General features: G+C 67.5%; 60 protein-coding genes and 1 tRNA gene (2 of these 61 cut by a window edge). 27 read left to right on the forward strand and 34 right to left on the reverse strand.

Annotated elements, in window-relative coordinates; translation table 11 throughout:
• From HALDL1_16435 to HALDL1_16455, 5 genes are all read left to right on the forward strand, one after another.
• Positions 1-257 carry the final stretch of a hypothetical protein gene (locus tag HALDL1_16435; GenBank protein ID AHG05011.1) on the forward strand. It extends 337 nt beyond the left edge of the window, so the window shows 257 of its 594 coding nt (coding positions 338-594); the start codon falls outside the window, past its left edge; the stop codon is at positions 255-257.
• Positions 258-323: 66 nt separating this feature from the next.
• Positions 324-1,181 (forward strand): hypothetical protein, encoded by an 858-nt coding sequence (locus tag HALDL1_16440; GenBank protein ID AHG05012.1) that lies wholly within the window; start codon positions 324-326, stop codon positions 1,179-1,181.
• Positions 1,174-2,901, forward strand: a complete 1,728-nt coding sequence (locus HALDL1_16445) for a glycyl-tRNA synthetease (protein AHG05013.1) — start codon at positions 1,174-1,176, stop codon at positions 2,899-2,901. The genes HALDL1_16440 and HALDL1_16445 overlap by 8 nt, the downstream gene beginning before the upstream one ends.
• The gene (locus HALDL1_16450) at positions 2,898-3,458 is read left to right on the forward strand and encodes a dolichol kinase (protein ID AHG05014.1); all 561 of its coding nucleotides are present in this window, start codon (positions 2,898-2,900) and stop codon (positions 3,456-3,458) included. The genes HALDL1_16445 and HALDL1_16450 overlap by 4 nt, the downstream gene beginning before the upstream one ends.
• A gap of 59 nt (positions 3,459-3,517) precedes the next feature.
• On the forward strand, positions 3,518-5,965 hold the full coding sequence (locus HALDL1_16455) for a Hef nuclease (GenBank protein AHG05015.1): 2,448 nt from the start codon (positions 3,518-3,520) through the stop codon (positions 5,963-5,965).
• On the opposite strand, the gene HALDL1_16460 is transcribed toward HALDL1_16455, so the two are convergent.
• Together HALDL1_16460 and HALDL1_16465 are read right to left on the reverse strand one after the other, a co-directional pair.
• Positions 5,962-6,354: a universal stress protein UspA gene (locus HALDL1_16460; GenBank protein ID AHG05016.1), complete on the reverse strand. Its 393-nt coding sequence runs from the start codon at positions 6,352-6,354 to the stop codon at positions 5,962-5,964. The genes HALDL1_16455 and HALDL1_16460 overlap by 4 nt on opposite strands.
• Positions 6,355-6,396: 42 nt before the next feature.
• A complete protein-coding gene (locus HALDL1_16465; GenBank protein AHG05017.1) occupies positions 6,397-7,041 on the reverse strand; it encodes a hypothetical protein in 645 nt (214 codons plus the stop codon).
• A 162-nt stretch (positions 7,042-7,203) separates the two neighbouring features.
• Between HALDL1_16465 and HALDL1_16470 the strand changes: the two genes are divergently transcribed.
• Together HALDL1_16470 and HALDL1_16475 are read left to right on the forward strand one after the other, a co-directional pair.
• Positions 7,204-8,118 carry a malate dehydrogenase gene (locus tag HALDL1_16470; GenBank protein AHG05018.1) on the forward strand — a complete coding sequence of 305 codons (915 nt, stop codon included), beginning with the start codon at positions 7,204-7,206 and terminating at the stop codon, positions 8,116-8,118.
• A 93-nt stretch (positions 8,119-8,211) separates the two neighbouring features.
• Positions 8,212-8,592: a hypothetical protein gene (locus HALDL1_16475; protein ID AHG05019.1), complete on the forward strand. Its 381-nt coding sequence runs from the start codon at positions 8,212-8,214 to the stop codon at positions 8,590-8,592.
• A gap of 28 nt (positions 8,593-8,620) precedes the next feature.
• On the opposite strand, the gene HALDL1_16480 is transcribed toward HALDL1_16475, so the two are convergent.
• Positions 8,621-8,725, reverse strand: coding sequence for a hypothetical protein (locus HALDL1_16480; GenBank protein ID AHG05418.1), 105 nt, complete (start codon positions 8,723-8,725; stop codon positions 8,621-8,623).
• An 82-nt stretch (positions 8,726-8,807) separates the two neighbouring features.
• The gene (locus tag HALDL1_16485) at positions 8,808-9,056 is read right to left on the reverse strand and encodes a ferredoxin (GenBank protein ID AHG05020.1); all 249 of its coding nucleotides are present in this window, start codon (positions 9,054-9,056) and stop codon (positions 8,808-8,810) included.
• A 122-nt stretch (positions 9,057-9,178) separates the two neighbouring features.
• On the opposite strand from HALDL1_16485, the gene HALDL1_16490 reads away from it, so the two are divergent.
• From HALDL1_16490 to HALDL1_16500, 3 genes are read left to right on the forward strand one after another with little or no spacing between them, the layout of a single operon-like run.
• Positions 9,179-9,598, forward strand: coding sequence for a hypothetical protein (locus HALDL1_16490; protein AHG05419.1), 420 nt, complete (start codon positions 9,179-9,181; stop codon positions 9,596-9,598).
• Between the two features lie 51 nt (positions 9,599-9,649).
• Positions 9,650-12,013 carry a DEAD/DEAH box helicase gene (locus HALDL1_16495; GenBank protein AHG05021.1) on the forward strand — a complete coding sequence of 788 codons (2,364 nt, stop codon included), beginning with the start codon at positions 9,650-9,652 and terminating at the stop codon, positions 12,011-12,013.
• Positions 12,010-12,507 carry a KEOPS complex component gene (locus HALDL1_16500; protein ID AHG05022.1) on the forward strand — a complete coding sequence of 166 codons (498 nt, stop codon included), beginning with the start codon at positions 12,010-12,012 and terminating at the stop codon, positions 12,505-12,507. The genes HALDL1_16495 and HALDL1_16500 overlap by 4 nt, the downstream gene beginning before the upstream one ends.
• Positions 12,508-12,683: 176 nt before the next feature.
• Here the strand turns inward: HALDL1_16500 and HALDL1_16505 are convergent, their stop codons facing one another.
• From HALDL1_16505 to HALDL1_16515, 3 genes are all read right to left on the reverse strand, one after another.
• A complete protein-coding gene (locus HALDL1_16505; protein AHG05420.1) occupies positions 12,684-13,067 on the reverse strand; it encodes a hypothetical protein in 384 nt (127 codons plus the stop codon).
• Positions 13,068-13,073: 6 nt separating this feature from the next.
• Positions 13,074-13,211 carry a hypothetical protein gene (locus tag HALDL1_16510; GenBank protein AHG05421.1) on the reverse strand — a complete coding sequence of 46 codons (138 nt, stop codon included), beginning with the start codon at positions 13,209-13,211 and terminating at the stop codon, positions 13,074-13,076.
• Positions 13,212-13,289: 78 nt separating this feature from the next.
• Positions 13,290-14,036 (reverse strand): hypothetical protein, encoded by a 747-nt coding sequence (locus tag HALDL1_16515; protein AHG05422.1) that lies wholly within the window; start codon positions 14,034-14,036, stop codon positions 13,290-13,292.
• A gap of 274 nt (positions 14,037-14,310) precedes the next feature.
• On the opposite strand from HALDL1_16515, the gene HALDL1_16520 reads away from it, so the two are divergent.
• The 7 genes from HALDL1_16520 (at position 14,311) to HALDL1_16550 (ending at position 21,973) form a co-directional block, all read left to right on the forward strand.
• Entirely contained in the window at positions 14,311-14,571 is a 261-nt protein-coding gene (locus tag HALDL1_16520; protein ID AHG05423.1) for a hypothetical protein, read from the forward strand.
• Positions 14,568-15,143 (forward strand): carbon monoxide dehydrogenase, encoded by a 576-nt coding sequence (locus HALDL1_16525; protein AHG05023.1) that lies wholly within the window; start codon positions 14,568-14,570, stop codon positions 15,141-15,143. The genes HALDL1_16520 and HALDL1_16525 overlap by 4 nt, the downstream gene beginning before the upstream one ends.
• Complete coding sequence (locus tag HALDL1_16530) at positions 15,140-17,590, forward strand: carbon-monoxide dehydrogenase (protein ID AHG05024.1); 2,451 nt, start codon at positions 15,140-15,142, stop codon at positions 17,588-17,590. Before HALDL1_16525 ends, HALDL1_16530 begins: the two co-directional genes overlap by 4 nt.
• Complete coding sequence (locus HALDL1_16535; GenBank protein ID AHG05025.1) at positions 17,590-18,477, forward strand: molybdopterin dehydrogenase; 888 nt, start codon at positions 17,590-17,592, stop codon at positions 18,475-18,477. Before HALDL1_16530 ends, HALDL1_16535 begins: the two co-directional genes overlap by 1 nt.
• 56 nt (positions 18,478-18,533) lie before the next feature.
• Positions 18,534-19,388 (forward strand): ATP-binding protein, encoded by an 855-nt coding sequence (locus tag HALDL1_16540; GenBank protein ID AHG05026.1) that lies wholly within the window; start codon positions 18,534-18,536, stop codon positions 19,386-19,388.
• Positions 19,385-20,893, forward strand: a complete 1,509-nt coding sequence (locus tag HALDL1_16545; GenBank protein AHG05027.1) for an ABC transporter — start codon at positions 19,385-19,387, stop codon at positions 20,891-20,893. Before HALDL1_16540 ends, HALDL1_16545 begins: the two co-directional genes overlap by 4 nt.
• 132 nt (positions 20,894-21,025) lie before the next feature.
• Positions 21,026-21,973 carry a hypothetical protein gene (locus tag HALDL1_16550; GenBank protein AHG05028.1) on the forward strand — a complete coding sequence of 316 codons (948 nt, stop codon included), beginning with the start codon at positions 21,026-21,028 and terminating at the stop codon, positions 21,971-21,973.
• A 16-nt stretch (positions 21,974-21,989) separates the two neighbouring features.
• On the opposite strand, the gene HALDL1_16555 is transcribed toward HALDL1_16550, so the two are convergent.
• Positions 21,990-22,457, reverse strand: a complete 468-nt coding sequence (locus HALDL1_16555) for a hypothetical protein (protein ID AHG05029.1) — start codon at positions 22,455-22,457, stop codon at positions 21,990-21,992.
• A gap of 145 nt (positions 22,458-22,602) precedes the next feature.
• Positions 22,603-23,664 carry a hypothetical protein gene (locus tag HALDL1_16560; protein ID AHG05424.1) on the reverse strand — a complete coding sequence of 354 codons (1,062 nt, stop codon included), beginning with the start codon at positions 23,662-23,664 and terminating at the stop codon, positions 22,603-22,605.
• A 176-nt stretch (positions 23,665-23,840) separates the two neighbouring features.
• Here HALDL1_16560 and HALDL1_16565 point away from each other — a divergent pair, with 176 nt between their 5' ends.
• Positions 23,841-25,100: an integrase gene (locus HALDL1_16565; GenBank protein AHG05030.1), complete on the forward strand. Its 1,260-nt coding sequence runs from the start codon at positions 23,841-23,843 to the stop codon at positions 25,098-25,100.
• Positions 25,093-25,425, forward strand: a complete 333-nt coding sequence (locus HALDL1_16570) for a hypothetical protein (GenBank protein AHG05425.1) — start codon at positions 25,093-25,095, stop codon at positions 25,423-25,425. The genes HALDL1_16565 and HALDL1_16570 overlap by 8 nt, the downstream gene beginning before the upstream one ends.
• Positions 25,426-25,560: 135 nt before the next feature.
• Here the strand turns inward: HALDL1_16570 and HALDL1_16575 are convergent, their stop codons facing one another.
• The 6 genes from HALDL1_16575 to HALDL1_16600 form a co-directional block, all read right to left on the reverse strand.
• A complete protein-coding gene (locus HALDL1_16575) occupies positions 25,561-25,728 on the reverse strand; it encodes a hypothetical protein (protein AHG05426.1) in 168 nt (55 codons plus the stop codon).
• Between the two features lie 251 nt (positions 25,729-25,979).
• Positions 25,980-28,289 (reverse strand): hypothetical protein, encoded by a 2,310-nt coding sequence (locus HALDL1_16580; protein AHG05427.1) that lies wholly within the window; start codon positions 28,287-28,289, stop codon positions 25,980-25,982.
• Positions 28,286-28,603: a hypothetical protein gene (locus tag HALDL1_16585; GenBank protein AHG05428.1), complete on the reverse strand. Its 318-nt coding sequence runs from the start codon at positions 28,601-28,603 to the stop codon at positions 28,286-28,288. The genes HALDL1_16580 and HALDL1_16585 overlap by 4 nt, the downstream gene beginning before the upstream one ends.
• Positions 28,600-28,926, reverse strand: a complete 327-nt coding sequence (locus HALDL1_16590) for a hypothetical protein (protein AHG05429.1) — start codon at positions 28,924-28,926, stop codon at positions 28,600-28,602. Before HALDL1_16590 ends, HALDL1_16585 begins: the two co-directional genes overlap by 4 nt.
• 175 nt (positions 28,927-29,101) lie before the next feature.
• Complete coding sequence (locus HALDL1_16595) at positions 29,102-29,275, reverse strand: hypothetical protein (GenBank protein ID AHG05430.1); 174 nt, start codon at positions 29,273-29,275, stop codon at positions 29,102-29,104.
• Positions 29,276-29,787: 512 nt separating this feature from the next.
• Complete coding sequence (locus tag HALDL1_16600) at positions 29,788-30,402, reverse strand: hypothetical protein (GenBank protein AHG05431.1); 615 nt, start codon at positions 30,400-30,402, stop codon at positions 29,788-29,790.
• 143 nt (positions 30,403-30,545) lie between these two features.
• Between HALDL1_16600 and HALDL1_16605 the strand changes: the two genes are divergently transcribed.
• The gene (locus HALDL1_16605; protein AHG05432.1) at positions 30,546-31,022 is read left to right on the forward strand and encodes a hypothetical protein; all 477 of its coding nucleotides are present in this window, start codon (positions 30,546-30,548) and stop codon (positions 31,020-31,022) included.
• Positions 31,023-31,067: 45 nt separating this feature from the next.
• On the opposite strand, the gene HALDL1_16610 is transcribed toward HALDL1_16605, so the two are convergent.
• From HALDL1_16610 to HALDL1_16645, 8 genes are all read right to left on the reverse strand, one after another.
• Entirely contained in the window at positions 31,068-31,811 is a 744-nt protein-coding gene (locus HALDL1_16610; protein AHG05031.1) for a hypothetical protein, read from the reverse strand.
• Positions 31,808-34,771: a type I restriction endonuclease subunit R gene (locus HALDL1_16615; GenBank protein ID AHG05032.1), complete on the reverse strand. Its 2,964-nt coding sequence runs from the start codon at positions 34,769-34,771 to the stop codon at positions 31,808-31,810. Before HALDL1_16615 ends, HALDL1_16610 begins: the two co-directional genes overlap by 4 nt.
• A gap of 363 nt (positions 34,772-35,134) precedes the next feature.
• A complete protein-coding gene (locus HALDL1_16620) occupies positions 35,135-36,469 on the reverse strand; it encodes a type I restriction endonuclease subunit S (protein ID AHG05033.1) in 1,335 nt (444 codons plus the stop codon).
• Positions 36,466-38,028, reverse strand: a complete 1,563-nt coding sequence (locus HALDL1_16625; protein ID AHG05034.1) for a type I restriction-modification protein subunit M — start codon at positions 38,026-38,028, stop codon at positions 36,466-36,468. The genes HALDL1_16620 and HALDL1_16625 overlap by 4 nt, the downstream gene beginning before the upstream one ends.
• 288 nt (positions 38,029-38,316) lie before the next feature.
• Entirely contained in the window at positions 38,317-38,877 is a 561-nt protein-coding gene (locus HALDL1_16630; GenBank protein ID AHG05433.1) for a hypothetical protein, read from the reverse strand.
• Entirely contained in the window at positions 38,874-39,941 is a 1,068-nt protein-coding gene (locus HALDL1_16635) for a hypothetical protein (protein ID AHG05434.1), read from the reverse strand. The genes HALDL1_16630 and HALDL1_16635 overlap by 4 nt, the downstream gene beginning before the upstream one ends.
• Positions 39,942-40,257: 316 nt before the next feature.
• Positions 40,258-40,330 (reverse strand) — tRNA-Gln (locus HALDL1_16640).
• A 91-nt stretch (positions 40,331-40,421) separates the two neighbouring features.
• Positions 40,422-41,078, reverse strand: a complete 657-nt coding sequence (locus HALDL1_16645; protein AHG05035.1) for a hypothetical protein — start codon at positions 41,076-41,078, stop codon at positions 40,422-40,424.
• A 226-nt stretch (positions 41,079-41,304) separates the two neighbouring features.
• On the opposite strand from HALDL1_16645, the gene HALDL1_16650 reads away from it, so the two are divergent.
• Positions 41,305-41,889, forward strand: coding sequence for an IMP cyclohydrolase (locus tag HALDL1_16650; GenBank protein AHG05036.1), 585 nt, complete (start codon positions 41,305-41,307; stop codon positions 41,887-41,889).
• Positions 41,890-41,914: 25 nt separating this feature from the next.
• On the forward strand, positions 41,915-42,574 hold the full coding sequence (locus HALDL1_16655; GenBank protein AHG05037.1) for a DNA repair protein: 660 nt from the start codon (positions 41,915-41,917) through the stop codon (positions 42,572-42,574).
• 34 nt (positions 42,575-42,608) lie between these two features.
• On the opposite strand, the gene HALDL1_16660 is transcribed toward HALDL1_16655, so the two are convergent.
• From HALDL1_16660 to HALDL1_16670, 3 genes are all read right to left on the reverse strand, one after another.
• A complete protein-coding gene (locus HALDL1_16660; protein ID AHG05038.1) occupies positions 42,609-43,421 on the reverse strand; it encodes an alpha/beta hydrolase in 813 nt (270 codons plus the stop codon).
• Positions 43,422-43,498: 77 nt separating this feature from the next.
• Positions 43,499-44,845: an L-cysteine desulfhydrase gene (tnaA, locus tag HALDL1_16665; GenBank protein ID AHG05039.1), complete on the reverse strand. Its 1,347-nt coding sequence runs from the start codon at positions 44,843-44,845 to the stop codon at positions 43,499-43,501.
• A 108-nt stretch (positions 44,846-44,953) separates the two neighbouring features.
• The gene (locus tag HALDL1_16670; protein ID AHG05040.1) at positions 44,954-46,138 is read right to left on the reverse strand and encodes an aspartate kinase; all 1,185 of its coding nucleotides are present in this window, start codon (positions 46,136-46,138) and stop codon (positions 44,954-44,956) included.
• Between the two features lie 127 nt (positions 46,139-46,265).
• On the opposite strand from HALDL1_16670, the gene HALDL1_16675 reads away from it, so the two are divergent.
• The 3 genes from HALDL1_16675 (at position 46,266) to HALDL1_16685 (ending at position 47,937) form a co-directional block, all read left to right on the forward strand.
• The gene (locus HALDL1_16675) at positions 46,266-46,649 is read left to right on the forward strand and encodes a hypothetical protein (protein AHG05041.1); all 384 of its coding nucleotides are present in this window, start codon (positions 46,266-46,268) and stop codon (positions 46,647-46,649) included.
• Positions 46,650-46,725: 76 nt separating this feature from the next.
• Positions 46,726-47,322: a hypothetical protein gene (locus tag HALDL1_16680; protein ID AHG05042.1), complete on the forward strand. Its 597-nt coding sequence runs from the start codon at positions 46,726-46,728 to the stop codon at positions 47,320-47,322.
• A gap of 6 nt (positions 47,323-47,328) precedes the next feature.
• Complete coding sequence (locus HALDL1_16685; protein AHG05043.1) at positions 47,329-47,937, forward strand: hypothetical protein; 609 nt, start codon at positions 47,329-47,331, stop codon at positions 47,935-47,937.
• Between the two features lie 66 nt (positions 47,938-48,003).
• Here the strand turns inward: HALDL1_16685 and HALDL1_16690 are convergent, their stop codons facing one another.
• From HALDL1_16690 to HALDL1_16710, 5 genes are all read right to left on the reverse strand, one after another.
• Positions 48,004-48,855: an ABC transporter gene (locus tag HALDL1_16690; protein ID AHG05044.1), complete on the reverse strand. Its 852-nt coding sequence runs from the start codon at positions 48,853-48,855 to the stop codon at positions 48,004-48,006.
• Positions 48,852-49,769 (reverse strand): copper ABC transporter ATP-binding protein, encoded by a 918-nt coding sequence (locus HALDL1_16695; protein AHG05045.1) that lies wholly within the window; start codon positions 49,767-49,769, stop codon positions 48,852-48,854. The genes HALDL1_16690 and HALDL1_16695 overlap by 4 nt, the downstream gene beginning before the upstream one ends.
• A 73-nt stretch (positions 49,770-49,842) precedes the next feature.
• Positions 49,843-50,625 carry a hypothetical protein gene (locus HALDL1_16700; GenBank protein AHG05435.1) on the reverse strand — a complete coding sequence of 261 codons (783 nt, stop codon included), beginning with the start codon at positions 50,623-50,625 and terminating at the stop codon, positions 49,843-49,845.
• A gap of 94 nt (positions 50,626-50,719) precedes the next feature.
• Positions 50,720-50,974: a hypothetical protein gene (locus tag HALDL1_16705; GenBank protein AHG05046.1), complete on the reverse strand. Its 255-nt coding sequence runs from the start codon at positions 50,972-50,974 to the stop codon at positions 50,720-50,722.
• Between the two features lie 46 nt (positions 50,975-51,020).
• Positions 51,021-51,695 (reverse strand): hypothetical protein, encoded by a 675-nt coding sequence (locus HALDL1_16710; protein ID AHG05047.1) that lies wholly within the window; start codon positions 51,693-51,695, stop codon positions 51,021-51,023.
• A 200-nt stretch (positions 51,696-51,895) separates the two neighbouring features.
• Between HALDL1_16710 and uvrC the strand changes: the two genes are divergently transcribed.
• Both uvrC and HALDL1_16720 read left to right on the forward strand, forming a co-directional pair.
• Entirely contained in the window at positions 51,896-53,632 is a 1,737-nt protein-coding gene (uvrC, locus tag HALDL1_16715; protein AHG05048.1) for an excinuclease ABC subunit C, read from the forward strand.
• Positions 53,633-53,688: 56 nt separating this feature from the next.
• Positions 53,689-53,865, forward strand: a complete 177-nt coding sequence (locus tag HALDL1_16720) for a hypothetical protein (GenBank protein AHG05436.1) — start codon at positions 53,689-53,691, stop codon at positions 53,863-53,865.
• Here HALDL1_16720 and HALDL1_16725 read toward each other — a convergent pair whose 3' ends face one another.
• The 3 genes from HALDL1_16725 to HALDL1_16735 form a co-directional block, all read right to left on the reverse strand.
• Entirely contained in the window at positions 53,866-54,300 is a 435-nt protein-coding gene (locus tag HALDL1_16725) for a universal stress protein UspA (protein ID AHG05049.1), read from the reverse strand.
• A 1-nt stretch (position 54,301) separates the two neighbouring features.
• The gene (locus HALDL1_16730; protein AHG05050.1) at positions 54,302-55,390 is read right to left on the reverse strand and encodes a hypothetical protein; all 1,089 of its coding nucleotides are present in this window, start codon (positions 55,388-55,390) and stop codon (positions 54,302-54,304) included.
• Positions 55,391-55,577: 187 nt separating this feature from the next.
• On the reverse strand, positions 55,578-55,646 hold the final stretch of the coding sequence (locus HALDL1_16735) for a hypothetical protein (GenBank protein AHG05437.1). It continues 783 nt past the right edge of the window; the window shows 69 of its 852 coding nt (coding positions 784-852); the start codon falls outside the window, past its right edge; its stop codon occupies positions 55,578-55,580.

Raw genomic sequence — 55,646 nt, forward strand, 5'->3', positions numbered from 1 at the left:
AGGCGGGCGAGGACGCGTTCGTCGTCGTCGAACTCGTCGACCCGGACGCCGAACGGGCGATTCTGCTGGCCGGCGGCTACCCCATCCGTGACGAGACGATGTGCGCGTTCGCCGCCCGCGAGGAGGACGAGATGTACACGTTCGTCCGCACGCTCGACGGGACGCGGTACGGCGCGTTCCGTCACGAGGGCTACGAGAAGTTCTTCCCGCGTGCGGGGGACCTGCCGGAGGACCCCGAGCAGCTCGGCAACTTCTGAACGGGCGTGTGGACCGGTAACGCGCTGTCGTAGCCTACAAATGCGTGGGGAGAGAATGTCGGCTACATGAACGTCGCAGACGCGATGACCCCCCGGGCCGACGTAGTGACGGTCGAGTTGCCGGGGACGCGGGACGACATTCTCGAGTATCTCCAGGAGCGGGCCTTCTCCTCCGTACCCGTCGTGAAGCCCTCCGAGGACGGCGAGCAGTACCGCGGACTCATCTCCCGGGACGACCTCATCGAACGCCCCGAGGAGGACCAGCTGGCGATGCTGATGCGGGACGCGCCGACCACGACGACGGATGCCACCATCCAGGAGGTGGCGGCGCTGATGCTCCGCGAGGACGCCCGCCGCGTCCCCGTCGTCGAGGACGGCCGCCTGGAGGGTATCGTCACGGTGACCGACGTGGTTCGCGCCATCGCCGACGGCGAGGAGGACGGCGACACTGAGGTCGGCGGACTCGCGCGCCGGGACGTGAACACGACGTACGCGGGCACGCCGCTGACGGTCACGGAGCGCGAGATATCGTTCGCGAACGTTCCGTACTCGGTCGTGCTCGGCGAGGACGGCGAAATGGCCGGCATCGTCACCGAGGTCGACGTCATAGAGGTGGCCCGGGTCGTCGAGGGCGAGGCCAACACCGGCGACTCCATCGCGGACGACGACGACGACTGGAAGTGGGAGTCCATCAAGGCGACCGGGAGCCGCTACCTCCCGACGCGGAACGTCGAGATTCCCGCCGAACCCGTCGAGGAGTTCATGACTCGCGACGTGCTGACGGTGTCGAAGCGCCGCACCGCTCGCGAGGTGGCCCAGCAGATGCTGACCAACGACGTCGAACAGGTGCCGCTGATGTCCGGCGACGAACTCGTCGGCATCGTCCGGGACGTCGACCTGCTCGCGGGGGTGGCCGATGAGTGAGCTAGACGAGCTCGCGCGCCGCCGCGGGTTCTTCTTCCAGGCGAACGAGGCGTACGGTGGCGTCTCCGGGTTCTACACCTACGGCCCGGAGGGCGCGGCGCTGAAGCGCAACGTCGAGGAGACGTGGCGCGACCGCTTCGTCACCCGCGAGGGTAACATGGAGATCGACTCCCCGACGGTGACCCCGGAAGCGGTCTTCGAGGCGTCGGGCCACCTCGACGGCTTCGACGACATGCTCGTGGAGTGCCCGGAGTGTGGTGAGAGCCACCGCGCCGACCACGTCGTCGAGGACAACACCGACGTGGAGGACGCCGAGTCCGTGCCGACCGAGGAGGTCGAGGCGCTCATCGCCGAGCACGACCTCGTCTGCCCTGACTGCGGCGCGTCCCTGGTCGGCCAGCCCGTCGAGGGGTTCAACTTGATGTTCGCGACGAGCATCGGCCCCGGCTCCGGCCAGCCCGGCTACCTCCGGCCGGAGACGGCCCAGGGGATGTTCACGGAGTTCCCGCGCCTGAAGGAGTACGCCCGCAACCAGCTGCCGTTCGGCGCCGCGCAGATCGGCGCGGGCTACCGCAACGAGATCAGCCCGCGGAACGCGCTGCTGCGCGCCCGTGAGTTCACGATGGCGGAACTAGAGTTCTTCGTCGACCCGGAGGGCGAGGGGCCGGACCTCTCGCGGGTCGCGGACGTCGAACTGCCGCTGTACCCCGTCGAGGCCCAGCAGGCCGACGGCGAGGAGTACCTGCGGCTCACGCCCCAGGAGGCCCTCGAGGAGGGCGTCGTACAGGGCGAGTGGGTGGCGTACTTCCTCGCGCGGTCGAAGCAGTGGTTCGAGCGGGTCGGCGTGGACATGGAGCGGTTCCGGTTCCGCCAGCACCTCCCCGGCGAACTCGCCCACTACGCCTCTGATTGCTGGGACGCGGAGGGCGAGGTCGGCGGCGACTGGGTGGAACTGGAAGGCATCGCCTCCCGGACCGACTACGACCTCTCGAAGCACTCGGAGCACGCCGACGACAACTTCACCGTCTTCCAGCAGTACGACGAGCCGAAGACCGTCGAGCGCGCGACCGTCGACCCGGACATGTCCGCGCTGGGCCCGAAGTTCGGCGGCGACGCCGGGGCCGTCGCGGACGCCCTCAAGGCGCTCGCCGAGCGCGACCGCTCGGCGTTCGAGGACGACGAGGTCACCGTCGAGGTCGACGGCGAGGCGTACACGGTTCCGACCGAGCAGACCGGCTTCGCGGTCGAGGAGCAGACCGAGTCCGGCCGCCACATCGTCCCGCACGTGGTCGAACCCGCGTTCGGCGTCGGGCGCGCGGTGTACACGGTGCTCGCGCACAACTACGACGAGGACGAGGTCGAGGGCGAGGAGCGCAGCGTGCTCCGCCTGCCCGCGGAGGTCGCGCCGACGACCGTCGGCGTGTTCCCGCTGATGGACAAGGACGGCCTGGGCGAGACAGCCCGCGACCTGGCGGCGGACCTCCGTGAGGCCGGCGTCGACGTGACCTACGACGACTCCGGGAACATCGGTCGCCGGTACCGCCGGCAGGACGAGGTCGGCACGCCGTACTGCGTCACCGTCGACTACGACAGCCTCGAGGACGGCACGGTGACGCTCCGCGACCGCGACTCGACGGCCCAGACGCGCGTCGAACTGACCGAGCTCACCGAGCTACTGCCGGCGCTGCGCGACGGCGACGTCACCTTCGACGAGCTGTGAGCGAAGTCGGCCGGCGGCTGGTGCACGCCAGCGGTGCGGTGCTCCCGGGCGCGTTCCTCGCGGGCCTGCTCTCCTGGGAGGCCGTGCGCTGGCTGCTGGTCGTCGGCGCCGTCTGCACCGTGGTGCTGGAGGCGCTCCGGCTCTCGGGCTACGTCTCCTGGTGGATATTCGACGCGCTCACCCGCGACTACGAGCAGGACAACCCCGCGGGCTACGCCCTGTACGAACTGTCGTGGACGGCGACCGCGTGGCTGTTCGCGCCCTCCCTCGCCGTGCCCGCGATGCTGATGCTCGCGCTCGCCGACCCCGCCAGTGGCCTGCTCTCCCGCGGGGAACTCGGCGTCAAGCAGGGGTGGGTGCTGCTCGCGACGTTCGGCATCTGTCTGGCCATCGCCAGCCTGCTCGACGTCCCGCTCGTGGCGGGGGTGGCGGGCGCGCTCGTCGCGACGTTCGCGGACGGCGCGACGCCCGTCGTCCGTGGCTACGTCATCGACGACAACGCCACCATTCCCCTCGGCGCGGGCGCGGCGATGTGGGTGGTGCTGGCGGTCCTCTGACTCCACTTTCACCCCGCTACGCGAAGCCTTAACCCCGAGAGCGCCGTACCCCGTTCCGAATGCCGGAGCCCGCGTACGTCGACCACCCGATGCTGGAGCCGGACGTCATCGAAGCCCGCCAGTACCAGCTCCAGCTCGCGGCGGCAGCGCGGCAGGACCACACACTCGTCTGCCTCCCGACAGGCCTCGGGAAGACGACGGTGAGCCTGCTGGTGACCGCCTACCGCCTCGCCGACGACATCGGCGCGAAGTCGCTGTTGCTCGCGCCCACGAAGCCGCTAGTCGAACAGCACGCCACGTTCTACCGCGAGGCGCTGACGATTCCCGACGACGAGATCGTCGTGTTCACCGGGGAAACGCGGCCGGACGACCGCGAGGAACAGTGGTCGAGCGCCCGCGTCGTCGTCGCCACCCCCCAGGTCGTCGAGAACGACCTCGTGGGCGGGCGAATCAGCCTGCGGGACGTGGTCCACTGCACGTTCGACGAGTGCCACCGCGCGACCGGCGACTACGCGTACACGTACATCGCCGAGCGCTACCACGCCGACGCCGCGGACCCGCTCGTCACCGGGATGAGCGCCTCACCGGGCGGCAACGAGGAGGACATCCGCACGGTCTGCGAGAACCTCGGCGTGGCGAACGTCGAAGTGATGACCGAGGACGACGCCGACGTCGGCGAGCACACCTACGACACGGACGTCCAGTGGGAGCGCATCGAACTCCCAGAGCAGGTCATCGAGGTTCGGGACGCCATCAACGAGGTCATCGAGGACCGCCTGGAGAAACTCCGGGACCTGGGCGTCACGCGGGCGTCGAGCCCGGACGTCTCCCAGAAGGACCTGAACAAGATCCGCGCGCGACTCCAGGAGCTCATCGACAACGACGACAGCGAGGGCTACCAGGGGATGAGCGTCCACGCCGAGGTGATGAAGCTCCGTCGGGCGGTCGAGCTCGTGGAGACCCAGAGCGTCGAATCGGTACGGCGATACTTCGAGCGCCAGCGCAACGCCGCCCGCTCGTCGGGCGCGTCGAAGGCGAGCCAGCGCCTCGTGAGCGAACCCAAGGTCAAGGAGGCGATGCGGAAGGCCGACGAGTTCGACGGCCTCCACCCGAAGTTCCGGCGCGCCAGGATGTTGCTCGCGGAGACGCTGGGCATCGAGGAGGGCGAGCGCGTCATCGTCTTCACCGAGTCCCGGGACACCGCCGAAGCTCTGACGGAGTTCCTCGGCCAGCACTTCGACACCCGGCGGTTCGTCGGCCAGGGCGACGCCGACGGCAGCGACGGGATGACCCAGAAGGAACAGCGCGAGACCCTCGACGAGTTCCGGAGCGGGGAGTTCGAGGTGCTCGTCTCGACCTCGGTCGCCGAGGAGGGCCTGGACGTGCCGGAGGTCGACCTCGTGCTGTTCTTCGAACCCGTGCCGACCGCGATTCGCTCCGTCCAGCGGAAGGGCCGCACCGGCCGCCAGACGGAGGGGAAGGTCATCGTGCTGATGGCCGAGGACACCCGCGACGAGGCGTACTTCTGGATCTCGCGGCGTCGCGAACAGGAGATGGAGGACGAACTCCGCTCGCTGAAGGGCGTCGCGGACGAACTGGCCGGCGACCTGGGTGAGGACCAGCGGGCTCTGGACGAGTACGGCGACGAGGACGCCGGTAGCGAGGCTGGCGACGCCGACACTGCGAGTGCGGAAGCGAACGCCACCGCGGACGGCGGCGAGAGCGAGGGCTCGACGACCGACCAGCAGGCGGGCCTCGCGGACTTCGACGCCCCGGACCCGGCGGACGTGGAGGGCGGCGACGAACCCGAAGACGGCGTGACGGCGCGAGCGTCGAGCGACGACGGGGAGACCGTGGAGGTGGTCGTCGACCAGCGAGAACTCGACAGTAACATCGCCCGCGACCTCTCGAAGCGCGAGAACGTGGAGACGCGCCTGGAGACACTCTCCGTGGGTGACTACGTCCTCTCGGACCGCGTGGCCGTCGAGCGGAAGACCCACGGCGACTTCATGGACACGCTGCTGGGCGGCGACCGGTCGCTGTTCGAGCAGGCCAAGGACCTCACGCGCCACTACACGCGGCCTGTCCTGCTGCTGGAGGGGGACGGTGACCTCTACGCCGAGCGCAACGTCCACCCGAACGCCATCCGGGCGGCGCTGTCCTCGCTGGCGGTGGACTGGGGCGTCAGCGTCGTCCACACGCGCGGTGAGGACGACACCGCGGAGATGATCCGGACCGTCGCTGAGCGCGAACAGCTCGACAACGACCGCGAGGTGAGCGCCCACGGCGAGAAGGCCGCGAAGACGCTCGGCGAGCAACAGGAGTACGTCGTCTCCGCCATCGCCGACATCGGCCCGGTGACGGCGCGCTCGCTGCTCGACGAGTTCGGCAGCGTGGAGGCCGTGATGACCGCGAGCGAGGACGACCTGCTGGACGCGGAGGGCGTCGGGCAGGTGACCGCCGAACGCATCCGCGAAGTCGTCGCGAGCGACTACCGCCCGGATTAGGGGATGACGGTGACAGGGACGCGTTCGGAACGCATCACGGTCTCGGCGGCGCTCCCGAGGATGACGCGCTCGATGGTACCGGAGCCGTGGTGGCCCATGACGACGTGGTCGTAGCCGTGGTCCGCGACGAGGTCGAGGATGTCCTCGCCGACCTGGTCGGCCGGCCGGAACTCGAGGTCGACGTCTGTCGACACCTCCGGGACGGCGTCGACGTTCTGCGCGTCGAGGACGTCCTGTGCGCGGTCCACGATCTCGTCCGTGGCGTCGGTCTCGGTGTCCGTGAAGTGGACGACGTGGATGTTCGCCTCGTAGCGGCGCGCCATCTCCGCAGCGAACTCCAGCGCGCGGAAGCTACAGTCCGACCCGTCGACGGGAACGAGGATCTCCATGGTCGAACGTGCGGGCGCGCCCGGCAAATCAGTTCTGCCCGGCTACCGGAGCGCGGCGAGCGCTTCGGCGGCCTCGCGGGCGGCCTCGAGGTACTCGCGGGCGGTGCGCGGGTCGTCGGCGGCCGCGGCCCGGCGCGCCAGCGCCGAGATGGAGGACTCCAGCGCGTCGGCCGCTTCGCCGGACGGCGCCGTCCCACGGGAGCGCTCGGGTCGTTCGGACTGCGGTTCCTGACCCCGCTCCGTGACGGCATCCCGCGAGCGCTGCTGGTTGCGGGTCTCGGGCGCGTGCTGGCCGCCCGACTTCGACGGCGGTGCCCGTCGGTCGGCAGTCCGCGCCGCGTCCGGCTGGTCCGACTGGGACGCCCGGGCCGCCTCGTCGGTGGATGGTGCGTCGACAGGGGTGTCGGCTGTCTGCTCGGCGGGGGCATCCCGCTGGGCACTGTCGGCCTGCTCCTGGGTCTGGGCCTGTTCGGCCTCGTGCTGGCAGTTCGGGCAGAACGATTCGCCGTCGTACCGGAAGACGGGCGTCCCGCAGCGGTCGCAGTGCTGGTTGGTCATCGTCGCGCCCTGCAGTAGCAGTTCGCTCATCCGGGCGGTCGCCTCCCGGTCCTCGCGCTCGTCCTCGTACTTCTGACGGAGTTCCTCCCGCACGGCCTCCTCGTCGAAGCCGTCGTCCGTGTCGCTCATAGGCAGGGAATAGGGCGCGGCGGCGAAAAGCCTGCGGGAAGACGAGTTCGTCGTCCGTCGAATCTTCGTTCGGCGTCTGTCGGTAGCGAAAGTGGGCGGTACGGGCACTCAGTTGGCGCTATCGAAGCGCTTAACGGCCTGCCCGGTGCCTGTTTACGTGATATGACGAAAGTCAGCATCGTGGGGGCCGCCGGCACCGTCGGCGCCGCCGCAGGCTACAATCTCGCGCTCCGCGACGTTGCCGACGAACTCGTGTTCGTGGACATCCCGGACAAGGAAGACGAGACCATCGGGCAGGCCGCGGACGCCAACCACGGCGTCGCCTACGACTCGAACACCGAGGTCTACCAGGGGTCCTACGAGGACACCGCGGGCTCCGACGTCGTCGTCATCACGGCGGGTATCCCGCGCCAGCCGGGCCAGACCCGCATCGACCTCGCGGGCGACAACGCCCCCATCATGGAGGACATCGGCTCCTCCATCGCCGAGCACAACGACGACTTCGTCACCGTCACGACGTCGAACCCCGTCGACCTGCTCAACCGCCACCTCTACGAGACGGGCGACCGCGACCGCAACAAGGTCGTCGGCTTCGGCGGCCGCCTCGACTCCGCGCGGTTCCGCTACGTGCTCGGCCAGCGCTTCGACGCGCCCGTCCAGAACGTCGAGGCGTCCATCCTCGGCGAGCACGGCGACGCCCAGGTTCCCGTCTTCTCGAAGGTTCGCGTGAACGGCGCGGACCCCGAGTTCAGCGACGACGAGAAGGTCGAGATTCTCGACGAACTGAAGACGTCCGCGATGAACGTCATCGAGAAGAAGGGCGCGACCCAGTGGGGCCCGGCGACGGGCGTCGCCCACATGGTCGAGGCCATCCTCCACGATACGGGCGAGGTGCTCCCCGGCTCCGTCGTCCTCGACGGCGAGTTCGGCCTCGACGACGTCGGCCTCGGCGTCCCCGTGAAGCTCGGCTCGAACGGCGTCGAGGAGGTCGTCGAGTGGGACCTCACGGAGTACGAGCGCGACCAGCTCGGCGAGGCCGCCGAGAAGCTCTCCGAGCAGTACGACAAGATCTCGTAGCGCGCTGGCCGACTGCAGGGAGACCACGGACTGAGCGAGCACGGAGTGAATTCGAGCCGCGGTTTTTTCTCCTCTGGGCGCGATTCGGGTGGTATGCGACAACTCGTCAGCTCCGGCAACGACTGGGAGGACCGCGTCGGCTACTCGCGAGCGGTCCGCGCGGGCGACCAGGTCCACGTCTCCGGGACGACCGCAGTCGAGGACGGCGAGGTGGTCGCGCCGGGCGACCCCTACGAGCAGACCAAGCACGCCATCGACATCGTCGCGGACGCCCTCCGCGAGGCGGACGCATCGCTGTCGGACGTCGTTCGCACGCGCCTGTTCCTCACGGACGTCGACGACTGGGAGGCCGTGGGCCGCGCTCACGAGGAAGCCTTCGGTGGCGTGCGCCCGGCTACCACGGTGGTCGAGGTGAGCCGTCTCCTCGACGACGACCTGGTGGTCGAAGTCGAGGCTACCGCTGTCTGCGAGTAGTCAGGGCAGCGGTGGGTGTCTCCGGGTGTTACGACGGCGAAACCTCGCGCTGGAGTTCGGCGGTCTCGTCCGCCTCGGCCTCCTCGTCGTCGGACTCCGCCCAGACCGGTACCTCCTCCCATGGATGGCACATGCTACCAAGGCGTACAACTCGCTGGGACATGAATGTTCGGGGCCGCTCTGGCCGCATTCCGGCGCGTCCATGGCCGCCGCAGTCAGGGAATCAGCTGCTCGCCGTCGTCGTCGTACACCGTGATGGCGTCGACGGGGCACGCCCGCGCCGCGAACTTCGCGTCCAGTTCCGCGTCCTCGGGCACTTCTCGGGAGAAGACGTCCTCCTCGGTCTCCTCGCCGTCTTTCAGGACGGCTTTCCCGGCGTCCATGTCCTTCTCGAAGCCCTCCTCCCACTCCGCGACGCACTGGAACATCCCGATACAGGTGTCCCGGTCGAACTCGATTCGCATAGTCGTCTCTGGCAGCCCTGGGGGTAAATCGTTGCCGGGGTCAGGGGAGACAGGTAGTGGTCGGACACCGACGCTCCTCATCGGCACAAAACTCATCATGTCCCCAACGAGTATCGCAGGCAGTGGAGTCGAGCGTGCACAGACGAACCCTCCTCGGAGACGACCCGGCGACAGTAGCAGAAATCGTCGGCCTCGTAGCGGTACTGTCGGCCGTCCAGTTCGGCATCTACGCGCTGTACCAGGACTCGGCACTGGCGTTCTTCGGCCTGGGCGCACCGTTCTTTCTCTTCGTTCTGGTCTTGCTCAGCGGGTGGGTGGAACTCCGGACAAATGCGCTGCTGCTGGCGGCCCTGCTCCCCGTACTCCCCGTCTACGTCCACTTCGTCCACTACTTCCAGGTCGGCCAGAGTAGTGGTGCTCCGTACCCGCAAGCCGCCGTCGAGGCAGTGCCGTTCGGTGTCGGTGTTGGGGTCCTAGTCGGCGTTGTCGGTGTCGTCGTCGCAAACCTCGCCCGGCAGTATCGGGACTATCTTGTCGACTGACGCTCGCCCACCCCGACAGTTTAAACCGCGGGACGCGCCTACCTCGGCCCAATGAACGTCGCGGACATCTCGGGGCTGCCCGAGGGGGTGGCAGCACACCTCGAGAGCGAGGGCATCGAGGAGCTCTACCCCCCGCAGGCGGCGGCCGTGGAGGCCGGCGCCACCGAGGGCCGGAGCCTCGTCGCGAGCGTGCCGACCGCGAGCGGGAAGACCCTCATCGCGGAACTGGCGATGCTGTCGGCCATCGAGCGCGGCGGCACGGCGCTGTACATCGTGCCGCTGCGGGCGCTGGCCGGCGAAAAGGCCACCGAGTTCGAGGCCTTCGAGCAGTTCGGCATCTCCGTGGGAGTCTCGACGGGGAACTACCAGAGCGACGGCGAGCGGCTCTCGGACAACGACATCGTCGTCGCCACCTCCGAGAAGGTCGACTCGCTCGTGCGCAACGGCGCGGGCTGGATCGACGACCTGGCCTGCGTGGTCGCCGACGAGGTCCACCTCGTGGACGACGAACACCGCGGCCCGACCCTGGAGGTGACACTCGCGAAACTCCGACAGCGCGTGACCGACCTCCAGGTCGTGGCGCTGTCGGCGACGGTCGGGAACGCCGGCGAGATAGCCGACTGGCTGGACGCCGAACTGGTCGACACCGACTGGCGGCCCATCGACCTCCGGACGGGCGTCCACTACGGGCAGGCGGTCCACTACGACGACGGTACCCAGGAGGAGCTCTCGGTGGGGTCGGGGAGCCAGACCGCGGCCGTCGTCGCGGACACGCTGAAAGACGACGGCTCGACGCTCGTCTTCGTGAACTCGCGGCGGAACGCCGAAGCAGCGGCCCGCCGGCTCTCGGACGTGACGAAGGGGTCGCTGGACGCAGACCAGCGCGAGCGCCTCCGCGAGGTGGCCGAGGAGATACGCGGCGTCAGCGACACGGAGACCAGCGACGACCTGGCCGACGCCGTGGCGAAGGGCGCGGCGTTCCACCACGCCGGCCTCGCCCGCGAGCACCGCGAACTCGTCGAGGACGCGTTCCGCGAGCGCCTCATCCGCGTGGTCGCAGCGACGCCGACGCTCGCGGCGGGCGTGAACACGCCCTCGCGGCGGGTCGTCGTGCGGGACTGGCAGCGCTACGACGGCACCGCGGGCGGGATGCAGCCCCTCTCGGTGCTCGAAGTGCACCAGATGTTCGGGCGCGCGGGCCGCCCGGGCCTCGACCCGTACGGTGAGGCCGTCCTCTTGGCGAACGGCCACGACGAACTGGAGGAGCTGTTCGACCGCTACATCTACGCGGACCCCGACCCCGTGCGCTCGAAGCTCGCGGCCGAGCCGGCGCTCCGGACGCACGTGCTGGCGGCCGTCGCCACGGGCTTCACCACCACCGAGGAGGCGCTCCACGAGTTCCTCGGAGAGACGCTGTACGCCGCCCAGACAGACGACCCCGGCCGACTGGAGAGCGTCGCGCGGGACGTGCTCGCCTACCTCGAGGCCAACGAGTTCGTCGAACGCGAGAACGGCGCGCTGCGCGCGACCACCACTGGCCACCTCGTGAGCCAGCTCTACGTCGACCCGATGAGCGCCGCGACGCTCGTCGACGGACTGCGCGATGCAGCGCGAGCGGCGGCGAGCGGGGCCGCGAACGAGGCGAGCGACGACGACGCGGGCAGTGCGGGCGGCAGTGACCCCTTCCAGACGGCCAGCGACCTCCAGACCGAGACCGAGCCGATTCCCGAGGACGCGGACGTCGACGTGGAGTTGACGCCGCTCGGTCTCTACCACCTCGTGAGCCGGACGCCGGACATGTACGAGCTCTACCTCCGGTCGGGCGACCGCGAGCAGTACACAGAGCTGGCCTACGAGGTCGAGGAGCAGCTACTCGGGCCGGCGCCCCGCGAGGAGGAGGCCCACTGGGAGGACTGGCTGTCGGCGCTGAAGACCGCGAAGCTCCTCGACGACTGGGCCTCCGAACTCGACGAGGACCGCATCGCGGAGCGCTACGGCGTCGGGCCTGGCGACATCCGCGGGAAGGTCGAGACGGCGGAGTGGCTGCTGAACGCGACCGAGCGGCTCGCCGCCGACATCGGCGTGGGCGCCACCGCGGTCCGGGAGGCCCGCAAGCGCGTGCAGTACGGCGTCCGCGAGGAACTGCTGGACCTCGCGGGCGTCCGGGACGTCGGCCGGAAGCGCGCGCGGCGGCTGTACGAGGCGGGCATCGAGACGCGAGCGGACCTCCGGAACGCCGAGAAGAGCGTCGTGCTCGGCGCGGTCCGGGGGCGCCGGAAGACGGCCGAGCGCATCCTGGAGAACGTCGGCCACCCGAACCCGGACCTGACGGACGTCGACGCGGACGCCGACACGGTCGCCGCGGTCGAGGAGAGCGAGCGCGACGGACAGGCGAACCTGGGGGACTTCTCGTGAGGGTCGTCGAGGGCGTCGCGACTGTCGAGGACGTGGACGGGTTCGTCGCCACCCTCGGCGATATCGGCGACGAGCACGACTGTGCGGTGCAGGCGTTCGACGCCGACTACGTCGCGGACCGCGCGCACCTCGAGGCCGCCGTCGCGCACGCGAACCGCGCGTTCGAGCGCGACGAGAACGTCGCCACCGACCGCGCGGTCGAGATACTGTTGTACGCAGCGGGCCGACGACAGATTCGGCGGGCGCTGGCGATGGGCGTCGACGAGGGCGAGAGCGCCGTGGTCGTCGTGGTCGACAGCGAGCCCCTGCAAGACGGCGACGAGGCGGCGGCCGCGAGCGCGGTGGCCGACCTGCTCGACGAGCGGGCGACCCTCGGCGGCGACCCGACGACGCTGTGGGAGTTCTTCGACGTGAGCGACGCCGAGCGAGCGGTCGTCGACGACCTCTCGGGGGTCGTCCGGGAGCGCGTGGCGCTGCTCGACGTCGAGAAGTGAGGCGTGTTCGCACACCCCGTTCCAGTTGAAACGAAGGGGTTGCGTCCCGGCGCAACCCCCCGATTTCGCGTTCTAGAAGGTGGTTCCGGGGTGACACCGGCCGTGAGCCGTCTGTGAGTTCTCCAGTTGAAACGGCGCCCGCGGAGGACTGACGAGCGTCAGACAACCAGCAGACGCTACGCGAACAGGACGTCGGCGACGGTGTCGCGGTCGTAGCGAGCCTCGCAGTCGGGGTCGCCACAGGAGTAGTCGTCGCCCCGGAGGTTCTGCATCCCACCGTGGCCGCAGGGGAGCGTGCGGCGCTCACTGCGTATCTCGCGGGCGACCTCGTAGGCGCCGGGGTCGGTGCGGTAGACGTTCGGCCCGCCGTCGGAGCGGGACACCGCCTCGACGATGCCGTGCTCCCGGAACCGCCGGAAGATGCGGCGGACCTCCTCGGGGAGCTCCGAGAGTTCGTACGTCTCGGCGGGCGACGGGAGGCGAGCGGTCGCGTCCGGGTTGCCGTTGAGGACGCTCCGGGTGCCGTTCGCCACCGAGTTCGCGCGGGGGTCTATCGACACGCCCGTTCACCCCCGGAGGTCGGTCGGCTCGTAGTGCGCGTCGCAGCTGCGGCAGTAGTACCGGCCGTCCCGGAGGCGCCGCAAGCGCGTGTGGCCGCGAGGGCACTTGACGCGCCAGCCCGCGTCGGCGTAGTTCTCATCCATCAGTCACCTGTCTCAACGAACGCCCGTTCGCCCCATATACCGCATCCTGCCGCGGGGTGAAAGTGAAAGTGGACCGCGTCAGGCCAGCGAGAAGACGAACAGCACGACGGCCGTGACGCCGGCCGCGGTGGCGGCGCCACCGAACGAACTACCGTGGCTCTCGCGGATGCCGTGTGTCCAGATGTACGCCTGCCACGTGACCCCGACGAGCGAGCCGAGCACGCCGAGCAAACCACGGGACGTGCTCGCGATTCGACGGAGCTGGTCTGCCAGCAGTTCGGGGTCGCTCGCGAACTCGACGCCGTTGAACGCCAGGACGATTCCCGCGAGTCCGAGCAGCGTCGACGCGAGCTGTGCGGGGGTCGCCCAGCCGGTGACCGCGAGCGTGGCGGCGAAGGACCCGCTTCCGTCCGTGAACGCGGAGACCGCGTGGAGGCCGACGCTGACCAGCAGCCAGCCGACGTACGTCCCGACGAAGACGAGGGGAATCCGGCCGTACACCGCGGACTGCAGCTTCGACCCGACGGACACCTGCTTCGTCTGCGGTTCGTCGATGGTGCAGGCCTCGGGGAGCGGACCCTCCATCTCCGCGTAGTTCTGGCAGACCAACTCCGGCCACGGCTCGAGGGTCGTCACCGTCACCGTGGCGTCGACCCGTGACGCCAAAAACGCGCCGAGCACGAGGAGCACGAGACTGCTGACCACTGCGACCGCGGAGACCGCGACGACTGCCCCGGCGAGGGAGTCCCCCGGAGGGTTGCGCTCGAAGAACGTCGCCGGGTCAGTCAGCACTGTCTGGAGGGCGTGGAGGGCGGATCGGACCATCGGACTGTCCGCGGATAGACGCACGGCAGGTATCAGTTTTCTGTCTTCGAGCGGTGAGAAGAAGTGGAGGTGGTTGGGAAACGGCGACCGGTATAGCTGGTCGTCCCCGGCCGTCCGGCGGTAACTGTCGCTTAACTCGTTACGCGAGTTCGAGCCCGTAACGGGTTCTCTTCACTTTTTCCAGCCGGTTCCTGTCCCACACGAACACTTTTGCACTCGTAGACAGACGTTACCACGAGGGTTGTTCACACCCATCAACAGGTGACTGGCCACGATGGAATGCAACGGTACGTTCGAGCTAGACGACACGACCACCGAGGAGGAGTGGCTCGCCCTCCCGGACCCCGTGCTCGTGGCGGCCGCGCTCCCGGGCTGCGAGTTCCTCGCCGAAGTCGAAGAGGAGAACGTCGACTTCGACGCACTCCGGGAAGTCCACGGCGACCGCGACCTGGAGATGGCCGACGGAGACGGGGAGAGATACCACAGGAGCCTCACTGACCGGCTTCTCGGCCGGTCGAGGGGAGACAAGATATGACGACACACGACATCACGCTGACGGTGAACGGTACGGACCACGACCTCACGGTCGAGTCTCGAACTCTGCTCGTACACGCGCTCCGTGACGAACTCGGCTACACGGGCACGAACGTCGGTTGCGAGAGTAGCCTCTGTGGGGCGTGCACGGTGCGCCTCGACGGCGACGCGGTGAAGTCCTGTACGGCGCTCGCCGTGCAGGCCGACGGCGCGGAGATACAGACCGTCGAGGGGCTCTCGACGGGCGGCGACCTCCACCCGATACAGCAGGGGTTCCAGGAGGAACACGGCCTGCAGTGTGGCTACTGCACGCCGGGGATGATGCTCTCCGCGGCGGACCTCCTGGAGGAGAACCCGGACCCCGACCGCGAAGAGGTCCGGGAGGCTCTCGAGGGGAACCTCTGTCGCTGCACGGGCTACCAGAACATCGTGAACGCGGTCCAGAACGCCGCCGAGCAGATGGGAACGACCGGCGGTGACGCGGCGGCGGACGACGTCGCCGCGGCCGACGGCGGGAGAGAGTTGGACCTGACAGCGGACTATCCGACCGACGATGGGGGTGATTCGGAATGACCATCGACTCCGTCGACCCGGACGACGTCGACGCCGCGGACATCCTCGGGTCGGCCATCGAGCGCCGCGAGGACCCCTCGCTCATCACGGGCGACGCCGAGTACACGGACGACATCGAACTGCCAAACACGGCGCACATGGCTATCCTCAGGAGCCGGTACGCCCACGCCGACATCGAGGACGTCGACACGAGCGGCGCCGAGGAGATGGACGGTGTCATCGGCGCGTACACGCACGAGGACCTGGCCCGGGATGACACACCGGGGAACCTCCCGTTCATGCTACCGGTGGCGTGGCTGCTGCCGAGCCTGAACGACGTCGACCACCCGATACTCGCGGACGGTCGGGTGCGCTACCAGGGCGACGCCATCGCGGTGGTCGTCGCCGAGGAGCGCTACCTCGCCCACGACGCACTCGACGAGGTCGACGTCGACTACGAGCGCCGGGAGGCGGTGACAGGTCCGGGCGAGGCGCTCGCGGACGACGCGCCCGGACTCCACGACGACGCCGAGGGCAACGTCGCCCTCGACTGGGAGATCGGCGACGCGGAGAAGACCGACGAGGCGTTCGCGGACGCCGACCGCGTCGTGGAGTTCGAGGCGGACAACCAGCTCCTCATCCCGAACGCGATGGAACCCCGGGCAGCGGTGGCCGACTACACGCCCGGTGACGACGAGCTGGAGGTGTTCATGACGACCCAGAACCCCCACGTCCACCGGCTCCTCATGTCGGGCGTGCTCGACCACCCCGAGCACAAGCTCCGCATCAAGGCGCCGGACGTCGGCGGCGGGTTCGGGAGCAAGATCCACCACTACGCCGACGAGGCGCTCGTGGCGTGGACCGCCAAACACCTCGAACGGCCCGTGAAGTGGGTCGCCACGCGCTCGGAGACGTACATGACAGACGCACAGGGCCGCGGCCACGAGACCACCGCCGAACTCGCGGTGAGCGACGACGGCGACATCGAGGGGTTCCGCGTCGACACGCAGGCGAACCTCGGGGCGTACCTCTCGACGTTCGCGCCCGCGGTGCCGACGTACCTCTACGGCACGCTGCTGTCGGGCCAGTACGACATCCCCGCCATCCACTGCTCGGTGGAGGGCGCGTTCACGAACGTCCCGCCGGTCGACGCCTACCGCGGCGCGGGCCGCCCGGAGGCGTCGTTCGTCGTCGAGCGCATGATGCACCTCGCCGCGCGGGAACTCGACATGGACCCAACGGAGTTCCGCCGCCGGAACTTCGTCGACAGCGAGGACTTCCCGTTCGAGACGCAGGTCGCCGTGGTCTACGACAGCGGCGACTACGAGAAGCCGATGCAGGAGGCCAAGGACCTCGTGGACTACGACGAGTTCCGCGAGCGCCAGGAGCAGGCCCGCGAGGAGGGCCGCTATCTCGGCATCGGGTTCTCCTGCTACATCGAGGCGTGTGGGCTCGCCCCCTCGGAGCTGGCGGGGCAGCTCGGCGCACAGGCGGGACTCTGGGAGTCCAGCATCGTGCGCTTCCACCCGTCGGGGACGGTGACGGCGTTCTGTGGCACCTCCGACCACGGGCAGGGCCACGGCACGACGTACGCCCAGATCGTCGCGAACGAACTCGGCGTCCCCTACGACGACGTCGACGTCGTCGAGGGCGACACGGACGAGATTCCCCACGGCATGGGGACGTACGGCTCGCGGAGCGCCGCGGTCGGCGGGAGTTCGCTCGTGAAGAGCGCCGAGAAGGTCGTCGAGAAGGGGAAGCGCATCGCCGCCCACCAGCTCGAGGCCGACCCGGACGACGTCGAGTTCGCCGACGGCGAGTACAGCGTCGCCGGCGCGCCCGACCGCTCGATGGGCATCCAGGACGTCGCCGCGCAGTCCTACCTCGCCCACGACATGCCCGAGGGCGAGGAGCCGGGCCTGGAGGCGACGTCGTTCTACGACCCGGACAACTTCGTCTTCCCGTTCGGCACGCACGTCGCCATCGTGGAGGTCGACCCCGAGTCCGGCGAGATCGAGTTCGAGCGCTACGTCGCGGTCGACGACGTCGGCAACCAGATCAACCCGAAGATCGTGGAGGGGCAGATCCACGGCGGCGTCGCGCAGGGCGTCGGCCAGGCCCTCTACGAGGGCGCCGAGTACGACGAGAACGGCAGCCTCCTGACGGGGTCGATGCAGGACTACGCGGTGCCGAAGGCCGAGCACATCCCCGAGATGGAGACCGAGTCGACGGTGACCCCGAGCCCGCACAACCCGCTCGGCGTGAAGGGCGTCGGGGAGGCGGGCACCATCGCCGCGCCGCAGGCCGTCGTGAACGCCGTCTCGGACGCGCTCGAGCCGTTCGGCGTCGACGGCGTGGAGATGCCGATGACCGAGGAGCGCGTCTGGCGCGCGGTCAACGACCAGGCCACCGCGGACGGCAGCGGGGAGCGCGGGGATGCGGACGCGGACGAGGGGGGTGAGACCTGATGTTCCCAGACGAGTTCGACTACCACGAGGCGGAGTCGGTCGACCACGCGGTCGAACTACTCGGCGAGTACGGCGGCCAGGTGGAACTGCTCGCGGGCGGCCACAGCCTGCTGCCCGCGATGAAGACAGGGCTGTCGAGCCCCGACGTGCTCGTCGACCTCGGCGACGTCGACGAACTCCACGGCGTGCGCGCCGACGGCGACACGCTCTCCATCGGCGCGATGACGCGGTACAGCGACCTCGTCGACTCCGAGGCCGCCCAGGAGCACGCGCCGGCGATGACCGCGGCCGTCGCCGAGGTCGGCGACGCGCAGGTGCGCAACCGAGGAACAGTCGGCGGCAACCTCGCGCACGCCGACCCCGCCTCGGACCTGCCGGGCGCGGCGCTGGCCTCCGACGCCACGCTGGTCGCCCAGGGGCCGGACGGCGAGCGCGAGATTCCCGTCGAGGAGTTCTTCTACGGGATGTACGCCACGGACCTCGCGGAGGACGAGATCCTGAAACGCGTCGACGTCCCCGCCGCGGACGGCGCCGTGGGCGCCTACGCGAAGAAACCGAGTCCGTCCTCCGGGTACGCCATCATCGGCGTCTCAGTGCTGCTGGACGTCGACGACGGCACCGTCGAGAACGCCCGGGTCGGCGCGAACGGCGCGGTCGGCCAGGGCGTCCTGCTGCCGACGGTGGCCGACGCCATCGAGGGCGAGTCCATCGACGACGACAGCGCCGCCGACGCCGCGAGCCGCGCGACCGAGGACGTCGACGAGACGATGCTGATGGACGACCTGCAGGCCTCCGGGGAGTTCCGCGCCCAGCTTCTGGAGCTGTACACCGAGCGCGCGCTGCTCGACGCGGCCGCGGAGGCGTCGGCGCCCGCCGCGGCGGACTGACGCCGCGACCGGCCACACCCCACGCTTATCGGGCGGCGCCGAGTTGTGAGCAGCCAATGCTAACCGTGCGCGACCTCCGGTACACGTACCCCGGCGCGGAGTCGCCGACGCTGCACGGCCTCGACTTCGCCGTCGACGACGGCGAGGTGTTCGGCTTCCTCGGACCGAGTGGCGCCGGGAAGAGCACCACACAGAGGGTGCTCACGGGGCTGTTGACCGACTACGAGGGGTCGGTCCGCGTGTTCGACACGGAGGTGGCGGACTGGGGCGGCGAGCTCTACGAGCGCGTCGGCGTCGCCGACGAGTCCCCCAACCACTACCGGAAACTCACCGGCCGCGAGAACCTCGCGCTGTTCGCGTCACTGCACGATGGGGCCACCGAGGACGCCGACGAACTGCTCTCAATGGTCGGCCTCGCGGACGCCGCCGATCGCCGCGTCGGCGCCTACTCGAAGGGGATGGGGATGCGCCTGAACTTCGTGCGCGCGCTCCTCCACGACCCCGACATCGTCTTCCTCGACGAACCGACCAGCGGCATCGACCCGGGGAACGCCCGCGTCGTGAAGGACGCCATCGCGGGCCTCGCCGACGACGGCAAGACCGTCTTCCTCACCACCCACGACATGACCGTCGCCGACGAGCTCTGCGACCGCGTCGCGTTTCTCGTGGACGGCCGGATGCCGCTCGTCGACGCGCCCGAATCGCTGAAGCGCCAGCACGGCTCCCGGACGCTCGCGGTCACCGTCGAGACGGACGCCGGCACGCGCACGGACCGCTTCGAACTCGACGGCCTGGACGCCGACGCGGCGTTCCAGCGCCTGCTCGCCGACGAGAGAGTCGAGACGATGCACACCGAGGAGGCGACCCTGGAGGACGTCTTCCTCGAAGTCACGGGGGAGCAACTGGCGTGACCGCTCTCTCCCCGGGCCGGTTCGCCCGGAGCGCGCTCGCGGCGATGCTGGCCTGGGACGTCTGCATCCAGGCACGATACGGATTCTACGCCGTCTACGCCGTGGTCACGGGGTTCTACCTGGTCGTGCTCGACGCGCTGCCGGCGTCGCTGGTCGACCGGGCGCTCGTCCTCGTCGTCGTCACCGACACCGCCGTGCTCGGGTTCTACTTCATCGGCGCGCTCGTGCTCATCGAGAAGCGCGAGGGGGTTCTCGACGCGCTGCTCGTCACGCCGCTGGGTTTGCGCGGCTACCTGCTCTCGAAGGCCGCGTCGTTGACGCTGCTGGCGACGCTCGCGTCCGGCGTCGTCGTCGGGTTCACCCACGGGACCCGGGTCGCCGTCGCGCCGCTGCTCGCGGGCGTCGCGCTCACCGCCTCGCTGTTCGTGCTCGTCGGAGTGGCCGCCGTCGCGCGCTTCGACACGGTCAACCGCTACTTCTTCGGCGCGGTCCTCTACGGTGCCGTCCTCTACGCGCCCGTCGCGGGGTTTCTCGGCGTGTTTGACACCGCGGCGTTCGCCCTGCTGCCTCTGGAACCGGCGCTCGTCCTCGTGAATGCCGCGTTCCAGGGAGCGGCGCCGGCGTCCCTCGCTTACGCCGTCGCATATCTGCTCGTGGGGAACGTCGCCGCGTTCCTGCTGGCTCGCCACCAGTTGCAGCGTCACGTCGTCGCGGACGCCGGCGCCGGGACCGACGACTCGCCACGGGAGCCCGGACGGCTGTCCGCCTGGCTGAATGGCCGTGTCGGACCCATCGGCGGCCTCGCGCTCGCAGACGCGCGAAACTGGGTCCGCGACCCGACGCTCCTGCTCGCGGCGTCCGCCCCCCTCGCGCTCGGTGCGCTCTCGCGCGTCGGCCTCCCCCTCGCGAACCGCCAGTACCTCCCAGGCGTCGCGCTCGAACCGTTCTACCCGGTCGCGCTCGCGTTCCTCGTGGGGTTCCCCCCGTACATCTACGGGTTCATCGTCGGGTTCTTCGTCCTCGAAGACCGCGAGCAGGGGACGCTGACCGCGCTCGCCGTCTCCCCGCTGACCGCGCGCGGGTATCTGGTGTACCGCGGCGCGACAGCCTACGCGCTCGGCGTCGTCGGCGTCGTCGTCGCGGTGGCGGTGTTCGGCCTGGAGACGCTAGCGCCGTGGACGTTCGTCGGCGTCGCCGCCGTCGCCGGCCTCGCGGGCCCAGTCAGCACCTTCCTGTTCGCGGCGCTCGCGAGCGACTCGATCGAGGGACTCGCCATCAACAAACTCCTCGCGACGACGGTCGTGGTGCCGGCGCTCGCCATCCTCGCGGTCCCCACGCCACTGGAGTACGCCGCTGGCCTCGTCCCGGTGTACTGGCCGATGAAAGCCGCCGTCCTCGCTGCGACCGGCGGCGGCGCCGCTGCCATCGTGGGGTTGCTCGCAGTCGGCGCTGCGTACCTCGGCGCGTGCGCCGTCGTGCTCGCGCGGCGATTCGCGGCGGCGTAGAACGGCGTCGCTGTCGAACGAGCGTCGGAGAGAAGTAGTCCCGGGAAGCGGTGGGCCCCCGAGTTTCGAATCTTGGACAGCCGGGACACAGTCACCATCAGTATCATACCAACATGGATCGAGGTACCGCTCATGCCTGAATTCACAAATCTCTCCCGCGAACCGGTTCGGGAGTACTGGGCCGACGAAGCTCGTAAGTTCACCCCCTGGCTCGCGGATCAGATCGAATCTGAAGACCCCTCAGAGGTTGAGGATGTAATCCAACTCGACCTTTCCCTGCGCGGGACGGAGCAGAGCGTGGGTCGGTACAACCTCGATATCCTCGCCGAGGCAGAAGACGGGCGGACGGTCGTCATCGAGAACCAACTAGAGCCCTCGGACCACGACCATCTCGGGAAGTGCCTAGCCTACGCTTCGGGGGTTGACGCAGATATCGTCGTCTGGATCAGCCCCCGGTTCAACGACGAACACAGCGACGCGTTCCAGTGGTTGAACGACCACACGCAGGAGGGGATCGACCTGTTCGCACTTCGGTTAGAGGTCTGGCGCATCGGCGACTCAGACCCGGCGGTCAGATTCACCGCTGTCGAGGAACCCAGTGAGTGGAAGGCTCAAGCACAGCGATCGACCGAGTTAACGGATACAAAGAAACGCTACCTCGAATTTTGGACGGGTTTCCGTGATGTTATCCAGGAATCAGACACGCCCTTGAGCGCCCGGAAACCGTTCCCCGAAAACTGGTACAACAACCCCATCGGACGAAGCGGGATGAAACTCCAGTTCAAAGTCAGTGTCCAGAACGGTATGGCCGCCGCGCAGTTCGTCATCGACGACAACCCCGACGCATTCGAGGCATTGCAGGATGAGGCTGCAGCCATCGACGCACAGATTCAGGGCGATGTCGAGTGGCACTCGGTCGAGGACTCCCCCGACCGGAGCAATCGCTCACGCGTGACGGTCACCCGTGACATCGACCTAGAGGATGAGGAGAAGTGGCCCGAATACTACGATTGGCTCCTCCATCGAGGGACCGAACTCCACGACGTGTTCAGCGATAGAGTCCGAGATCTGGCGGTCTGAACACCCAGAATCCGGTTCAAATATTGAACCGGTTCACCACACGCTCGGTGGGGCGGTCGTCGGCCACGCGCCAGAGCCCCTGCGGCCAGAACGACTCCTCGTAGTCCAATATCTCGTTGATTGTCTCTGGCTTGGCAGCTATCGAATCGTCGTACTCCTTGACTGCATAGACATCCAGCGCGGGGCCTCCGCCCCAGAATTCGTCGCGGATGTATTCCGTGTGCGCCATCGGGCCGACACGCCCGGCCGCAGTGTATCGACTCTCGGAATTGCGGTAGACCAGCAGCGGATCGCCTCGCTCCATCCGTTCGAGGTTCCGGCGGTTTCGCTCCCACGAGCCCTGCTCCGGATCGGTCCGGACGCCCCAGATGCGTGCAGTCTCCGGGAATGAGTCTGGTCGCCCCTCCCACTCTGACAGAGTGATTGGCTCGGCCATCGTACGCTGGAAGGACCGCTCGTCGACCGGCACCAGCCAGAGGTTCATACGGGGGAGAGACACCACCGCGGCATAAGTGATTCTCCCCTGATGGTTCCGGGCAGACCGCTACAGTCGGTCGAGGCGACCCCCGATATTCTCATTCGCTGCATTTCCGAAGAGCCGTCCGCCGCCGAGTATAGCGCCAACTCGCTCACCCCTCACGAGAGCTGCCAGTCGTCTGTTCCTTTCGGAGAGTCGTGAGACTCTTGCGACCGAACGCTAAGTGCGTCCAATACCCGAATGCGTCGTCAAAATGCGGATTATCCGTGGTTCGAATGTTTTGAAGGATCGCTCTGGTCAAGCCAGTGAACGAGTACTCTTCATCGTTGTGGCACCAGCGAACATTGTTCCGTTGGCCAGTCTTCCCAGTCACGACAGCTTGCCAGAAGCCATCTTCAGGATTCCACTGTTCTTCAAGTCCGTCGGGCATCCAGTCTTTGTCGAGCAAATCCTCATTGAACAGTAGCTCGTCCCCCTCTCGGAGGACTCCACGGTCAATTAGAACACTAAACGTGGACCGTCGCCGATTGCTTTGCTGCCTTTCGTCCTTCTCTCGCCGCTTGGTCATGTACTCCTCCGCCTCAGGGACGGGGATGACACGCTGCCCTTGAATCAGGTACTCGCCATCGTGCTCGTAGGCGCTGAGGCGGATACACGAGATATCGATTCCGTACTCCTGCTGTAGCCAGAGCACTGGAGAAGTGATTTCCGTGCCGAAGTCTCCGGCGGCAAGCATCACACGAGGACGGTCGTCAAGTTCGAAGTCTGCGAACCCCCCCTCATCGATTGTTGCCGCCTCATCAGTCTCGAGGAATTCCGCGAACCGTTCGCCTACTTCCTCCGGTGACAGGTCGTCCTCGTTCCGCCGGTCGTGGAATTTTCGATACAGTTCCTGGATGTCCTCGGCAGTCAGTGTCGAACAGAAACCCGCGTATTTCAGCCCCTGAAGGTCAGTAGTTTTGTCGGCGCGATCGCGTTTCAGTTCAATGACCACCAGTTTCCCCACGCGGTCGAGTGCAAGTACGTCGAGCCGGTCGAGAGTATCTTCGAAGCCCGCGTACTCAGAGGTGATCACTAGGAGCTCTTCTCCTAGAATCTGGGGTTGCTCAATCACCCACTCTTGGAGATCGTCCCGTTCTAGTAACCCGAGTTCGGTGAGCTGGCGGGTCGGGATAGAGTCTACCGCCCCATCGCCATCGATGCTGAACAGCATGTCTCTACTGGACACAGGCCATCCTGTTACCTGTTACCGTGGACGCTGTCCAGCGCATCAGTCGAGGGGCGAACGTGGTCGACGACCAACCGTTCTGAAGCTCGGTTCCCTCTCGGTTGAGCAAGTTGCCGGAATCGTAACCAACGCACTGCGTTAGTGTTTACTTTTTGTCACGTATGGCAAGCGTCAGCGACATCCACAATTTCGGCGACCAGTTTACCCAGCAGCTCGAGAAGCTCGACGAGGCCGATATCGGCGACCGCGACCGGAAGGCCATCAAGCAGTTCATCCGCTACCAGGACGCCCAGCGCGGCCTCGCCGCCAGCACCAACGTCAACAACTGCTCGGACCTCCGTCTCAGCGCCACGCGCGCCGACACGCCCCTGATGGACATGACACGCGAGGACGTCGACGCGCTCCTCTTCGAGTACAAGCACGACCACGAGATGGCGCCGGGCACGCTCCGGAACTACCGCAAGGCGCTGCGGAAGTTCTTCCGCTACCACGACCGGGAGTGGGCCGAGGACATCGAGATCGGCGCCATCCCCGACCGCGAGGTCGACGCCGAGAAGACGCTCACCGAGGACGAAATCAGCGCGCTCCGTGAGGCGGTCGACCACCCGCGCAACAAGGCCCTCCTCGAGATGCTGCTCGACACCGGCCTCCGCATCAGCGCCATCGGCACGCTCCGCGTGAAGGACGTCGACCTCAACGGCCGGACCGGGTCGGTCACCCTCAACCAGGACGCCGTCGGCCGGAAGGGCGCCAGCGGGAAGCGGCCACTCACCTACAGCAAGCCCTACGTCGCCAACTGGCTCGACGTCCACCCCCGGAGCGGCGACCCCGGGGCGCCGCTGTTCCACCGGCTCACCAAGCCCAACGGCGGCTGGGGCGACGACGACGGCGCGCTCCACTACTACTCCCTCCAGAAGGTCCTCAAGCAGACCGCCGAGGACGCCGGCGTCCCGCGCGACAAGGTCAACCCCCACAACTTCCGGAAGACCGCCATCAGCCAGTGGATCCGCCAGGGGTTCAGCGAGCAGGAGATCAAGCACCGCGCGACCTGGGTGAAGGACAGCCGGCAGTTCGAGACCTACTCCCAGGTGACCGACGAGGAGATGAACCAGCAGATTCTCGAGCAGTACGGCCTCGCCGACGAGGAGACCGAGCGGACCAGGCCCAGCCTCGAGGACTGCCCGCAGTGCCAGACCACGCTCCGGGGCGACCCGCGGTTCTGCCCCGGCTGCGGGCTCGCCCTCAGCCAGCGCGCCGCACAGGACCTCGAGCAGGCCAAGGAGGACGTCTTCGAGGACGTGGCCGCCGCCACCGACGAGGACGAGGTCGCGATGCTCCGGGACCTGCGGGAGCTCGTCGAGGACCACCCCGGCGCCATGGACGCGGTCCTCCAGCGAGCGGCGGCGGAGACCGATGACTGAGTCAGACGTCGGCATCGACACGGCCGACCTGCGGCGGCGGGTCCCCGACGGTTGGCGGGTCGAGGGCGGCGGCGCTGGCGTGACCGGGTACGCCGACGAGGACGAGACGGGGAGGCTCGTGCGCCCGGACGGGGTCCCGGCCTGCTTCGCCATCCACCCCGAAGGCAGCCTCTGGGGGGCGGCGTGGAAGCAGCCCCACGAGCTGGGCGACGACCTCCGCGCGGTGTCCGACCACGTCACGGGGACCAGAGAGCGGTGCATCGCGTGGGTCATCGAGCGGGTCCGCAACGCCGAAGGGAGTGATCACGAGGAGTTACTGGAGTAGCCCGGCGGGCCTTCGCCAGACGGGCTCCGGACCGGTCACCGTCATCGGTCGCTTGTGCAGCGGAACCGGAGGTCTCGCGGAGACTTGAGCGTGCCAGGAGCGTGAGTGCCGGAGCACGCCGGTGGGGCGGCCGTCTCACTGCCCCCCGGGCTCGGGGAGCGCGTTCTCCGGGTCGTACTGATCGGCCATCCGTTGGAGTACCTGGTCGTAGGTCTCGCCGCCGCGCTTCAGCGACCGGACCAGGTTCCGGGTCTCGGTCGAGACGGCGATGCGTGCGTTGGCGTTCCGCTCGGTGTCACCCATAGTCAGACGCGTTGGACGAGACTCCGAGAATCCCCACGAGCCGCCGAGCGCGCGGGGGAGAGTTCGCGGCGGCAGTGGGCTCTACACGCGGCCACGGGCGGGCACGCACGCGAAGAAGGCGACGCCGTGGGGCGGCGCCGCAGGTCGTGCGCGCGAGCGCAAGCGGCGGTTAGCTCATAGGGCTTGGTTAGTTCACCCTCCGTTACCGCCCCTCTGTTTACCTTTAAAGGGGAGAGCTAACGGAGGGTGAACTAACCGCCGGGCGCCGCCCCCGCCTCATCCCCCGACAGGACCCGGAGCGTTCCCGCGGCGTACTCCAGTCGCCCCGCCTCAACGGCCGCTTCGAACGCCCTGGTCGCCTCCGCGTCGGTCGCGCCATGCACGACCTTGAACATCGAGAGGTACTGGGCGCGAGTCGGCGACTTCGACGCTTCCCGCCTCAAGTAAGCCACGACCTTCACCGCCCGGATGACGCGGCGGCGGTGCTCGTATCCCGTCCGCGTCGCCTCGATCCGGTCCGCGAGCGCGCCGGCGAAGCCGTCCATCGACGGGGAGAGTGGCTCGCACTCGAATCCGGCCAGCTCCACGAGCTCCGGCCGTTCGAAGACGATGTTCGGGGCGTCGGTGCGGAACCGGCCGGCCGCTTGGATGGTCCCCGAGACCGCGTGCTGGGCCAGCAGCCGCCACCCCCGCTCGAGTGCGTCCGTTGGGTCGTCGTGCTCCGGCGCGAGCAGCTCCCAGAGGGCAACCACCCGCCGGGCAGTCGCTGCTGGGCCCTGCACCTGGACCCCGCAAAGGACCGCATCGATCGGGAGCTGTTCGAGGTCCTTGGCACCGATCGCGCCACGCGAGTGCGGGACGAGCCCGGCCTGGCCCCCAACCCCGCCCCCGCTGGTGGGGAGTTCGAGCGTCTCGACGGGCATCGCCTCCCATTTGGCCTCGTTCGTGCCGTTGATCGGGACGGCGGCGAGGCGGGCACCTGCCTCCTCCTTGGCCTGGCGGACGAGCGCCTGGAACCACGGGGTCGCGGCGTCGACGCTCGTCCGGCCGTGGTAGCCGGGGCTCTCGTCCCCATCTGATCGGAGTTGGAGTGGTGCAGTCACCAGCTGGTGCGCTGTCCGACGCAGGTCGCCAGGACTTCGCTCCGGGTCCGACACCTCGTTGTGCGTCGCCGAGAAGCCGACCAGCGTATCGGCACCAGTGATTGACCGGAGGTCCGCGAGCGCCGCCCGCGGGGCGCCGGGCGCGTCCCGGTCGCCCCCCGGCACTATCGTTCGCCCCGCCCAGACGGCCTCGAGGTGGTGATCGAGCAGGTCCCCCCAGCGCGCCGCGATTGCTGGGTGGGTTCCCGCCTCCTGCCACGCCTTGTAGACCTCCCGGGGAGTGCTCGCCGCCTCACGGTCGGCGACGCGCCGGAACTCGATGTCGTTGACCGCCTCGCCGCGCTCCTCACTCCTCGTGTGGATGAAGTCCACGCCACCATCGCGGTGCGACTGGACGCGCGAGAGGAACTCGACCACCTCTCGGACCTGGTTGAACAGCCCGGCGAGCCAATCGGCCCGTTCCGAGCGGCCGGTCTCGACCGCACTACGAAGCCAGGCCATGGTCTCACGGCGGGCGCGCCCAAGGACGTCGAAGGCGCCGCGGAGCGACACCGCGGCCTCGTCGAACAGGTCTCCAGGTGTAACCGGGAACTCCCGCGACGCCGCCGCCCAGTCACGTATCGCGGACTCAAGCGGCTCGATGTCGCGGGCAATCTCCCGACCCCGCTTCGTGGCGCTCCCCTCGAATTCCGTTCGTACTGTCGCCAGCGCGGCGGTGATCGCCAACGGGTTGACCTCGGTGGTGGCGTGGGAGAGGTCGGTGGCGACCGTGTGGCTCTCGTCCAGCAGCGCGACGTCCGCCGCCAACCACTCGCCAGCATCATCGGACTGGAATGCCTTCGCGTAGGTTGCGACGCGGACCGGCTCCTCGTCCTCGATGGACTCCGCGAGCGCCGTCTGCAGGTAGTGCGGACACACCGGCTGCTCCAGCTTGGACGCGAGGTCCTTGATTGTCTGTTCATCCAGCTGGATTCCCTCCCCGTTCGTGAGATGGTGCATCGCGAGCGCGTCATCGGCCAGCCGCTCCAGGTCTCGGTCATCGGGGTACATCGGGCACCCGTTGCTCGAGCAGATGCGCTCGTCGACCTGGCCGACCAGCTCCTTCCAGGGGTCCCACGCGCAGAGGTCATGCCGGCCCGGGTGTTCGATGTACTGGACCCCGAACTGCTCCAGGCGGCCGACCAGGCTGCGGCGGTTGACCCGCTGGGGGACGAGGGCGGCAACGCGCTGGGCGCGGGTGAGGAACTCCTCGGCGGTGCACGCGAGGAGCCAGGTCTTCATCGAGGACACTGCCCCCTGGACGGCCACCAGGTCGGTCCTGCCATCGTGGTGGTCGGTGAGCCGCGCGATGTCGCTGGTGAAGGCGGCCCGCATCGCCCCGGGGGACGCCTCGTCCTCGCCCACGAGCGGCCCGGGCGTCTCGTAGAGGAGCCGCGCAGGGCGACGGGGGGCGGTCACGTATCGAGTGCCCCCGCCGCGGCCGCGTTCTCATTCAACGACGCCAGCACGACGTTCGCGGCGCACACGTCGTCGTACCGGAACGAGTCCTCGGCGGCGTGGGCCGCTAGTGCGTCCTGCAGTTCATCGGCCACGGGGGAGTCGAGGTCCTCGATCGAGTGACGCGGATTCCGGAGGAACAGTTCGCAGGCCTGGAGGTCCGTGAGCAGGTGCTCGGTCGTGTCGTGCTCGTTGGCGGCGCACATGATCGCCACCTTGATTCTCATCTGGAAGCGGACCCACGGCGGCCAGCCGTCCGCGAAGAAGACGGTCACTCGTAGACGCCCCCGCGGTGGTTCCGTTTGGTGCTCTCGGCGATCTTCCGCTTGGTCTCGTCCGGGTGGCTGAACCCAGGCTCCCGGCCCGGTTGGCGGGCCGCGTCGGCCGGGTATATCGGCGCCCCGGGGTTGGCGGCCTTGTACTCCGCCAGCGTCGTGTCGTGGGTCCGGAGGTGTTGTTCGGTGATCTGGCCGAGCGCCTGCGCGCACTCCCGACAGACCACCTGATCGTCGCCCGCCGCAGCGCATGCGCGGTCGACTTCTTCGGGAGCGATCGAGGACTCGTGGCTCGCCCAGACCTCCTCGAGGGAGTCGCTCATCGCCACAGCGTCCCATTATCGCAGTTCCAGCACCCCTCACGTAGCCGGGGGTCCGTGGACGCGGTTCCGCACAGCCCGCAGCGCCAGACGAGGGTCCGCTGGCCGTCCTCGTCCCGGGTCTCGTGCGGGCCGGTCACGCAGCGGTCGAGGGGGCGGTCGAGCGGCCGCTGCGCCCTCATTCGTCCACCCCGCCGGCGGTCCGAGCGTCAGCGCGGTCCCAGCCCAGCACTGCCGCGGCCAGCTCGGCGGTCTCCTTGTCGCTGTCGGCGTACTGCTCGATCTGGTCTCGGTGTTCGGTCACGAACGCCGCGAGCGCGCGGTGGTGCGCTTCTGTCTCAGACTCCGCCATTGGTCCCCTCCTGGTCGCGTGCGGCCGCCGGATTGTACTGGTCCACCATGCGGCAGAGCCGGCCGCCGTAGGTCCCGCCGCCGCGTTTGAGCCTGTGAGCGGCGTTCCTCGTAGAAGCGCGACGGTCGGCATGGACTGTGTCGTCTCGGGTTGGATTCTTGCACATCGGCGTGTGTTCCCTTTGGGCCTCGTTCTGAGGGGGTGCCAGCGACCGCCAGACACACACAGAGCGTTCAGCGGGGTCGTGAAGGATGACGCCTTCTCGCTGGCGTTCGCTGGGTCGCGGTCCGTAGCCACGGCGTGAATGGTGCGAATCGCCGCCGTGCCTGCCGAGTGCCAGCGCGAGCGAAGCGAGAGCCCACGCCGGGCCCACTGCACGGATCCGCGCTTTTGCGTTCGGTCAGGCTGCCGCCTCAGCGAGACCACTACGGCTATCGCGGTTCGGCCGAACCGGCCCGTTGAACCCCCGTTCAGGAGTGCCTCCGGTGCGGAGTGGGTTGGTTCGAGACGCATCAGAAGTCGTTTAGTCGCCGTTGATTCGGTGACTCTACGCCGAACTGGGGGTCGTTGAGAAGCACCTCTCCGAGCGCGTCCGCAGCGATCGTCGCTATGGGGCGGTTCTCCGCGATGGCGTAGGAACTGTCTCCGTACCTGCAGGTTGCACATCCCGACTTGGAGCACTTGATGAGCTCGGACCCCGGCCCGACGAGGTATTTGTTCAGGGCGTGGATATCGCCCCACGCGAGCGAGATGTTGGCCGCGCCGCCCGTGATGACACGGAGTTTCGAGACAGCGTCATTCCGTACTCGGTAGTATCTGTGCTCGCCTCCATGCGCGGTTTCCACCGTGAACGTCGCTGGTAGTTCGTCTACGGCCGTCGTGTCCCACCGGTCATCGTAATCGTCGAGGTCCACTCCGACGAGTTCGTCGCCCGCGTAGACGCCATAGTTTCCGCGAACCGACCCGGGGCCGCCGGTCGTGTGGTCGTACGACTGCTTTCGCCCCTCCTCGACGTCGATGAACCGGTCGATGCTGAGTCCGGCGTCACTGAGCCGGTTCGCGACTATCTGCCGCTGCTCAGCCGTGGGGTCGCCTGTACTGTCGTGGGCGGAGTTTTGATTGCCCATACATAACTAGATAACCTGTGTACGAGGGGGGCCCTCCACGGGTTGCTGTCTTGCATGTTTATCGTTCCCAGTCCCCTCGCGGGCCGTATCGGGCCGCCCGCGGACTCCAAACATCTATGCATTGACGGTTTGGGAGTCTCCTCATGGACGACCGGTGGGCGGCGTTGTTCGACGAAGTGTACGGCCAGAAGTTCGAGAACAGCGACATGAATACGCAGCAGGAGACTCTCCGGAAGCGAGCGGTTGCGGCCCGCCCAATCCTCGTCCAGCTCGCTGAAGCGGGCGAGCCAGGCGATGAGGAACTCGTGACCACGGAACGCAACACGACCACCTACGGGCAGTTGGCCGAGGAAGTCGGAAGCGGCGCCACCTACGTTCCGAAGGTATTGGGCGCCATCGACCTAGTCGGCGAGGAACTGGGTGACCCACCGCTCTCGCCGCTGGTCGAAAGCTCGGGCACTGTGGGGCCCAGGAGAGGGTACTTCAACTGGAAGTTCCACGGCGAGGACCGCATCCGGAATCCCGGCGACAAAGACAGTCTGGGGACGGAGATGAAGAAGACATGGCGTCAGCACCTCCGGACGGTCTACGAACACGACGACTGGTACCAGCCTGAGTGAGTGTTCCTATCCGTCGCGGCAACGCATCGCTGTAGCGAGTGACGGTCAGACTGCCAGCGTGTTGCCGTTGACTCGGAGCCATTCGCGCCGGTCTTCGTAATCCGGAATGAGGGCGCCGACCGTGTTCCAGAACGAGTCGGAGTGTTCGTCGTGCACTGAATGCGCCAGCTCGTGGACGATGACGTAGTCCTGAATCCGAACCGGTGCTTGGACCAGCCGCCAATTAAGGCGGACAGTGCCACCGTCGTATTCGCCCCACCGGCCATCGATCTCGCCAACGTCGACAGGCACGTCTTCAAGGCCGAGCCGGGGTTCGAACCGGGCTGCTCTCGTGGGGAACTCCTCCTCAGCGCGGTTGATGAACCAGTCGACGACCGCCTGGCGCTTCCGGCGGACGCTGACGTCGTCCGCCTCCGCATCGAGGCGGTGGACCCGTAACGTGAACGTCTGCTCATCGAACGCCAGTTCCGGCTGGGGCACGTCCGCCTCGACGATCTCGAGCGGGTACTGCCGGCCGCGGTACTGGAGCTTCTCGCCGCTCAGGTACTCCTTCGGGTACTGCGGCCCCTCCTGGTCTTTCAGGCCGTAGAGCTTCTCCAGCAACCATTCCTGGCGGGAGTCGAGCACCGACTCAACGTCGGCCACCGTTGCATCCATCGGCGCGGTCACGGTGAGCTCCAGCGACTCGTCAATCGAGAGGCTCATCGTTTCGCGGTTCTCGGACCAGTCAATCGAGTACGGGACGACCGTCTGGCCGATGTGGTGCTGCCGTTGCAATCGCCCGCTCATTGGTAATGGGCGCGCGCTAGTTCAATAACGCGGTTGGTGAGCTCGCGGCGTTCCTCCCCCGAGAGCCCAATCCCTGAGCGGTACAGTTCTCCCGTCACTTCCTTCCGCATCCTGTTCTGCAGGTGGGTGCGTTCCTTCCACTCGACCTTCGTCACGAACTCCTCGACAGTCCCGACAAGGTCCGCGGTGAGTTCGACAAGGTCCTGCTCCCCGGCGTCATGCTCGTCCAGCACTTCCTCGACCGCGTGGTAGAACGAGAGGTCGGTTTCGTCGCGGAGGCCCTTGCTGCGGGCTGCCTTGTCGCGCGACCGGATTTCGTCCATCAGCGTGCGCAGTTCCTCGATGGTCTCCCGTTCGCTGTGCCGCCCCTCGCGGTACTCCTCGATGAGCTCCTCGAGCCGTTCTCTGAGCGACCCGTACTGGACCGGGTCTTCGTCGAACCGGACGTTGATCTCGTGCTCGATTGCGTTCTGCATCTCACTCGCCCGTGCTTCGTCGCTTTCTAGGTCTTCAAGTCTCGCGTCGAACTCGACCTCGTCCATGATCGAGACGGGGTCGTCGTTCAGCACCTCGATCCCCTGCGAGCTGATGTGGTCCTGGATGAGCTCCCGGACTTTCGCCCCCGCGCCCTCGAGGTTCATCGTCCCGTCGCGGTACCGCTCCTTCGCCTTGCCGTAGATCGTACTGAGGCGGTCCAGGTCCCCCCGGTATGGGTTCGCGATCGGGTCCGGGAGGACGATGTCCATCAGCTGGGAGAAGCGCTTGAACGCGTTCTTGAACTCGATGCGGCGGTCGTCCGGCTCGAGCGACTGCACGCACCGCTCCACGTCGTCGAGGTCCTCGAAGAACGAGACCGCCTTGCTGTGGGCCGCCTCGAGCTCCGGCTGCTTGTCCTCGACGGGCACCATCGCCCGCTCGACGTCCTTCGAGCTGAACATCGCGAGCGCCTCCTTCAGCTCGTCCGAGACGCCGTAGTAGTCGATGACGAGCCCGTGGGTCTTCTCCTCGAACGGGCGGTTCACGCGCGCGATCGCCTGCAGGAGGCTGTGCTCGCGGAGCGGCTTGTCGAGGTACATGACCTGGGCGACCGGCGCGTCGAAGCCCGTCAGGAGCATATCGCAGACGATGAGCAGTTCGACCTCGCCGTTCGGGTCGACGAACGACTCCTTGTACTGACTCTTCTCTGAGTCGCTGGGCGTCCACCGCTTGATGTGTTCCGGATCGTTGTGACCCTCGGAGACGATGACGCGCGACTCCGGCCCGTTAAGACTGTCGAGGGTCTCCTTGTACCTGATCGCCGCCTCCTTGCTGGTGGTGACGACCATCCCCTTGAACGGCGGCGGGACCTCGTTCTCGAAGTGCTCGATGATGTCCAGGGCGACGCGGTCAACGCGCGCCTGCGCCTCCGCGAGGTCCTGCGAGCGGGCGTACCGCTTCTGGATCTCCGCCTTCTCCTCGTCCGTCTTGTCCGAGAAGATCCGGTCGAAAAGGCGGTCGAGCGTCTCGCCCTCGAGGTGGATGTCGGCCAGCCGGCCCTGGTACAGGATTTCGACCGTCGCGCCATCCTCGAGCGATTGGTCGATGGTGTACGTGTCGATGTAGTTGCCGAACGTGCGCCGGGTGTTGCGGCTGTCCTTCTCGATGGGCGTCCCGGTGAAGCCGACGTAGAAGGCGTTCGGGAGCGCCGTCCGCATGTTGCTCGCGAGCTCCTTGTCCTGCGTCCGGTGGGCCTCGTCGGCCATCACGTAGATGTTCTCGTTCCGGGAGAGCACCGGGAATTCCTCCCCCTCGTCGTCGGTCGTCTGGAACTTGTGGATGAGCGTCGTGATCGTCTCGCCGGCGTCGTAGCTGAGGCGCTCGCGGAGGTCCTCGATGCTCTGGGCTTTCTTCGGGTTCGGGAAGCCGCAGCGCTGGAAGGTCGCGTGTATCTGGTCGTTGAGCGCGCGCCGGTCGGTGACGAGCACGAGCGTCGGGTCGTCCTCGAGGCGGCGGAGCTTCAGCGCGAGGAACAGCATCGTGAGTGACTTTCCCGACCCCTGGGTGTGCCAGACCACGCCGCCCTGGGCCTCGCGCTGGCTGCGCTTGTCGATCCGTTCGAGGGCCTTCCGGACCGCGCGGTACTGCTGGTAGCGGGCGACCATCTTGATCGTCCCGCTCTGGCGCTCCTCGAACACCGTGTAGTGGCGCAGCTGGTCGAGCAGGCGTTCGGGCTCGAACAGCGCGTACAACATCCGATACTGGTCGGGGAGGTAGCCATCGAGGTCGAACAGCTCGATGAGCTCGTCGTCCTCCAGCGGGTATGCGTCACGCCAGGGCTTGTACTGGTCCTTCGGCGTCCGGTACGTCCCCATAACCGCGCCCTCCATCCAGGTGGCGACCGAGAACTGGTTATAGCGGAAGAGCTCCTCGGCGCCCTCCGCCTCACCGTCCCGCTCGTTCTGATACCGGGTCAGCTGGTCGAGTGCCTCCGAACGGGGCTCCTTAATCTGGGGGCTCTTGCACTCGACGACGCCGAGCGGGACACCGTTGACGAACAGCACGACGTCGGGCTTGACAACCTCGACCGGGCCCGCAACCCGGAACTGGTTGAGCGCGAAGAAGTCGTTGTTCTCGGGGGTCTCGTAGTCGATATACTGGACCGTCTGGTACTGCTTGCCGTGACCCAGGTCCTGCTCGACGGAGATGTGGCGGACGAGCTTCTCGTGAATCTGCTCGTTCTCGTCCATCGTACTCGTCCCGGCAACCTGCTGTATCTCGCGGACGGCCTTGTTCAGGTTGTTCTCGTTCAGCCAAGGATTCAGGCGCCCGACGGCATCGCGGAGACGCGGTTCGAGTACGGCCGAGGACTCCGTCTCCCGAGGGTCAGTCCAGGAAGTCTGCTGCTGATCGACAACCTCCCAGCCGAGCGTCTGGAGAGCGGCGAGCGTCGGGCGTTCGGCCTCGGCGTATTCGTCGGCCATCTACCGGGCTAACGCACCTTACATTTAAAAATGATGACGGTAGCAGTGCAGAGCGCAGGTGCGAGTGAAGTACAGCCTCACGCACGGAAGGCGACGGAAGTGTGGGCGACAAGTACATCGACTGGCTCAATCATCTCAGCATCAAGACGGTCAACGTCGGCGAGAATCAGGTTGAGGCCGTCGGGCCCACCCTCGCGTACAACCCCGCCTTCGGAAACCCATATCGCGCGAAAGCACCTGCTGAGAATTCGAACGCGACACCAATGGCCAGCAGTAACTCGACTATGGCGGTATCTTCGCTGCCCCATTCAGCTGTTCCGCGACGGCCCGGTGTAGCCGCCGATATTACAAAGTCTGCCGTCGTCAATCAGTGGGGTCGACACGAACGTCGCCCGTGAGCAAATCCTGCATCAGGCCGCGTTTGAGTTCCTGAAGGTGCTCCTTGTGTCCTCGTTCGTCTACCAGTTTTTCATCGACTGATTGGAGCACACTCTTGATTCGGTTCTGGTCTTCTTTCGGTGGGACAGGGACCTTGAGATTCCGGATATCAGTCAGGCTCACCTCGGGAAAGGTACTGACACCACTTAATGCGATGATGTAATCCATAACGTAGTTGAGGTAATAATACAGGTATTCTACATCGAGCTCATCTTTACAATGGAAAGCGATAATCCCCTGGTTGGTTGCGGCGGGAGTTGTGCAGATGGCAGTCTTCCCGATACCGTAGGACCGGCTTGTGAACATTACCGACGGGGCGGGTACGATATTGACTGATGTACTCTTGAGGCCCGCCTCCGTTAGCTTCCTCCTGGAGTCTGAAATGTACTTTTCGCCCCGCTCGTACAGGTTGGACAAGTCATCCGGGGTTACCCACACAATGTCACCGCCATAATAGTCAGAATTGCTAGTTTTAGGGGTGTTTCCCTTTTCCACGTCCGCAACGTCCGATATTGTTTCTATGCTCCAGTTGACCGGAATTTCTGTTGTTCTCGCTCCTAGACGGACCTCCGTGTACTCGTTAGAAAGTCCGCTACCTACGACTAAGTCCTGCCTGAGCCCCCGCTTCAACTCCTTTGTTTCCTCGATAATTTCGTTCGTCTGCTGAATCTGCTTGTCTACAGTCGATAGTATATCGGCGATTCGGCGCTGTTCGGAAATATTAGGTAGCGGGAATCGGAAGTTCACGAAATCCTTCTGATAGAGATGAGAAATTGTAGAGCCAGCAGTTATTGTCTCGATGAAATCGTCGAAATAGAAGGATTTCAGAACGTAATACATGAATTCTGGAGCGTATTCCTCGTTAAGCGGGCGCAGAACGAAGAGCCCGTTGTTCAGCGTAGCTTCACCTGGAAGCTCATCAATGAGGGCTGTCTTCCCAATCGATCCATCCTTCGTTACTAGGAGATCCGCTTCCTCAAGCTGGATATTCGGGTCCCTCTCATACCATTCCTCGTTGACATATACGCAACGGTCCCACTGAACACGCCCATCCTCGAAGTCAGTCCCAGTCACGAGGAAGTAATCTCCTTCCTCCTGATGATCATCCTCAGTTAACCCGTGCCAACCAATTCGACCTTTAAGATACGTATTGTCACCTAACCGGGCTACCTTCCAGTCTTCGGGAATCTGCCTCGTCTTCGGGCCAAACCTTACTTGCTTGAAATCTTCTAATGGCTCCTGGCGAACGGGCTCGCTCATCGGTACTCCAACCCCTTCATATACTCTTGGAGCTCTTCGTCGGTCTTTCGCCGCTCCTCAGTCAGCTTATCTAGCTCCTGGAGTTTCTTACTCACGTCAATAGGCTCCTCTAACTCGGTCGTGTCAACGTACCGGGGAACGTTCAGGTTCCAGTCGTTCTCCTTGATTTCTTCCAGATCAACCAGTCGGCTGTGGTGAGCTTTCTCGCGCCCCTGCCTAAACGTCTCCGCAAGGTACTCCACACCCTCCTCAGTCAATTGATTCTGGTTCGAGAGTTCCTTGAACACCTGCACGTCTGATTCTCGGAGCGTCTGATCCTCGGCGTAAATGAAGTGGACCTTTCCTTCGCGCTCCTCGGGCTTGTCCTTGTTCAGAATGAGGATGCATCCCGGCGAACCAGTGTTGTAGAACAAGTTCTCTGGTAGAGCGATGACTGCCTCAACGAGATCCTCTTCCAGAATCGGCTTCCGTATCTTCTTCTCCGAACGCGAGCGGAACAGCACACCGTTGTCCATCACAACGCCCGCCTTTCCCGTCTCGTTGAGCGACGCGAGCATCAGCTGGATCCACGCCCAGTCGCCACGGTTCGACGGCGGGAGGCCGTACGGGAAGCGGTTGTACGGCTCGTTGTCCTCGACCCAATCTTTGTTCCACTCTTTCTGGTTCCACATCGGGTTCGCGATGACCCGGTCGAATACCTCCAGTTCGTCGTGCTTCGTGACGCGCTTGGGCTCTGTGATGGTGTCGCCCTTCTCGATCTGGGCGTCGTAGAGTTCGTGCAGCAGGACGTTCATCTGGCCGATGGCCCACGTGTTCAGGTTCTTCTCCTGGCCGTACAGCGAGATGTCCTCCATGTCACCGCCCTGCTCCCGGATGTGCTCGGCGGAGTAGATGAGCATCCCGCCGGAGCCACAGCACGGGTCGTAGACGCGGTGCCCGGGTTCCGGGTTGACGCACTTGACGATGAGGCGGACGACCTCCCGCGGCGTGTAGAACTCGCCACCCTTCTTTCCGGCGTCGTCGGCGAACTCGCGGATGAGGTACTCGTAGGCTCGCCCGAAGATGTCGGGGTCTTCGAGGTCGGCGTTCCGGTAGCGGTGCTTTGAGAAGTGCGAGACGAGGTCCGAGAGGAGGGAGTCCGGGAGGCGCTCCTTGTCGTTGAAGTCAACCGTCGTGAGCACACGGTCGGCGATAGGGTCGTTCTCGTCTTCGATCGCCGCGAGCGCCTTGTTCAGCGCCGCGCCAATGTCCGTCTCCTGGGCCTTGAGGTGGTCCCAGCGGGCACGCTCCGGAATCCAGAACTCCTCGTGGAGGTCACGGTCTTCACGGGCGGTCTCCTCGGGGATGCCGAGCTCCTCGGCGACTTCCTCGGTTTCCTCGTCGAAGCGGTCGTTGGCCCGCTTGAGGAACAGCAGTCCGAAGATGTAGTTCTTGTAGTCCGCCGAGTCGATGCTCCCGCGGAGCTTGTCCGCGGCCGCCCACAGATGGGTCTCGAGCGTATCGAGCGTGAGTATATCTGGTTCCGTTCCAGGCAGCTCTGCCTGGTTCCCGTCAGCCATATCTCAGGCATCACACCCTGAGGTAATAACACCAACGTAGCTCGGGTCCAGACAGGGGTTAGTTACTCTCTGAGTAAGAGCTGAACGACCGGCTTGCCTAACCGGCGGTGATGACACTTCCTCGCTGGTTCGCGCTGGCCAGCTCGCGGGCGTTATCGCTCGGAGGGACGCGGATATTGAATGACGGTCGAGCGCGCGCGGAGAATCGAAGAACGACCGTGAGGCGAAGCGCGTGGCGTCGGAAGTCTAACCACCCATACGCAGCTTGGATACCGGACGTCCGGTCTGCTACCCTTCTGAACTAGCGGCGTACTCGTCTCCGAACGTTCCGAAGTGCTGGACGAGCGTGTCCGCCGTCTCTTCCATCTCCGCGGCAGAGCTTACGTGCCTATAGAACACGGTATTCGAATCGTACGGATTCGTCGACGTATCCAACGACCAGTCGTTAGCCCGCGTTTCTTGAACGATCTTGCGGTCGATATCTTCGGACGCGTGCTTGACCTTGTATCCGAACGCGCGCAACGCGCCGTCGACATCAGATCGGTTGTATTGCGCCGGGTCCACCCAATACAGGTGTACGTTCAACATCCACGTCTGTTCCATATCCCGGGCACGTGGTCCAGCCAGCGGGTAGTTGATTCGAGAGTGCGCTAAGATCGAACCTGGGCTTCTGTTAGTGCGTGCATCCCCGTCAGAACCCGTCGCGAACAGCTGGGAGTGTTCGCTAACCATCCGCTGACCAAATCTACGTAGTGTTGCCTCGATGTCGTCCTCGAACTGCTCTATCAACTGGATAGCTTTCAGGTATCGGTCGTTCTGGAGGCCTTTTGTAAGGAAGTCGTCCGTCATGGGTGTTGTCTGGTATTGAGGTATTCGCGCTGATTGTCGAGGACGCCCGCGACCGTGATCGGCTGAACCGTGTCGACGATGGTTGCCGGGTCGGCCATCTGCTCGATTATCGGCTGCGGCTGGAAGCGCAGGATCTGCTGTTCGACCGCCGCACAGAACAAGTACGCGTTGGCCGCCCAGTGATCGTTGACGGCATCGCCGCGGCGGAGGATCGTTCGAATCGCCGCGGTCACGTCGCGCCAGAAAACCACGGCGATAGGGCCCGGATCGCCCCACTCGACCTGAAGCTGGCCGTCATCCCGCGACGACACCGCCGGAGTGACGATTGTACTGAGTCGGTCCCGCTTCCGTTCCGGCAGGAGGAGCGTGTGATGCCACTCGTAGCCGGTATACTCGCGCTCGGCGAGCCGTGCCGTCTCCTCCGTCTTCCCGTAGTGCTCGTCGCCCAGCTTCACCTCGATCGAGATGCCGCGGTCCGCATGGAACAGCAGGAGGTCTGGTCGCCGGAAGCCGCCGTCGTCCTTCGCGAGTTGGTCCTCGCGGAGGACTTCGTGCGGAGCCCCGTCCACGGGCACGACGAAGAGTTCGGCGACCAGTGCCGCTGACGGCCGCAACACCTTCGCTAACCAGTCCGACCAGCCCTCCTCAGTGCCTGGAAGTAGCGGTCCCTCGTCGTCCGTCACAGCAGCCGCCAGCGGGTCCGTGTCGAAGGGAGCCGGTGACTGCCGCCACGCCTCGTTGGATTCCCTCAGCAGTTCGCGGATGTCGACGGCCGTCTCGTGCCCGATATCAGTGTAGGCATCCCACCACGAATCGAGGTCGGTCCACTCGTCTTCCAGCTGCTCGACGAAGAGCGTTCGCGATGAGGCGGCAACGCGGACGTGGGGCCCTGAGTCCGCGTACGCCCGCCACCACGAATCGAGGTCGGACCAGCAGTCAGCCACCCGCGCCGGATCGAGCGTGGAGACTGAGCCAGCGCGTCGCGTCGCGGGCCATGCCTGGGTGTGTGCCGACCACCACGGGTCAAGCGCCACCCAGTCGTCTGAATCGATCTCGACGGCCACGTTTGTATTGGCGCTTGGGATGGGTAAAGTCGTTTGGGCGACAGGTCTCCGGGAGGCGCTGTCACGAGCGTCACAGGCATCCATCCCAGGTTTCACACGAGGCAGAGTATGCGCGCAGGAACGAGGGCGGACCCCAGTGACGTGGGTGACGATCGATTCCGTCGCGGGACGCAGTGCGCCGCCTCAGGTCGGCTACCTCGGCCGCTCGGGTCGGCCTACGGCCTCCACTTCTGGTGCTACGGCATCAGCCGCTGTCCGCTCCACTGTTCGGTCGCCGAGCGCAACTTCAGCAGAAGGATTCGAACGTCAGAGGTCATAGTCCCGGGAAGATTCGAACTTCCGTCGTTGCCCCCAGAAGGCAACAGGATTGGCCACTACCCCACGGGACTGCTGTCTGCACGCGTTACAAGACGGCTGTGGCTTATGAGTGTTGCGAACCCTGCCAGGGAGGCGTGGGATGGCGTGACGGGGCCAGCGTCCTCAGTAGCCGAGTCGGTCCCGGACGAGCACGAGGGTGGTCCGACCCTCGGTGGCCTCGTGGTGGTAGACGAACTCCTTGCCGACGACGCTGCCGACGCCGTAGGCGTCCTGGGCTCGAGCGTCCTCCAGCGGGTAGACGACGTCGCGGACGCGGTCGCGGGCCGCCTCGAGGTCCGCGACCACCTTGTTGGCGCCGCTGACGAGCAGGAGGTTGCCGGCGGCGAAGGGGTAGGCGCCGACGCGGCTGCCTGAAGCGTCGGCGGCGACGAGTTCGCCGGTCTGGGCGATTGCGTTGACGCTGCCGAGGAAGTAGTCGGCGGCCTGGGCCTCGCGGCGGCGCCGAGCGCGCTCGGCGTCGTCGTCCGCGTCGGCGACGTGGTCGTGGAGGTCCTCCCAGTCGTGGTCGCCGGCCGAGAGGTGCTCGACGAAGCCGATCTCCTCGAGCGTCGTGGAGTGGCCGTTCATCACGGAGACGCCCTCGGGGATGCGGGAGACGACCTCGTCGAGGGCCTCGTCCTCGCTGTCGACGACCACGACGTCGAAGCCGCGCTCCTCGAGGTTCGAGACGGTGGTTTCCAGTTCCTCGTCGGTTGGGAGTTCGTCGAGTGATTCGTCGTACGCTACGTCGTCCTCGTAGTCTGCTTTGGTCTGGGACATTGTGTGAGAGTCGGCGCGCACGCGCGGCGAACGGCCGGTGCGGACGCGCCGGGCGGGTGACCGCACTGGTCGTAGCGTCGCGAGCGCCTTAGTCGCTCGCGGACGGCGGTGTCAGCGGGTGGCGCGGGTGATACCTGGTGATAGCGGGGATGCCACTCGCGACGACAGGTAGCTCGAACGTGCACACACCGACGGGTATTTGCCGGCCCAGGATACACGTTCGAGCATGTACGTCGGACGGTTCGTCGTCGTCGGTCCGGAGGTCGCAGCCTACCGCGTCTCCTCGCGGTCGTTCCCGAATCGCCGCGTCGTCGAGCGTGAGGACGCGCTGACGGTCGCGCCGACGCCGGACGCCCCGGAGACGGACAACCCCTACGTCTCCTACAACTGCTACCGCGAGGCCGCGGGCCACGCCGTCGTCGGGAACGGGAGCCACGTCGACCCGATCGCGGAGAAACTTGGCCTCGGTTACCCCGCGCGGGACGCCCTCGCCGAGAGCCTGCTCGCACTCGACTACGAGAAGGACGACTACGACACGCCCCGCATCGCGGGAATTCTGACGCCCGACAGAGACGCCTACGTTGGGACCGTGCGGAAGGACGCGCTGCTGATCGAGAGCGTCGACGAACCGACGCTCGTTGCCACCTACGAGAAGGATAGCCCCGAGGCTATCGGCTTCGACGCCGCCACCCCCGAGGAGGCCGCCCAGGAGGCCTACGGCGCGGCGTTCGAACACGCGGTCTGCGCGGTCGGCGTGAGCCGCGACGGCGACGGCTACGCGACGGCGGTCGAGAACGGGCCGAAGAACTAAGGGCGAGGACGCCCGACTCCCGGGCATGAAGGTCGGCGTCGTCTCGGACATCCACTCGAATCTGGTCGCCCTGGAGGCCGTTCTGGCGGACATGCCCGACGTCGACCGATTGGTCTGTGCGGGCGACGTCGTCGGCTACAACGCGTGGCCCGCGGAGTGCGTCGACGTCCTCCGCGAGCGGAACGTCCCGACGGTGATGGGGAACCACGACCGGATGGTCGCGACCGGGCGGAACTTCCGGGGCAACGGGATGGCCCAGGCCGGCGTCGAGTACGCGGACGCAGAGCTGAACGACGTCCAGCGGACGTGGGTGGAGAACCTCCCTCGCGAGCGCACGTTCGCGGACGGCCGCCTGAAGGTCGTCCACGACCACCCCGAGGACCAGGACCGGTACACGTACCCCGACGAGTTCTCGCCAGCGCTGCTCGGCGACGAGGACGCGCTCGTCCTCGGCCACACGCACGTCCAGCACCACGAGCGCTACGACGAGGGCGTCGTGGTGAACCCGGGGAGCGTCGGCCAGCCCCGGGACCGCGACCCCCGGGCGGCGTACGCGGTGCTGGACCTCGAGAACCTGTCCGTCGAGGAGCGCCGCGTCGAGTACGACGTCGAGCGCGTCGCCGACGCGGTTCGGGCGGCGGGGCTGCCGTCGCGGACAGCAGAGCGACTGGCGAGCGGGCGGTGAGTCACGCCTGAACGGCCGACCCGCTGTCCGCTCGTTACTCCGTGGAGCGGGGCGTCTCGGCGAGGAACTCCCGGATGGCGTCGTTGAAGAACTCGGGGTTGTCCCAGGGGGAGGCGTGGCCGGCGTCCGGTACCTCCCGCACCGTCGCGTCGGGAATCCGGGCGCCCAGCGTCGGCGCGTGACGGCTGACCACCGACGACTCGTGTTCTCCGTAGAGAATCAGCGTTGGGACGGTGATGGCGGAGAGGTCGATTTCTGTTCGGTGGAAGGATGCGGGGGCCCGGAGCGAGTTCGCCGCGGCCACGGTGTCCATGTCCGGGAACGCCTCGGCGCGGAGACTGTCGGTCTCGTCCCGCTCCAGTTTCCGCCCGAGCCACAGCATCACGGCCTTCCCCCGGTCGTAGCCGACGAGGCGGACCAGGCCAATCAGCGCTTTCGTCAGCACAGTCCGTTCGAGGCGGTCCTGTGTGCCGAGGAACGCCGGCGAGAAGGTGTCCGCGAGGACGAGGGCGCCGACCCGTTCGGGGTACCGGCTCGCGTACACCTGGGCGACCATCCCGCCCATCGAGACGCCACAGACCACCGGACGGTCGAGGCCGAGCGCCTCGACGAACTCGCGGAGGTCGTCGGCCAGCAGGTCGACCGAGTACGGCGCGCCGAGCGGGTTCGGCGTCCTGCCGTGGCCCCGGACGTCGTACGCGATGACGGTGTGGGAATCGCTGAACGCCTCCAGTTGTCGCTCCGCTGCCGTGTGGTCGGAGAGCGACCCGTGGACGAAGATGATGGGCGGACCCTCCCCCCGCTGCTCGTAGTAGGTCTCGGTGTCGTTTGTCTGGACTGTCGGCATCTGGTCGTTTCTACGGCGGTAACAGGGAAGAGGGTGCCGCGGCGGGTGGAGACCGAGCGCTCGGGCGTCCTGGAGCCTCACTCGAGCGGTTCGAGTTCCGCGGAGAAGTGGCGGAGTTCGGGCATCGACGGCTCGGAGACGATCTCCAGACCCGAGACGTCCTCCGCCCGTTCACAGACCGCTGCGGCCGTGTCGGCGACGTGCTCGATGTGGTCGGGGCCGTAGGTGCGCCGCGGGAGCGCGAGGCGCACCAGGTCGCGGCGGTCGGTGTCGGGGAAGGCGAACCGGCCGAGTTCGACGCCCCGAACACCGCCCTCGCGGTAGAGTTCGCAGACGAGCGCCTGCCCGGGGAACGCCTCGCGCGGGATGTGGGGGAACACCTGGTTCGCGTCGACGTAGACGGCGTGGCCGCCGGCGGGCTGGTAGACGGGGACGCCGCGGTCGGCGAGCGCCTGGCAGAGCCGCTGGACCTGCTCGACGCGCTCGGCGACGTAGGGCGGGTCGACGGCCTCCCGGAGGCCGACAGCGAACGCCGCGAGGTCGCGGCCCGACATGCCGCCGTACGTGGAGAACCCCTCGTAGAGGATGCCGCGCTGGCGGCACTGCTCGTACAGCTCGCCGTCGCCCCGGAGGCCGACGAAGCCGCCGATGTTGACGAGGCCGTCCTTCTTCCCGCTCATCACACAGGCGTCGGCGTAGGAGAGCTGTTCGCGCGCGATGGCGGCGACGCTCTCGTCGGCGAACTCGGGTTCGCGCTGCCGGACGAAGTGGGCGTTCTCGGCGAAGCGGCAGGCGTCGACGACGAACGTGGCGTCGATGTCGGCGGCGAAGGCGGCGACATCGCGGGTGTTCTCGACGCTCACGGGCTGGCCCGCCATCGAGTTGTTCGTGATTGTGAGGACGACGACGGGGACGTTCTCTTCGCCGACCTCCTCGACGACCTGGCGGCCGCGCTCGACGGAGAAGTCGCCCTTGAACGGCGCCTCGCTCTCCATGTCGGTGGCGGCCTCGACGGGGCAGTCAACGGGGTCGCCACCGTTCGCCGCGACGTGGGCCCGGGTGGTGTCGAAGTGGGCGTTGTTGAGGACGGTGTCGCCCTCGGAGACGAGCGCGCCGTAGAGGACGTTTTCCGCGCCGCGTCCCTGGTGGGCAGGGACGATCTGTTCGAAGCCCATCACCTCGCGGGCGGCGGCCTCGAGTTCGGCGAAGCCCTCGCTGCCGGCGTAGGCCTCGTCGCCGCGGACCATCGCGGCCCACTGGTCGTTGCTCATCGTGCCGGTGCCGGAGTCGGTCAGGAGGTCGACGAAGACGTCCGCGCTGTCGAGGTTGAAGACGTTGTAGCCCGCGTCCGCGAGGGCGGCCTCGCGGTCCTCGCGGGGGAGGAGCCGGACGGGGTCGACCATCGTCGACTTGTAGGAGCGCACGTTCACGAGAGGGTGCTACGGCGTGAAAGTTCCGGCGTAGAAGACGTGTACGCGGATGTACAGGGCTGTCCGGTGCTCGCCAGCGGTGGCTGTCGCGGCGGGGCGGCGCTACGAGCGGACGTGGTCCTGGACGATGTCGAGGGCCTCCTCGCGATCCGTCCAGTCGACGAAGATGGCGACCGAGGTGGCGCTCGAGATGATGTCGATGATGTTGATGTTCGCGTCCGCGAGCGGGTCGACGATGCGCCGGAGGATCCCGGGCTGGTTCGGGAGTTCGCCGCCGAGCACGCGGATGACCGCGATGTCGTCGGTGACCGTCACGGAGGAGAGGTCGCTCACCTCGATGACCTCGCGGTGGAGGACGTTCTCGGCGTGTTCGGCGACCGACTCGTCGACGTAGAACGTCATCGAGTCCATCCCCGAGGCGATTGCGTCGACGTTGATGTCGCTGTCGTACAGCGCCGTCGACAGCGTCGCCGCGATGCCTGGGCGGTTGCGTATCGCCCGGCCAGCGACGGTGAGACAGGCCAGCGGCGACTCCCGCATGTCGACCATGTTCTCGAACTGGCCCTCGATGCGCGTGCCGCCCGACAGCAGGTCGCCGTGCTGGTAGTGGATGACGCGGACGTCCAGTTCGTCGTCCTTGAACGATAGTGCCGACGGCGCGACCACCTCCGCGCCGCGGAAGGAGAGGTTCCGCAGTTCGTCGACCGTGATCTCGCCGACGTTTCGTGCGCCCTCGACGACGTGGGGGTCGCCGGTCATGACGCCCTCGACGTCCGTCACGATGACGACCTGGTCGGCGTCCACGTAGCGCCCGAGCATCACCGCAGACGTGTCCGAGCCGCCGCGTCCGAGCGTCGTCACGTTGCCGTCGTGGTCCTCCGCGAGGAAGCCCGTGATGACCGGGACCGTGTCCCCGAGTGAGGCCGCGAGTTCGGCCGCGCGCTCCCTCGTGGCGTCGGCGTCGACCTCGCCGCGCTCGTTCGTGACGATGGGCCAATCCGGGTGGCCGGGTTCGAGGAACACCGCGTTGACGCCGCGGGCGGCGAGCGCCGCCTTCAGCATCCGCACGGACGTCCGTTCGCCCATCGACACGATCTCCGCGCGGTCCGTGTCGTCTGCCTCGAAGGTGATGTCCTCGAGCAGTTCGTCCGTGGTGTTCCCCATCGCCGAGGCCACGATTGCGATCTCGTGGTCCGCGGCGACGGCGTCCGCGATGGAGTCCGCCGCGCGCTCCACGCGGTCACCGCTGCCGAGACTGGTGCCGCCGAACTTGGCGACTACTCGCATCGGCGGTCACCCGCACTGTGTACCGTGTTCATTGCCGGAACGTACGGTCTGCCGCCCGGATAACTGCTTGCATGGATGAAACGGTTGCCGCGCGGGGATTAAGTCCGTCCCGCGCCTACGAGGGGCCATGAACGTCCGCGACGCGACGGACGACGACGCGGATGCCCTCGCCGCGCTCGCCGCCGAGGAGATGGACGCTGAGAGACTCATCAGAGACCGGACCGTCAGGGTAGCGGAGACAGACGACGGCCTCGCGGGGTTCGTCGCGTTCGACACGTGGCGGGGCGCCGTCCACGTCACGCGCTTCGACGGCGAACCAGACGCCGTCGGCGAACTGCTCGGCGAACCTCGGGCGTTCGCGGCCGGCGAGTCGCTGCCAGTCGAGGTGGTGGTACCGGGCGGCGACGACGCGTTCCACGAGGTGCTCGTCGACGCTGGCTTCGAGGACGACGGCGAGGGGCCGTCGTTCGACGGGGAGCGGACCCGGCGGTTCCGGTGTCCGCCCGAGTAGTCGAGGCGAATCCACGACCGCGCTCCTGTCCGGATTGCGGCGGACACCACGGGATACCATACGCGACCTGACACAGATGGCGACCGACAGTCGAACGACGGTCCTCGGCCGGCTCGTCCACAGCGAGCGAGTGAACGCTACCCTCGGATGGACAGCGACGGTAGTCGTGGCACTGGCGGCCGTCGAGAGCGTGTTGGCCGGCGCGGTCCTCTGGGGCGTGCTCGCCGCGATCGTCGCGGGCGTCGCCGCGCTGCCGGCGGCCGCGACCGGCGACCCGACCGAGATGGTCGCCTGGCCGCTGCCGGGCGTGGCCGCGGTCGCCGTGGTCCTCCGGGCTGCCGGGGTCTACCCGGACGTCACCGGCTACGTGGCCATCAGTTCCATCGCGTTGCTCCTCGTGGTCGAACTCGACGTGTACACCGACGCGGAGTTGAGCCGGCGCTTCGCGGTCGTCTTCGCCACGATGACAACGATGGCGCTGCAGGCGTTCTGGATCGTCGCCCAGTACTACTCGGACCGCTGGCTGGGGACGGCGTTCATCCGAACGCAGGCCGAACTCCAGTGGGACATCGTCTACGTCTCCGCCGTCAGCGTCGCACTCGGTATCCTCGTGGACTGGTACTTCAGGCGATTCGATCCGGTGGGATCGTTCGAACGCGCTGCGTCGGGGTGACCCAGCGTGGCCAGCACCGACGCCGGACTGACCGACGCGACCGAACGCCGCCTCGTTCGGGGGCTGCAGCTCGTCCTGATAGCGATCGCCGTCTACGGCCTGGTCACCGTCAAGTTCGGCGTCACCGCCCCGGCGGTCGTCAGCCTCAGCATCACGCTGTTCCCTGCTGTGCTCCGCCGGGAGTACGGCTACTCGATGGACGCCGGCCTCGTCCTCTGGATCGCCGGCGCGGTGCTCCTCCACACGGTCGGCTCGCTCGGCCTCTACTCGCGCTACCAGTGGTACGACGAGATCACCCACGTGGTCTCCGCCACGCTGATCGCCGCGCTGGGCTACGCCGCCTTCCGGGCGCTCGAGCTCCACACCGACGAGGTCTCGGTGCCCGAGTCGTTCCGCACCGCGTTCATCGTGGTGTTCGTCCTCTCGGCCGCCATCCTCTGGGAGGTCCTCGAGTTCGCCGCGGGCGGCTACTTCACCGTCTACGGCGTCGACGACATCGTGACCGACATGCTCGCGAACATCGCCGGCGCCGTGGTGGTGGCGCTCGGCGGGACCGGACCCGTGAGCGGGCTCGTGGCGTTCTTCCGGGACCGGCTGCGGTCCAGCGACGCCTGAGGCGGACCTGTCTCGGGACGGCGTTGCTGTCCAGTTCGAGAACGGAGCGCGGAGAAAAGGGGGGGCCTACAGGTCGGCGCGCTCGAAGACGCGGTAGCCGACCAGCGGCACGACGACGAACCAGACGACCATCATCGCGAGCGCCGCCCACTTCGAGAGGTGGATCGGCGGGCTCTGCGGGAAGTACTGCGCGATGTTGCCGGCGTTGCCCGGGAGGAACTGGAACACCGCACTGGAGAACGCCGACGACGGCGGCAGGCGGTTGAGGAGGAGGTACCAGTCCGGCGGCACGGTGTTCGGACCGGGGGCGAAGGAGTTGTTCAGGAGGTAGTAGACGCCGGTCGGAACGAGCCCCCACGCGAGTTCGAAGAAGACGTAGAAGCCGGCGACGAGGATGGTCGCGCGGCCGCCGTCCTTCGTGGTGGCCGAGAGGCCGACGCCGATGGCCGTGTACATCACGGCGAGGAACACCGTAAGCACCGCGAAGCCGAGGTACGCCATCGTGTCGAAGCTGTCGTACAGCGCGACGGTGACGACGGCGGCGACGACGAGGCCGACGAGCACGGCGACGCCCATCACGGCGCCGCGGCCGACGACCTTCCCGATTATGGCGTCGCGGCGGGTGTGGGGCAGCGAGAGCAGGAACTTCGCGCTCCCGGACTCGACCTCCCCGGCGATGGACTTGTGGGCCATCACGAGCGCGGTCAGCGGGATGAGCAGCGTGACCGGGCTGATGAGGAAGAAGATGAGGCCGAGGCTCCCGAGTTCGCCCGCTCCGGCCGGGCCGCCCGACTGGACGAGCGTGTAGACGTACGCCATGCCCGCCATGAACAGCACGAACAGCGCGGTGAGCGCCCACAGCGCCTTCGAACGCCCGGCGTCCCGGAAGTCCTTCTTGGCGATGACGGACCAGCTCATGCCCGGGCCACCTCCTCGTCGGTGTAGGCCGCGAACACGTCGTCCAGCGACGCCTCCTCGGTGGAGAAGTCGACGACGTCCGCGCCGGTGCCCTCGACGGCGTCGAGCACGTCGGTCTTCGCGGCGCTCTCCGTGCGCACGGTGAGTGTGTCGCCGTCGGCCGTCACGTCGGTGACGCCGGGGACGTCCCGGACCGCGACCAGCACGTCGTCGGTCAGCACGTCGACGGTGACCCGGAGCGTCGTCCCGGTGCCGGCGGCGTCGCGGAGGCCGCGGATGGTGTCCTCGGCGACGAGTTCGCCGTTCTGCAGGATGCCGACGCGGTCACAGACCGCCTCGACCTGCTCGAGAATGTGGCTGGAGAAGAACACTGTCGCGCCACGGGCGGCCTCCTCCTTGATGATCTCCCGCATCTCGCGGGCGCCGTTCGGGTCGAGGCCGGTCGACGGCTCGTCGAGGATGATGAGGTCGGGCTCGCCGACGAGCGCGACGGCGAGCGCGAGGCGCTGGGCCATCCCCTTCGAGAAGCCGCCTGCCTTCCGGTCGGCGGCGTCCGGGATGCCGACGCGTTCGAGCAGTTCGTCAGGGTCGTCGGTGGCGTTCTTCGACTCGATGGCGAACTCGAGGTGCTGGCGCGCAGTGAGGCGGTCGTAGACGTGGAAGCCGTCCGGGAGGACGCCGGTGCGCTGGCGGATGGCCAGCGAGTCGTCCTGTGCGTCCATCCCGAGAACCGAGGCTCTCCCCGACGTGGGGCGCACGAAGTCGAGGAGGATGTCGATGGTCGTCGACTTCCCCGCCCCGTTCGGCCCGAGGAAGCCGTATATCTCGCCGTCCTGGACCTCGAGGTCCAGGTCGTGGAGGGCGGTGACGTCACCGAACTGCTTGGTGACGCCCGATAGCTCTATAGCTGACATGGCCGGAACGTCTCCACGAGCTTATAAATGGGTTGTCGTGTTTCTCAGGCGGAGAGACGCCCACGCGAGCGCCTCAGAGGTCGATACCGCCGAACCGCCTCGCGGCGAGCGCGTAGCCGAGCCCCGCCCACGCGAGCAGGACGACCACGCCGCCCCACTCCGGGATGTGACCGACCGGCCCGGCGATACCCAGCCCGAGCGCGGAGACGGCGTTCTGGTAGGCGAACACCGGGCTGAGCTGTGTCACCGTGTTCACCATCCGTCCAGGGACGGGGACGCCGACCGTGCTCCCGAGCACGACGGTGCTCAGCGAGACGGCGACCGGCCAGAAAAACGCCAGCAGCAGGAAGCCGTAGCCGGTGGCGACCGACAGCGTCGTCGAGCGCGAGCGCGCCGTGAACGCGAGGGTCGCGCCGACGAACGCGGCAGCGAGCAGAACGAGTAGCGCGAGGACGGGAACGAGCCCCAGCAGGTCGACGGGGGCGCCCCGGACCAGGTACATCGCGACGGCGCCGAGGACGCCGGCAGCAGTGACGGCGAGGGCGGCCACCACGGCGGCGGCGCCGACGCCCGCGACGAACGCCGCGCGGCTGTGGGGCAGCGAGAGCGTGAGTCGGATGCGGCCGGTGGTCACGCTCCGCGGGATGGCCTGCTGGACGAACGTCACCGCCAGTGGCGGCGTAGCGAACAGGAACAGGAGGGCGACCAGGTGCGACAGCCGCGTCGGCGCCTGCCCGCGCGCCGCGATGGAGGCGACGCCACCGCCGACCAGCGCGAACAGCGCGCAGAAGTAGTAGAGCGTCTTCTCCGCGAGCAGTTCCCGGAGGTCGCGGCGGGCGACGACCGGCCACGTCACGCGCCGGTCACCTCCGCTGGGAGGGCGTCGTACATACGGGGTGGTCTCGTGGCGTCCTGAAGTGCTTTGCTCCCGGTCGCCGCCGCTGCGAACCCTACACGCGGTCGTCGGGGTCGTGGCGGTCGCGCATCCGCGTCGCCTCGTCGGCGTAGCGGTCGCGCTCCTGGTCGTCCTCGGGGGGTTCGAGGTCGTCGGCGTCGGCGTCGACGGCGGCCGTCGGGTCGCCGGCGTTCATCGAGCGCTGCTTGCGGAGGACGCGCTCGCCGTCCGGCGTGGCGTAGACGACGTTCAGCAGGCCCTTGTCGGTGTACTCCCGGTAGACCAGCCAGACGCGCTCGGTGTCGGTCATCGTGTAGCGATTCTCGTAGGACGCCCTTCAACCGTTCGGGGGCGGCCTACCGGGAGTCGGCGACCGCGCCGCCGAGGTAGCCGCCGAGCGCGCTCAGCGCGACGAGGTAGACGACGGCGAACAGCAGCGCGCCGAACAGCACGGCCGCGAGGGGGACAGAGACGGTCGCCACGCCGACCGCGGGGAACACGAGGAGGAGGACTGCGGGCGCGGACGCGACCACTCCGGAGAGCGCGCCGGACTCGACGGGGCCGCCGGCACGTTCGAGGTAGCCGGCGAGGGCCCCGCCGAGCACCGGCGAGAGCGGAATCGAACTCGTGACCGCTGTGACGGCCGCACCGAGCACGACGTTCCGACGGGATTCGGCGACCGCCCGCTCGCCGCCCCGCTCGCGGACGCGGCGGTAGTGAACCAGGAACCAGACGCCTGCAGCGACGAGCGCCAGGCCCGTGACCACCAGCCCGAGGCCGCCCCACGACCCCAGCGCCTCCGTGACCACGATCGTCTCGGCCTCCGTGAAAACCGTCGATTCGACGGTCTGCTCGGCGACCAGTTCGCGGGCGAGTTCCTCGTCCACGGTGGCGTAGAGAATCGCTCCCGGGACAGCGAGTACGGCCCCGGCCACCACGAGCAGCGCGGCGACCAGCCAGTCGACGACGCTGCCGAGCAGCCAGGACGGGGGGAGGGCGTGGTCGGCGGACTCCGGGTCGGAGACGGACATGAGTACGTGCTGAACGTCTCCACCGGACACCCTAAACGTGGCGGGCGTCTTCGCACGCCGAAGAACAGGACAACGGGAACGCAGGTGGTCGTCCTCGCGGTTCGCGACGTTCCCCGCTCGCCGAAGCGAGGAGTCCCGCCAGTCGTCCTCGCCGCCCCCGACCGCGCCACTGAAGCGGCCGAAGCGCCTACGGCGGACCGATGGACGGGGACGCGGTACGGGAGTTCGCGAGCGACCTGCCCGCCGAGCCCGGGGTCTACCAGTTCCAGCGGGCGGACGGCACCGTGCTGTACGTCGGGAAGGCGGTGGACGTCCGGGCGCGGGTGCGGTCGTACGCCGACCCGCGCAGCCACCGCATCGCGAACATGGTCGAGCGCGCCGACGGCATCGACTTCGCGGTGACGGACACGGAGACGCAGGCGCTGCTACTGGAGGCGAACCTCATCAAGCGCCACCAGCCCCGGTACAACGTCCGCCTGAAGGACGACAAGTCCTACCCGCTGGTGCAGTTCACGGACCACGACGCGCCCCGTATCGAGGTGACCCGGGACCCCGACGAGGGCGCCGTCGCCTACGGCCCGTACACGGACATCGGCCAGGTGAACACCGTCGTGAAGGCGGTCCGCGAGGTGTACGGCGTCCGGGGCTGCTCCGAGCACAAGTACCGGGGCCGCGAGCGCCCCTGCCTGGACTTCGAGATGGGGCTCTGCACGGCGCCCTGCACGGGCGAGATTAGCGGGGATGAGTACCTCGCGGACGTCGAGGCGGCGCGGCGCTTCTTCGAGGGGGAGCCGGGCGTGCTCGCAGACCCGATGCGCCGGGAGATGGAGCGCGCGGCCCAGAACCAGGAGTTCGAGCGCGCCGCGAACCTCCGGGACCGGCTGGACGACGTGGAGTCGTTCCACGGCGGCGCGGGCGGGGCGGTGGCGAGCCAGGACGACACGGAGACGACCGACGTGCTCGGCGTCGCCGTGGAGGGCGACCGGGCGACCGTCGCTCGCCTCCACGCCGAGCGCGGCCAGCTGGTCGAACGCGACCAGCATTACCTCGACGCGCCCGACAGCGAGAACCGCATCGCGGACCTGCTGGCGGCGTTCCTCGTGCAGTTCTACGCCGAGCGCGACCTCCCGGACCGCCTGCTGCTCCCGGAGGCCCACGGCGACGACGACGTGGCGGCGTGGCTCGACGCGGCAGGCGTCGAGGTGCAGGTGCCGGGCGCGGGCCGCGAGGCGACGCTCGTGGACCTCGCGCTGAAGAATGCCCACCGGCGCGGCGGCGACGGGGACGAACTCGGCGCGCTCGCGGACGCCCTCGGCATCGACCGGCCGGAGCGCATCGAGGGCTTCGACGTGAGCCACGCCCAGGGGAAGGCGACCGTCGGCAGCGACGTCTGCTTCGTCGGCGGGAGCGCGGCGAAAGCCGACTACCGCCGGAAGAAGCTCGACGACGAGAACGACGACTACGCGAACATGAAGCGGCTCGTCCGGTGGCGCGCCGAGCGCGCAATCGAGGGCCGGGACGACCGCCCGGACCCCGACCTCCTCCTCATCGACGGCGGCGAGGGACAGTTGAACGCCGCACGCGAGGCCCTCGACGAGGCGGGCTGGGGCGTGCCGGCGGTGGCGCTGGCGAAGGACGAGGAAATCGTCATCACCCCCGACCGGACGTACAACTGGGACAGCGACGCGCCACAGCTCCACGTCCTCCAGCGCGTGCGCGACGAGGCCCACCGGTTCGCCGTCGCGTACCACCAGACCGTCCGCGACGAGGTGTCGACCGCGCTGGACGGCGTGGACGGCGTCGGCCCCGAGTTGCGAAAGCGCATCCTGCGGCGCTTCGGGAGCGTCGAGGCGGTCCGCGAGGCGTCCGCGGCCGACCTGCGTGACGTCGACGGCGTCGGCGAGAAGACCGCCGAGACCCTCTCGCGGCGGCTCTGAGCGCGCCGGTACAACCCCGTGGTATTATTGGCCCGGGTGTGGTAGTATTACACACAATGAGCTACGACGACGGGCCCCGCAGGCGGCTCGGTGACCTGCGTCGAGTGATGTCCGGAGGGGCGTTGCAGCGCGTGCGGCGTCCGCTATCCGTCGTCGTCGACGCCGCCCGGAGACACGTCCGGGAGTGGCCGGGCCGCTACGTCGAACTGCGGGCCGAACGCTACGAACAGTAGTCAGTCGTCCAGTCGGACCGTCATCACGGGGACCGGTGACGTGCGGACCACCTTCTCCGCGACGCTCCCTACCAGGTAGTGGTCCACACCGGTCCGGCCGTGCGTCCCCATCACGACGGCGTCGACGCAGTTCTCGGTGGCGTAGTCCACGATGGCCTCGTGGGGGATGCCCGCGACGACGGCGGACTCAGCGGCGACGGTTGCCGGGAGTGCCCCAACAGTCGTCTGGGCCGCCGCCTCCGCACGGGCGTGTTCGCTCTCCTCCCAGGCGTCCGCGGCGAGGCCCGCGCTAGGACTCTCGAAACGGTTGCGTTCGTCCGCGACCGAGAGGACGTGGACGGTTGCGTCGAAGGCGTCGGCGAGCGTGGCGGCGTGGTCGGCCGCCGCCGCGGTGCCCTCGCTGCCGTCCGTCGGGAGCAGAATGGCCTCGTACACGTCAGATACCCCCGGTCGCCATCAGGAACAGTGCGACGGCGATGACGGCGAACAGGACGCCGACGCCGGCCTTGATCGTGTCCGTGTCGAGCGCCGCGGAGACGTAGGGAGCGATCTGGCCACCGGTGACGGTGGCGGGGACCGTCCAGACGACCATGTTCCACGGCGTCGTCGACAGGTCCATCGAGTGACCGCCGACGATTCCGCCGCCGAAGACGTGGACGAGCGACGCGATGATGGCCGTGGTCGCGACGACGATGTGGTTGGTGCCGATGGCGACCCGCACCGGGATCTTCGACGAGAGCAGCGAGATGATGCCGAGTTCGCCGATGCCGAAGCCGGCGAGCCCCTGGAACGTGCCTCCGACGCTGTAGTTGGCGGCCCGACGGAGGTAGCCAGAGCGGTCGTACTCGTAGGTGTTGCCCTCGCGGTCGACCCGCGTGACCGTGCCGTCGCTGCTCGTTGCGACGCCCGCCGGCCCGAGTTTGGACGCGTCGTTCGGGAGGTTCGTCCCGCCGTCGGCGGCCGCGGTCTTGCCGTCGTCCGCCGGTTCGTCGTGGCCGAGGTCCGCCTTGAACAGGAGGTAAGAGGCCGTCAGCAGTGCGGCCCCGAGCAGCGCGTGGAACACCGGTTCGGGGACGACGAACGACAGCAGCGCGCCGCCGACGACGAACGGCAGCCCGCCCAGTACGAGCGAGAGCGCGAGCCGGCGGTCGACGAGGCCGTACTGGACGAACGCGATGGAGGAGCTGGAGAGCCCGAACGACTCGCTGATGAGCCCGATCTTCACCAGCGTCTCCGCCTCCAGCGGGTGGGCGAACAGCGGGAAGACGAAGATGAGAAACGGCACGAACAGCGCGCTGCCGCTGATGCCGACCGTGTTGACGATAGTCGCGCCGGTGAGGAAGAACGGGAACAGCCACCAGTATTCGAACCAGTAGGCGGAGTCCGCGCCAGCGGGCGCGAGCGGCCCGAGGTAGACGAACGAGACGAATAGGAGCGGCGCCAGGAACACGAGGAGGTGCTGGTGTTTCAGGAAGGTCTTGGTGACGCGCGCGGCGGGCGTCGTCGGTTCGGTGGGGTCCGACACGTCAGTGTACACCTCGTGTCGGCGGTTGAATCGGGTGTCCGGGGTGAGTGCGTCCGCTGGCGACGTGTGGTGTCATGATGGCGCGGTCTAACCAGCCTTTCACTGAAAAAGGTTCGCGATTCCGAGAAATAGTCCGGGGCGTACAGGCGTCAGACACCCTCTTGTGACTGTTTCACAGGTAGCGCCGTCAGCCGAGTTCCGACCGGCGGAAGGAGAGGTAGCCGACGAGCATCGAGCCGGCGCCCCAGGCGAACAT

The sequence above is a fragment of the Halobacterium sp. DL1 genome, assembly GCA_000230955.3.
Taxonomy (GTDB): domain Archaea; phylum Halobacteriota; class Halobacteria; order Halobacteriales; family Halobacteriaceae; genus Halobacterium.

Excerpts from the sequence above, each read along its gene's own strand:
- HALDL1_16530 (AHG05024.1), top strand. The coding sequence starts at position 15,140 with ATGACCATCGACTCCGTCGACCCGGACGACGTCGACGCCGCGGACATC.
- HALDL1_16630 (AHG05433.1), bottom strand. The coding sequence starts at position 38,877 with ATGACGGACGACTTCCTTACAAAAGGCCTCCAGAACGACCGATACCTG.
- HALDL1_16670 (AHG05040.1), bottom strand. The coding sequence starts at position 46,138 with ATGCGAGTAGTCGCCAAGTTCGGCGGCACCAGTCTCGGCAGCGGTGAC.
- HALDL1_16570 (AHG05425.1), top strand. The coding sequence starts at position 25,093 with ATGACTGAGTCAGACGTCGGCATCGACACGGCCGACCTGCGGCGGCGG.
- HALDL1_16590 (AHG05429.1), bottom strand. The coding sequence starts at position 28,926 with ATGAGCGACTCCCTCGAGGAGGTCTGGGCGAGCCACGAGTCCTCGATC.
- HALDL1_16495 (AHG05021.1), top strand. The coding sequence starts at position 9,650 with ATGAACGTCGCGGACATCTCGGGGCTGCCCGAGGGGGTGGCAGCACAC.
- HALDL1_16680 (AHG05042.1), top strand. The coding sequence starts at position 46,726 with ATGGCGACCGACAGTCGAACGACGGTCCTCGGCCGGCTCGTCCACAGC.
- uvrC (AHG05048.1), top strand. The coding sequence starts at position 51,896 with ATGGACGGGGACGCGGTACGGGAGTTCGCGAGCGACCTGCCCGCCGAG.
- HALDL1_16470 (AHG05018.1), top strand. The coding sequence starts at position 7,204 with ATGACGAAAGTCAGCATCGTGGGGGCCGCCGGCACCGTCGGCGCCGCC.
- HALDL1_16550 (AHG05028.1), top strand. The coding sequence starts at position 21,026 with ATGCCTGAATTCACAAATCTCTCCCGCGAACCGGTTCGGGAGTACTGG.
- HALDL1_16555 (AHG05029.1), bottom strand. The coding sequence starts at position 22,457 with ATGAACCTCTGGCTGGTGCCGGTCGACGAGCGGTCCTTCCAGCGTACG.
- HALDL1_16695 (AHG05045.1), bottom strand. The coding sequence starts at position 49,769 with ATGTCAGCTATAGAGCTATCGGGCGTCACCAAGCAGTTCGGTGACGTC.
- HALDL1_16440 (AHG05012.1), top strand. The coding sequence starts at position 324 with ATGAACGTCGCAGACGCGATGACCCCCCGGGCCGACGTAGTGACGGTC.
- HALDL1_16605 (AHG05432.1), top strand. The coding sequence starts at position 30,546 with ATGGACGACCGGTGGGCGGCGTTGTTCGACGAAGTGTACGGCCAGAAG.
- HALDL1_16645 (AHG05035.1), bottom strand. The coding sequence starts at position 41,078 with ATGTCCCAGACCAAAGCAGACTACGAGGACGACGTAGCGTACGACGAA.
- HALDL1_16465 (AHG05017.1), bottom strand. The coding sequence starts at position 7,041 with ATGAGCGACACGGACGACGGCTTCGACGAGGAGGCCGTGCGGGAGGAA.
- HALDL1_16575 (AHG05426.1), bottom strand. The coding sequence starts at position 25,728 with ATGGGTGACACCGAGCGGAACGCCAACGCACGCATCGCCGTCTCGACC.
- HALDL1_16600 (AHG05431.1), bottom strand. The coding sequence starts at position 30,402 with ATGGGCAATCAAAACTCCGCCCACGACAGTACAGGCGACCCCACGGCT.
- HALDL1_16615 (AHG05032.1), bottom strand. The coding sequence starts at position 34,771 with ATGGCCGACGAATACGCCGAGGCCGAACGCCCGACGCTCGCCGCTCTC.
- HALDL1_16445 (AHG05013.1), top strand. The coding sequence starts at position 1,174 with ATGAGTGAGCTAGACGAGCTCGCGCGCCGCCGCGGGTTCTTCTTCCAG.
- HALDL1_16625 (AHG05034.1), bottom strand. The coding sequence starts at position 38,028 with ATGGCTGACGGGAACCAGGCAGAGCTGCCTGGAACGGAACCAGATATA.
- HALDL1_16525 (AHG05023.1), top strand. The coding sequence starts at position 14,568 with ATGACGACACACGACATCACGCTGACGGTGAACGGTACGGACCACGAC.
- HALDL1_16480 (AHG05418.1), bottom strand. The coding sequence starts at position 8,725 with ATGTGCCATCCATGGGAGGAGGTACCGGTCTGGGCGGAGTCCGACGAC.
- HALDL1_16535 (AHG05025.1), top strand. The coding sequence starts at position 17,590 with ATGTTCCCAGACGAGTTCGACTACCACGAGGCGGAGTCGGTCGACCAC.
- HALDL1_16720 (AHG05436.1), top strand. The coding sequence starts at position 53,689 with ATGAGCTACGACGACGGGCCCCGCAGGCGGCTCGGTGACCTGCGTCGA.
- HALDL1_16660 (AHG05038.1), bottom strand. The coding sequence starts at position 43,421 with ATGCCGACAGTCCAGACAAACGACACCGAGACCTACTACGAGCAGCGG.
- HALDL1_16485 (AHG05020.1), bottom strand. The coding sequence starts at position 9,056 with ATGCGAATCGAGTTCGACCGGGACACCTGTATCGGGATGTTCCAGTGC.
- HALDL1_16705 (AHG05046.1), bottom strand. The coding sequence starts at position 50,974 with ATGACCGACACCGAGCGCGTCTGGCTGGTCTACCGGGAGTACACCGAC.
- HALDL1_16650 (AHG05036.1), top strand. The coding sequence starts at position 41,305 with ATGTACGTCGGACGGTTCGTCGTCGTCGGTCCGGAGGTCGCAGCCTAC.
- HALDL1_16510 (AHG05421.1), bottom strand. The coding sequence starts at position 13,211 with ATGGATGAGAACTACGCCGACGCGGGCTGGCGCGTCAAGTGCCCTCGC.
- HALDL1_16655 (AHG05037.1), top strand. The coding sequence starts at position 41,915 with ATGAAGGTCGGCGTCGTCTCGGACATCCACTCGAATCTGGTCGCCCTG.
- HALDL1_16710 (AHG05047.1), bottom strand. The coding sequence starts at position 51,695 with ATGTCCGTCTCCGACCCGGAGTCCGCCGACCACGCCCTCCCCCCGTCC.
- HALDL1_16620 (AHG05033.1), bottom strand. The coding sequence starts at position 36,469 with ATGAGCGAGCCCGTTCGCCAGGAGCCATTAGAAGATTTCAAGCAAGTA.
- HALDL1_16540 (AHG05026.1), top strand. The coding sequence starts at position 18,534 with ATGCTAACCGTGCGCGACCTCCGGTACACGTACCCCGGCGCGGAGTCG.
- HALDL1_16560 (AHG05424.1), bottom strand. The coding sequence starts at position 23,664 with ATGCTGTTCAGCATCGATGGCGATGGGGCGGTAGACTCTATCCCGACC.
- HALDL1_16460 (AHG05016.1), bottom strand. The coding sequence starts at position 6,354 with ATGGAGATCCTCGTTCCCGTCGACGGGTCGGACTGTAGCTTCCGCGCG.
- HALDL1_16455 (AHG05015.1), top strand. The coding sequence starts at position 3,518 with ATGCCGGAGCCCGCGTACGTCGACCACCCGATGCTGGAGCCGGACGTC.
- HALDL1_16690 (AHG05044.1), bottom strand. The coding sequence starts at position 48,855 with ATGAGCTGGTCCGTCATCGCCAAGAAGGACTTCCGGGACGCCGGGCGT.
- HALDL1_16565 (AHG05030.1), top strand. The coding sequence starts at position 23,841 with ATGGCAAGCGTCAGCGACATCCACAATTTCGGCGACCAGTTTACCCAG.
- HALDL1_16515 (AHG05422.1), bottom strand. The coding sequence starts at position 14,036 with ATGGTCCGATCCGCCCTCCACGCCCTCCAGACAGTGCTGACTGACCCG.
- HALDL1_16520 (AHG05423.1), top strand. The coding sequence starts at position 14,311 with ATGGAATGCAACGGTACGTTCGAGCTAGACGACACGACCACCGAGGAG.
- HALDL1_16610 (AHG05031.1), bottom strand. The coding sequence starts at position 31,811 with ATGAGCGGGCGATTGCAACGGCAGCACCACATCGGCCAGACGGTCGTC.
- HALDL1_16595 (AHG05430.1), bottom strand. The coding sequence starts at position 29,275 with ATGGCGGAGTCTGAGACAGAAGCGCACCACCGCGCGCTCGCGGCGTTC.
- HALDL1_16675 (AHG05041.1), top strand. The coding sequence starts at position 46,266 with ATGAACGTCCGCGACGCGACGGACGACGACGCGGATGCCCTCGCCGCG.
- HALDL1_16475 (AHG05019.1), top strand. The coding sequence starts at position 8,212 with ATGCGACAACTCGTCAGCTCCGGCAACGACTGGGAGGACCGCGTCGGC.